This is a genomic window from Sphingomonas sp. CCH21-G11 (assembly GCF_001555965.1).
GTDB lineage: Bacteria > Pseudomonadota > Alphaproteobacteria > Sphingomonadales > Sphingomonadaceae > Sphingomonas.
In genome coordinates this window covers 1-57,671 of the sequence record NZ_LSHX01000031.1, presented here as the reverse complement: position 1 = coordinate 57,671, position 57,671 = coordinate 1, and the positions used below count along the sequence as shown (strand labels likewise).

At 67.1% G+C, this 57,671-nt stretch carries 45 protein-coding genes (1 of these 45 running past the window's edge); 30 read left to right on the top strand and 15 right to left on the bottom strand.

Annotated elements, in window-relative coordinates; translation table 11 throughout:
• The 5 genes from AX676_RS07925 to nagA all read left to right on the top strand — a co-directional run.
• A protein-coding gene (locus AX676_RS07925) for an N-acetylmuramic acid 6-phosphate etherase (protein WP_066482949.1) crosses the window boundary here: on the top strand, positions 1–818 show its 3' portion. The gene continues 82 nt to the left of window position 1, outside the view; 818 of the gene's 900 nt are visible here — the last part of the coding sequence; the start codon falls outside the window, past its left edge; its stop codon occupies positions 816–818.
• Positions 815–1,555, top strand: coding sequence for a GntR family transcriptional regulator (locus AX676_RS07920; protein ID WP_066482948.1), 741 nt, complete (start codon positions 815–817; stop codon positions 1,553–1,555). Before AX676_RS07925 ends, AX676_RS07920 begins: the two co-directional genes overlap by 4 nt.
• Positions 1,552–2,631 carry an acyltransferase family protein gene (locus tag AX676_RS07915; protein WP_066482947.1) on the top strand — a complete coding sequence of 360 codons (1,080 nt, stop codon included), beginning with the start codon at positions 1,552–1,554 and terminating at the stop codon, positions 2,629–2,631. The genes AX676_RS07920 and AX676_RS07915 overlap by 4 nt, the downstream gene beginning before the upstream one ends.
• Before the next feature lie 63 nt (positions 2,632–2,694).
• Entirely contained in the window at positions 2,695–3,717 is a 1,023-nt protein-coding gene (locus AX676_RS07910; protein ID WP_066482946.1) for an SIS domain-containing protein, read from the top strand.
• Entirely contained in the window at positions 3,714–4,856 is a 1,143-nt protein-coding gene (gene nagA, locus AX676_RS07905) for an N-acetylglucosamine-6-phosphate deacetylase (protein ID WP_066482944.1), read from the top strand. Before AX676_RS07910 ends, nagA begins: the two co-directional genes overlap by 4 nt.
• Positions 4,857–4,904: 48 nt before the next feature.
• On the opposite strand, the gene AX676_RS07900 is transcribed toward nagA, so the two are convergent.
• The 6 genes from AX676_RS07900 to AX676_RS07875 form a co-directional block, all read right to left on the bottom strand.
• Complete coding sequence (locus AX676_RS07900) at positions 4,905–5,780, bottom strand: BadF/BadG/BcrA/BcrD ATPase family protein (protein ID WP_066482941.1); 876 nt, start codon at positions 5,778–5,780, stop codon at positions 4,905–4,907.
• A gap of 114 nt (positions 5,781–5,894) precedes the next feature.
• Positions 5,895–6,614 carry a FadR/GntR family transcriptional regulator gene (locus AX676_RS07895; protein WP_066483068.1) on the bottom strand — a complete coding sequence of 240 codons (720 nt, stop codon included), beginning with the start codon at positions 6,612–6,614 and terminating at the stop codon, positions 5,895–5,897.
• 28 nt (positions 6,615–6,642) lie between these two features.
• Positions 6,643–7,287, bottom strand: a complete 645-nt coding sequence (locus tag AX676_RS07890; protein ID WP_066482940.1) for a 2-dehydro-3-deoxy-6-phosphogalactonate aldolase — start codon at positions 7,285–7,287, stop codon at positions 6,643–6,645.
• Positions 7,287–8,198: a 2-dehydro-3-deoxygalactonokinase gene (locus tag AX676_RS07885; RefSeq protein WP_066482934.1), complete on the bottom strand. Its 912-nt coding sequence runs from the start codon at positions 8,196–8,198 to the stop codon at positions 7,287–7,289. The genes AX676_RS07890 and AX676_RS07885 overlap by 1 nt, the downstream gene beginning before the upstream one ends.
• Positions 8,195–9,067 carry an SMP-30/gluconolactonase/LRE family protein gene (locus tag AX676_RS07880; protein ID WP_066482931.1) on the bottom strand — a complete coding sequence of 291 codons (873 nt, stop codon included), beginning with the start codon at positions 9,065–9,067 and terminating at the stop codon, positions 8,195–8,197. The genes AX676_RS07885 and AX676_RS07880 overlap by 4 nt, the downstream gene beginning before the upstream one ends.
• Entirely contained in the window at positions 9,064–9,984 is a 921-nt protein-coding gene (locus tag AX676_RS07875; protein WP_066482930.1) for a Gfo/Idh/MocA family protein, read from the bottom strand. Before AX676_RS07875 ends, AX676_RS07880 begins: the two co-directional genes overlap by 4 nt.
• Before the next feature lie 95 nt (positions 9,985–10,079).
• On the opposite strand from AX676_RS07875, the gene AX676_RS07870 reads away from it, so the two are divergent.
• On the top strand, positions 10,080–11,879 hold the full coding sequence (locus tag AX676_RS07870) for an IlvD/Edd family dehydratase (protein ID WP_066482927.1): 1,800 nt from the start codon (positions 10,080–10,082) through the stop codon (positions 11,877–11,879).
• A 36-nt stretch (positions 11,880–11,915) separates the two neighbouring features.
• On the opposite strand, the gene AX676_RS07865 is transcribed toward AX676_RS07870, so the two are convergent.
• Genes AX676_RS07865 through AX676_RS07855 form a run of 3 tightly spaced genes read right to left on the bottom strand, consistent with a single transcriptional unit; the run spans position 11,916 to position 16,718 of the window.
• Positions 11,916–13,376, bottom strand: coding sequence for a sodium:solute symporter family transporter (locus tag AX676_RS07865; protein WP_066482925.1), 1,461 nt, complete (start codon positions 13,374–13,376; stop codon positions 11,916–11,918).
• A 34-nt stretch (positions 13,377–13,410) separates the two neighbouring features.
• Positions 13,411–14,748 (bottom strand): alpha/beta hydrolase family protein, encoded by a 1,338-nt coding sequence (locus AX676_RS07860; protein WP_066482924.1) that lies wholly within the window; start codon positions 14,746–14,748, stop codon positions 13,411–13,413.
• The gene (locus tag AX676_RS07855) at positions 14,745–16,718 is read right to left on the bottom strand and encodes a beta-galactosidase (protein ID WP_066482922.1); all 1,974 of its coding nucleotides are present in this window, start codon (positions 16,716–16,718) and stop codon (positions 14,745–14,747) included. Before AX676_RS07855 ends, AX676_RS07860 begins: the two co-directional genes overlap by 4 nt.
• A 141-nt stretch (positions 16,719–16,859) precedes the next feature.
• On the opposite strand from AX676_RS07855, the gene AX676_RS07850 reads away from it, so the two are divergent.
• On the top strand, positions 16,860–18,986 hold the full coding sequence (locus AX676_RS07850; RefSeq protein WP_066482918.1) for an alpha-galactosidase: 2,127 nt from the start codon (positions 16,860–16,862) through the stop codon (positions 18,984–18,986).
• 92 nt (positions 18,987–19,078) lie between these two features.
• On the opposite strand, the gene AX676_RS07845 is transcribed toward AX676_RS07850, so the two are convergent.
• Complete coding sequence (locus AX676_RS07845) at positions 19,079–21,829, bottom strand: TonB-dependent receptor (RefSeq protein WP_066482915.1); 2,751 nt, start codon at positions 21,827–21,829, stop codon at positions 19,079–19,081.
• Positions 21,830–21,994: 165 nt separating this feature from the next.
• Between AX676_RS07845 and AX676_RS07840 the strand changes: the two genes are divergently transcribed.
• The 6 genes from AX676_RS07840 to AX676_RS07815 all read left to right on the top strand — a co-directional run bounded on the left by AX676_RS07840 (position 21,995) and on the right by AX676_RS07815 (position 29,618).
• Positions 21,995–24,151 carry an ABC transporter substrate-binding protein gene (locus tag AX676_RS07840; protein WP_156437847.1) on the top strand — a complete coding sequence of 719 codons (2,157 nt, stop codon included), beginning with the start codon at positions 21,995–21,997 and terminating at the stop codon, positions 24,149–24,151.
• A complete protein-coding gene (locus AX676_RS07835; protein WP_197417160.1) occupies positions 24,148–25,164 on the top strand; it encodes an ABC transporter permease in 1,017 nt (338 codons plus the stop codon). Before AX676_RS07840 ends, AX676_RS07835 begins: the two co-directional genes overlap by 4 nt.
• Positions 25,161–26,237 (top strand): ABC transporter permease, encoded by a 1,077-nt coding sequence (locus AX676_RS07830; RefSeq protein ID WP_197417161.1) that lies wholly within the window; start codon positions 25,161–25,163, stop codon positions 26,235–26,237. Before AX676_RS07835 ends, AX676_RS07830 begins: the two co-directional genes overlap by 4 nt.
• Positions 26,218–27,822, top strand: a complete 1,605-nt coding sequence (locus AX676_RS07825; protein WP_197417162.1) for an ABC transporter ATP-binding protein — start codon at positions 26,218–26,220, stop codon at positions 27,820–27,822. The genes AX676_RS07830 and AX676_RS07825 overlap by 20 nt, the downstream gene beginning before the upstream one ends.
• A gap of 94 nt (positions 27,823–27,916) precedes the next feature.
• Positions 27,917–28,771: a phytanoyl-CoA dioxygenase family protein gene (locus AX676_RS07820; RefSeq protein ID WP_066482901.1), complete on the top strand. Its 855-nt coding sequence runs from the start codon at positions 27,917–27,919 to the stop codon at positions 28,769–28,771.
• Positions 28,772–28,781: 10 nt separating this feature from the next.
• On the top strand, positions 28,782–29,618 hold the full coding sequence (locus tag AX676_RS07815; RefSeq protein ID WP_197417163.1) for a helix-turn-helix domain-containing protein: 837 nt from the start codon (positions 28,782–28,784) through the stop codon (positions 29,616–29,618).
• A gap of 250 nt (positions 29,619–29,868) precedes the next feature.
• Here the strand turns inward: AX676_RS07815 and AX676_RS07810 are convergent, their stop codons facing one another.
• Positions 29,869–30,798 carry a cyclase family protein gene (locus AX676_RS07810; protein WP_197417164.1) on the bottom strand — a complete coding sequence of 310 codons (930 nt, stop codon included), beginning with the start codon at positions 30,796–30,798 and terminating at the stop codon, positions 29,869–29,871.
• 182 nt (positions 30,799–30,980) lie between these two features.
• Between AX676_RS07810 and AX676_RS07805 the strand changes: the two genes are divergently transcribed.
• Positions 30,981–32,141 (top strand): thiolase domain-containing protein, encoded by a 1,161-nt coding sequence (locus AX676_RS07805; protein ID WP_066482893.1) that lies wholly within the window; start codon positions 30,981–30,983, stop codon positions 32,139–32,141.
• Between the two features lie 4 nt (positions 32,142–32,145).
• Positions 32,146–32,544 carry a Zn-ribbon domain-containing OB-fold protein gene (locus tag AX676_RS07800; RefSeq protein WP_066482891.1) on the top strand — a complete coding sequence of 133 codons (399 nt, stop codon included), beginning with the start codon at positions 32,146–32,148 and terminating at the stop codon, positions 32,542–32,544.
• A gap of 91 nt (positions 32,545–32,635) precedes the next feature.
• Here AX676_RS07800 and AX676_RS07795 read toward each other — a convergent pair whose 3' ends face one another.
• Both AX676_RS07795 and AX676_RS07790 read right to left on the bottom strand, forming a co-directional pair.
• The gene (locus tag AX676_RS07795) at positions 32,636–33,481 is read right to left on the bottom strand and encodes a MaoC/PaaZ C-terminal domain-containing protein (protein WP_066644573.1); all 846 of its coding nucleotides are present in this window, start codon (positions 33,479–33,481) and stop codon (positions 32,636–32,638) included.
• Positions 33,472–35,286, bottom strand: coding sequence for an acyl-CoA dehydrogenase (locus tag AX676_RS07790; protein ID WP_066482880.1), 1,815 nt, complete (start codon positions 35,284–35,286; stop codon positions 33,472–33,474). Before AX676_RS07790 ends, AX676_RS07795 begins: the two co-directional genes overlap by 10 nt.
• A gap of 96 nt (positions 35,287–35,382) precedes the next feature.
• Here AX676_RS07790 and AX676_RS07785 point away from each other — a divergent pair, with 96 nt between their 5' ends.
• The 3 genes from AX676_RS07785 (at position 35,383) to AX676_RS07775 (ending at position 40,320) form a co-directional block, all read left to right on the top strand.
• A complete protein-coding gene (locus AX676_RS07785; protein ID WP_066483063.1) occupies positions 35,383–36,291 on the top strand; it encodes an SDR family NAD(P)-dependent oxidoreductase in 909 nt (302 codons plus the stop codon).
• A gap of 82 nt (positions 36,292–36,373) precedes the next feature.
• Entirely contained in the window at positions 36,374–37,966 is a 1,593-nt protein-coding gene (locus tag AX676_RS07780) for a class I adenylate-forming enzyme family protein (protein ID WP_197417165.1), read from the top strand.
• 5 nt (positions 37,967–37,971) lie between these two features.
• Positions 37,972–40,320 carry a membrane-bound PQQ-dependent dehydrogenase, glucose/quinate/shikimate family gene (locus tag AX676_RS07775; protein ID WP_231734707.1) on the top strand — a complete coding sequence of 783 codons (2,349 nt, stop codon included), beginning with the start codon at positions 37,972–37,974 and terminating at the stop codon, positions 40,318–40,320.
• On the opposite strand, the gene AX676_RS07770 is transcribed toward AX676_RS07775, so the two are convergent.
• Positions 40,290–40,619: an NIPSNAP family protein gene (locus tag AX676_RS07770; protein WP_066482872.1), complete on the bottom strand. Its 330-nt coding sequence runs from the start codon at positions 40,617–40,619 to the stop codon at positions 40,290–40,292. The two genes, AX676_RS07775 and AX676_RS07770, sit on opposite strands and share 31 nt — an antisense overlap.
• A 69-nt stretch (positions 40,620–40,688) precedes the next feature.
• Here AX676_RS07770 and AX676_RS07765 point away from each other — a divergent pair, with 69 nt between their 5' ends.
• The 7 genes from AX676_RS07765 (at position 40,689) to AX676_RS07735 (ending at position 48,743) form a co-directional block, all read left to right on the top strand.
• Entirely contained in the window at positions 40,689–41,555 is an 867-nt protein-coding gene (locus tag AX676_RS07765) for a hypothetical protein (protein WP_066482870.1), read from the top strand.
• A gap of 15 nt (positions 41,556–41,570) precedes the next feature.
• Positions 41,571–41,969: a cupin domain-containing protein gene (locus AX676_RS07760; protein WP_066482868.1), complete on the top strand. Its 399-nt coding sequence runs from the start codon at positions 41,571–41,573 to the stop codon at positions 41,967–41,969.
• Positions 41,966–43,660 (top strand): FAD-dependent oxidoreductase, encoded by a 1,695-nt coding sequence (locus AX676_RS07755; RefSeq protein WP_066482866.1) that lies wholly within the window; start codon positions 41,966–41,968, stop codon positions 43,658–43,660. The genes AX676_RS07760 and AX676_RS07755 overlap by 4 nt, the downstream gene beginning before the upstream one ends.
• A 59-nt stretch (positions 43,661–43,719) precedes the next feature.
• On the top strand, positions 43,720–44,358 hold the full coding sequence (locus AX676_RS07750; RefSeq protein WP_066482865.1) for a TetR/AcrR family transcriptional regulator: 639 nt from the start codon (positions 43,720–43,722) through the stop codon (positions 44,356–44,358).
• Positions 44,359–44,512: 154 nt separating this feature from the next.
• Entirely contained in the window at positions 44,513–46,891 is a 2,379-nt protein-coding gene (locus tag AX676_RS07745; protein ID WP_066544212.1) for a TonB-dependent receptor, read from the top strand.
• A gap of 56 nt (positions 46,892–46,947) precedes the next feature.
• A complete protein-coding gene (locus AX676_RS07740) occupies positions 46,948–47,655 on the top strand; it encodes a fumarylacetoacetate hydrolase family protein (protein ID WP_066482857.1) in 708 nt (235 codons plus the stop codon).
• Positions 47,652–48,743, top strand: a complete 1,092-nt coding sequence (locus AX676_RS07735) for an NAD-dependent epimerase/dehydratase family protein (RefSeq protein WP_066482855.1) — start codon at positions 47,652–47,654, stop codon at positions 48,741–48,743. The genes AX676_RS07740 and AX676_RS07735 overlap by 4 nt, the downstream gene beginning before the upstream one ends.
• A 402-nt stretch (positions 48,744–49,145) precedes the next feature.
• Here AX676_RS07735 and AX676_RS17760 read toward each other — a convergent pair whose 3' ends face one another.
• Positions 49,146–51,911 carry a beta strand repeat-containing protein gene (locus AX676_RS17760; protein ID WP_066482853.1) on the bottom strand — a complete coding sequence of 922 codons (2,766 nt, stop codon included), beginning with the start codon at positions 51,909–51,911 and terminating at the stop codon, positions 49,146–49,148.
• A gap of 182 nt (positions 51,912–52,093) precedes the next feature.
• Here AX676_RS17760 and AX676_RS07725 point away from each other — a divergent pair, with 182 nt between their 5' ends.
• The 5 genes from AX676_RS07725 to AX676_RS07705 form a co-directional block, all read left to right on the top strand.
• Positions 52,094–53,317, top strand: a complete 1,224-nt coding sequence (locus AX676_RS07725; protein WP_156437846.1) for a helix-turn-helix domain-containing protein — start codon at positions 52,094–52,096, stop codon at positions 53,315–53,317.
• Between the two features lie 56 nt (positions 53,318–53,373).
• Positions 53,374–54,018 (top strand): hypothetical protein, encoded by a 645-nt coding sequence (locus tag AX676_RS07720; RefSeq protein WP_066482843.1) that lies wholly within the window; start codon positions 53,374–53,376, stop codon positions 54,016–54,018.
• Positions 54,019–54,240: 222 nt separating this feature from the next.
• The gene (locus AX676_RS07715; RefSeq protein WP_156437845.1) at positions 54,241–56,109 is read left to right on the top strand and encodes a hypothetical protein; all 1,869 of its coding nucleotides are present in this window, start codon (positions 54,241–54,243) and stop codon (positions 56,107–56,109) included.
• Position 56,110: 1 nt separating this feature from the next.
• The gene (locus tag AX676_RS07710; protein ID WP_066482840.1) at positions 56,111–56,641 is read left to right on the top strand and encodes a hypothetical protein; all 531 of its coding nucleotides are present in this window, start codon (positions 56,111–56,113) and stop codon (positions 56,639–56,641) included.
• A 130-nt stretch (positions 56,642–56,771) separates the two neighbouring features.
• Positions 56,772–57,671 (top strand): L-lactate dehydrogenase (locus tag AX676_RS07705; RefSeq protein ID WP_066483059.1); only part of this gene is annotated, 900 nt, incomplete at its 3' end.

Below are 57,671 nucleotides of genomic sequence, written 5' to 3'. Positions count from 1 at the left end.
AGGGCCAGCTGAGCGCGGCGGCGGCCGTGCAGGGGCAGGTCGGCGCGATCGCCGCCGCCGCGGACCGCGCCGCCGAACGGCTGGGCAGTGACGGCCGGCTGGTTTTCGCCGGCGCGGGGACCTCCGGCCGCATCGCGGTGCAGGACGGGGTGGAGCTCGGCCCGACCTTTGGCTGGCCGGCCGCGCGCACGGTCTTCCTGCTCGCCGGGGGGATGGATGCGCTGGCGCAAAGCGCGGAGGGCGCGGAGGACGATGGCCCCCGGGCGCGCGCCGATGTCGCCGCGCACCGCATCGGCGCGAACGACGTGATGGTCGGCGTCGCCGCGAGCGGGCGCACCCCCTTCACCATCGCCGCGATCGAGGCGGCGCGCACGGCCGGCGCGCTGACGATCGCGATCGCCAACAATCCGGCGACACCGCTACTGGCCGCTGCCGAGCTTGCCATCACGCTCGATACCGGCGCGGAGACGATCGCGGGGTCGACGCGGATGAAGGCCGGGACCGCGCAGAAGATCGCGCTCAACCTGCTATCGACCGCGATCATGCTCCGGCTCGGCCGGGTCTATCGCGGCCGGATGGTCGACATGGTGATCTCCAACGCCAAGCTGCGCGATCGTGCCGAGCGCATGGTCGGCGACCTGGCCGATGTACCTGTCGATCGCGCGGCGGCCGCGCTCGACAGGGCGGACAACGACATCAAGCTCGGCGTGCTCGTCGCGCGCGGGCTGGACACCGATGCCGCGCGCGCATTGCTCGCCCGCGCCGGCGGCCAGTTGCGCGACGCGATGGCGTTGCTCGACATGGAGCCGGGGCGGTGAGCGCGCGCGCCGATTTCTCCGCGCCGGCCAACACCCCCATCTATCTGCGGCTCGCCGCCGACCTGCGCGACCGCATCGTCACCGGCGAGATCGCGATCGGCGATGCGCTCCCGTCCGAACGCGACCTGTGCGACCTGATGGGCGCATCGCGCGTAACCGTGCGCCGGGCGATCGAGACGCTGATCGACGAGGGGCTGATCGTCCGCCGCCAGGGTTCGGGAACTTATGTCGCCCCGCGCATCCAGGCCCCCAATTCCTATCTCAGCAGCTTCAGCCAGGACGCCCGCGCGCGGGGCGAGAAGACGCAGACCATCTGGATGATGAAGACGCGCGCCAGCGCGTCGGCGGAGGAAGCCGCGATACTGGAGGTCGCGGCGGGCGCGGCGGTGATCCGGCTGGGGCGCGTCCGTCTGGCCGCTGGCGAGCCGCTGGCGATCGAGAATGCGATCGTCCCGGCGCTGTTCCTGCCCGACCTCGAGCAGCTGGGCGATTCGCTTTATGAAACGCTCGAACGCGGCGGTTTCCGCCCGGTCAGCGGGACCCAGCGCATCCGCGCATCGCTCGCCACCTCGACCGAAGCGGGGCTGCTGTCGATGCAGGAGGGCGCCGAGATCCTGAGGATCGAGCGGCTGACGCGGCTGGCCGATGGCCGCGCGGTCGAATTCACCCGCTCCGCCTATCGCGGCGACCGCTACGAATTCGTCAGCGAGCTGCGCGGACCCTACGCGCTGCTGTGACCGATGCGCAGCCCCGGCCGCGCGATCCGTCGATCGACGCGTTCCGCGGCCTGACCGTCCTGCTCATGATCCTCGTCAACCTGCAGGTGCCGGGGATGGGCGCCTGGCCGCTGCTCGTCCACGCGCCCTGGCATGGCCTGACCTTTGCCGACCTCGTCTTTCCCTGGTTCCTGCTGATCGTGGGGATGTCGCTGCCGCTCGCACTCGATGGTCGCGCAGTGGGGTTCGGCGCGATCGGGCGGCGTGCGCTGCTGTTGTTCGTGATCGGGCTGGCGCTCGCCTGGCTGATCCGGCCGACCCTCGATCCCGCGCAGTTTCGCTGGATGGGGGTGCTGCAGCGCATCGCGATCGTCTATCTCGCCTGCGCGCTGATCGTCCGCGGCACAGCCGGCCGGCGCGCGCCGGCGATCGTCGCGGCGCTGTGCCTGATCGGGCACGCGGTGCTGCTGGGCCTACCGCCGCCGGGCGGCGCGGCATCGCTCGCGCGCGGGATGGGAATGGCCGGGTGGCTCGATCGCGCCGTCCTTCCTGGTCGGCTCTATCCCCCCGGCTTCGATCCCGAAGGCGTGCTGTCGACGCTGGGCGCGATCGCGACCGGGCTGATCGGCGCGGCAGTGATGCGGGGGCCGGGGCTGGCGTCACGGACCGGCCGGGCAGCGACGATCGGCGTGCTGATGCTGCTTGCGGGCGGTGCAGTCGCATGGCTGAGCGGCCAGCCAGTCAACAAGCCGCTCTGGACCCCCGCCTTCGTCCTGGTGACGGCCGGACTGGGCCTGCTGGTCTGGCGCGCGTTGCGGGCCGGATGGCGCTGGATCGGTAACACGGGGGTTGGCCGCGTGCTGGCGCTCGCCGGCCGCGCTGCGCTGACCGTCTATGTCGTCCACACCCTGCTGATCGCGCTGTTCGTGCGCCGCCTGGCGGGGGAGGCGCGGCTGTGGGAGCTGGCCGGCGACGCGCTGGTCGGCACCGGCCTCGGCGCGGCCAACGCCTCGCTGGTCTTCGCGCTGGCGGGCACGATCCTGAGCCTCGCAATCACCGCGGCGCTGGCGCGGCGCGGCTGGACGCTGCGGGTGTGAATCGCGCTTGCCGAAACTGGTATTAAACAGGTATTGCCTCCGTACCCTCCCCGCGAGTTTCTCATGCCCCTGCCTGCCGAGACCCTGATGTTCGCCGAAGCCGCCGCCGCCGGTGCGGCCGTTGCGCGCCAGGGCGAGGCGGTTGAGCCGGCACTGGCCGCGCTGGTCGACCGGCTGCGCGCGCTCGATCCGCCGCTGGCCTTCACCTGCGCGCGCGGCAGTTCGGACCATGCCGCCACCTATGCCAAGTTCATGTTCGAAACCCGGCTGGGATTGCCGACGGTGTCGCAGCACCCCTCGCTGGCGTCGGTCTACGGCGATCCGGCGAAGGGCGCGCGTGGCTCCGCCTTTTTTGCGATCTCGCAATCGGGGCGCAGTCCCGACCTGATCGCGGCGACGCGCGCGGCGCACCGCGCGGGTGCGCTGGTGACCGCTTTGGTCAATGATCCCGCCGCGCCGCTCGCCGACGAGGCGGACAGCGTGATGCCGCTCACCGCCGGGCCGGAGCGCAGCGTCGCCGCGACCAAGAGCTATATCGCCACGCTGGCGCTCATCGCGCGACTGGTCGCGGCGTGGACGGCGGACCGCGAGCTGACGGATGCGCTCGCGGCGCTGCCCGACGCGCTGGCCGTCGCGTGGCAGGCCGACTGGAGCGAGGCGCTGGCCCCGCTCGCGGGCGCACGCAGCCTGTTCGTGCTCGGCCGCGGCTCGACGCTCGCCATCGCGCAGGAAGCCGCGCTCAAGCTCAAGGAGACCTGTGCCCTCCATGCCGAGGCGTTCAGCATCGCGGAGGTTGCGCACGGCCCGATGACGCTGGTCGAGCCGGGCTTTCCAGTGCTGGTCTTTCCCCCGCACGATGTCGACCGTGCGCTGATCCGCCCGGTGCTCGACACGCTCGAGGCGGCGGGGGCGCGGCTGCTGATCGCGGGCGAGGGCGCGCTGCCGATGACGGGCGATCCGCATCCCGCGCTTGCCCCGATCGTGATGATCCAGAGCTTTTACCGGCTGGCCAATGCCGTCGCACTGGCGCGCGGGCGCAACCCCGATCAGCCGCCGCTGCTCAACAAGGTGACGCTGACGCGATGAACGGGCGGACGCGACTGACCGGCGCGCGCATCCTGACGCCGCGCGGCTGGCTGGATGATCATGCGGTGGTGATCGATGGTGGCCGGATCACCGCGCTGCTGCCCGCGACGGTGGCGCGGGACGGGCGGGAGGTGCGGCTCGACGGTGGCCTGCTCGTGCCGGGCTTCATCGATGTCCAGGTCAATGGCGGCGGCGGGGTCCTGTTCAACGACCAGCCAACGGTCGAGGGTGTGGCGGCGATCGGCGCGGCGCATCGCGCCTTCGGCACGACCGGGTTCCTGCCGACGCTGATCAGCGATACGCTGGACACCGTCGCGCGCGCGATTGCCGCGGTCGATGCCGCGATGGCGCGGGGGGTGCCGGGCGTACTCGGCATCCATATCGAAGGCCCGTTCCTCAACCCCGAGCGGCACGGAATTCACGACCCCGCGCATTTCCGTACCCTCGATGCTGATGCGATCGCGTTGCTCGCCTCGCTCGAACGCGGGGTGACGATGGTCACAATCGCGCCCGAACGCGCCCCGCCGGGCGCGATCGCGGCACTTTGCGAACGCGCCGTGATCGTCATGGCGGGGCACAGCGCCGCCGACTATGCGACGATGCAGGCGGCGAAGCAGGCCGGGCTGCGCGGTGTCACGCATCTGTTCAACGCAATGAGCCAGCTTCAGTCGCGCGAGCCCGGGATCGTCGGCGCGACGCTCGACCTCGGGCTCCACGCCGGGGTGATCGCCGACGGCCACCATGTCCACCCCGCCGCGCTGCGCGTCGCGCATCGGGTGCTGGGCTGCGAACGGATGCTGCTCGTCACCGACGCGATGCCGACGGTCGGGTGGGACCGCGACCGCTTCCGGCTGGGCGAAACCGAGATCATCGCGCGCGACGGCGCGCTGCGCGACGCCGCGGGGACCTTGGCGGGATCGCATCTCGACATGGCGGGGGCGGTGCGCAATGCAGCCGCGATGCTCGGCGTGCCGCTGGCGGATGCGTGTGCGATGGCATCGGCGACGCCCGCCGAGCTGATCGGGCTGGGCCGCAGCCATGGCCGGATCGCGCCGGGAATGGTCGCCGACCTGGTGCATCTCGACGAGGAGCTGACCGTCCGCGCGACATGGATCGGCGGCGAGACCGGCATGGACTGAGGCGCGGGGCGGGAAAACGGTGTCGATGCTGCGTCGGCGCAGCGGGCTTCAGGCGTGCAGCGCGACGGGTCCGCCGGCAAAGATGATCGCGCCGTCCACCGCATCGCCCATCGGTTCGACCAGCCGGTCGACGACGCGCGCGCGCAGCCACGGCTTGATCCGCTGGGCAACGCCGCCCATCAGCGCGCAGCGGATCGCGCCTTCGGCGACGATCGTCTCGATGAACCGTTCGACATGCTGCGCAGCATCGCGAATGATCGACAGCGCGATCTCGTCGCCATTTTCGGCGAAGTCGAACACCATCGGTGCCAGCTGCGCGTAATCGCCCGGCGTCGCATCGTCCATCCAGGCGATCACGTTGGGAATGGCATTGCCGAACTGTTGGGTCACTGCCTGGCTGAGCGGGGTGGGGCGGGTGCGCCCGTCGAGCGCGCGCAGCGCGTGGCGGATCGCGCTCAGCCCCAGCGCGGCACCGCTGCCCTCGTCGGAGATCGGGAAGCCGTAGCCGCCGATCGAATACATGTCCTCGCCCCGACGGATCATCGCCACGCTGCCCGTGCCCAGGATCAGGATGGCCCCGTCGCCGCCGCGATGCGCGCCCAGATTGGCGATCACCGAATCGCTGGTCAGCGCGACGCTGGCGAACGGCCAGTCGAGCGCCTGGATGCGCGGCTTCATGCCCGCGCGCGTGATGCCGGCGATGCCCATGCCGGCGCGGATTGCGGCAACCGCGGCACCGTCCAGCCCCGCTTCGGCGATCGCCTGTCCGGTCGCGTCGCTGATCGCGGCGAACAGCCGGTCGATCCCGACATGCGTGTTGGCTGGTCCGCCCGTGCCATTGCCCAGCACCCGGCCATCGGCGTCGCACAGCCGGGCGCGACAGCGCGTGCCGCCCGCGTCGATGCCCAGATAGAATGGCTTCATGCAGGTCACTCCGCTGCCCGACCAACCGGCCAAATCGCCAAATTGGTATTAGGGTGGTATTATCGGAGTCGATCGCGTCGATCAATGCCGGATTGGTGCGGTCGGGGTGGCCCGTCAGGCTGGCGCGCCGTCGATCAGGTCGACGACGTCGGTGATGATCGTGCGCATCCGTTCCGCCGCCTCCCGCGGGTCGCGCGCGACGATGGCGTCGCGCACCGCGGCATGCGCGGGCACGCTGGCGGTGCGCCCCTTGATCCGGTTGGTGAAGCGGATCGAGGTGCGCAGCGCGGTCTCGACCAGCCGGCGGAACTGCGCGAAAAACGGATTGCCCGACGCGTTCAGCACCGCGATGTGAAAGGCGATGTCGGCATCGAGCGTATCGTCCTCGCCGCGTTCGGCGGCTTCCATCCGTGCGATTCCCCGGTTGATCCGCTCAAGCTCGGCCGCGCCCGCCGCCTGCGCCGCCAGCGCCGCCGCCGCCGGCTCGATCGCGACGCGCAGCTCGCTGAACTGGCGCAACAGCGTCAGCGACAATTTGCGATCGAGCAGCCAGTCGAGCACGTCGGGATCGAGCAGGTTCCACGCCGAGCTGGGCCGGATCACGGTGCCCTGGCGCGGGCGCGCGGACAAAAGCCCCTTCGCCGTCAGCATCTTGACCGCCTCGCGCGTGACCGAGCGGCTGACACCGTAGCGTTTCGCGAGGTCGGATTCGGTCGGAAAGGGTGCGTCGTCGAATGCGCCGGTCACGATTTCGCGCCCCAGCCGGTCGAGCATGCCATGCGTCAGGTTGCGGCCGAGCGACATCCGCCGGTCAAGTCCGTTGTCCCCGTCCATCATGAGTCGCGCCATTCGTTCCCCCGGGTCAACGTGATGGCGCGAAACCGGCCGAACGCCAAGCGTCGACGAGCGCGTCGGCATTGGCGCGGGTCGTTGCCGCCGGCTGCCCGGGCCGATAGAGCGCGCCGCCGACCCCGATCCCCGCGAACGGTCCGCTGAGCCATTGTGCCAGCGTGTCCGGCCCGGTGCCGCCGACCGCCCAGAGGCGCACGTCGCGCGGCAGCACCTCGACCAGCGCGCGCGCATAGCCCGGGGCCAGGGCACTCGCCGGAAACAGCTTCAGGTGACGCGCGCCCGCGGCGATGGCGGCAAAAGCCTCGGTGGGCGTGACGAACCCCGGCATCGGCTCCAATCCGAGGCCCATGCCACGCGCGATCAGCTGAGGATCGGTGTTGGGCGTGACCATCAGCCGCGCGCCCGTCGCGGCGAGCTGATCGACCAGGTCTGCCGTCACCACCGTGCCGCCGCCGATCAGCGCGCGGTCGCCGAACTCGGCCTGGATTGCGGCGATGCTGGCCGCGGGGTCGGGCGAGTTGAACGGCACCTCGATCAGGCGGATGCCCGCTTCGACCAGGGCGGCAGCGGTGGCGACCGCCTCAGCGGGCGTGATGCCGCGCAGGATCGCGACGATCGGCGGCGCGCCCGCCGCCAGGATGCTGTCGACGCTCATCATCGTGCCCGTTCCTCATCCAGCGCGCCCAGCCGCGCAAGTCCGGCAATCGCACAGGCATCGCCGTCCAGTACCGTCGTCGCGATCGCCATGCCGTCCAGGACGCTGCGATACCGCGCGACCAGCGCGGGCGCCCCGACCAGCACGACCGCACGCGCATCGCCGACGCCGCCCTGCACCTCCGTGCCGATCAGCAGCCCGGACAGGAATCCCGCGGCCCATCCGGCGCTGCGCCCATCGCGCAGCTGCGCGGCGCGCGCTTCGAACAATGACCCCGCCAAGTCGCCGCCGCCGATCCGCGCCAGGCCGGCGGCAAAGCCTTCCGCTTCGCCGGCAGGATCGTCGCCGATCCGCAACAGCGTCGACCGATCGCGCAGCAGCGCGAACAATTCGCCGGTCAGGTAGGTGCGAAACGACACGATGCGGCCGTCCGCCACCCGCGCCCATTTGCCATGCGTGCCGGGCAGCGCGATCAGATGGCGTCCATGCGACAGCGCCGGATCGAGCGCCATCGCGCCGAAGATCTGCGTCTCCTCGCCGCGCATCACGTCGGCGGCGCCATCGTCGCGGCGGCAGGCGACACCGGGCGCGATGGTGATGCGGAAACCGTCAAGCACGATCCGCTGCGCCGCCGCCGCCCAGTCCGCGGTGCCGGCGGGCGCGTCGGCATAGCCGGTTTCCACCAATCCGTTGCGCGACCCGACCATGCCGCACAGGGTCACATCCCTTACACGTTCCGCGCTGCTCCAGCGTGTCAGCACGGTGGCGAGCACGTCCGTCGGCGGGGCGTCCGCCACCCCGATGCCGGGCCCCTCGACCCGGTCGACGATCGCGTCGCCGCGCAGGTGGAACAGCCGCAGCCGGGTCGTCCCCCAGTCACCGACCAGCCGTTCGCGTGTTGCCACGGTCATCGCGCCAGCCGAACGGGAGGGACGGGATGTCCGGGTGCAGGCGCGGCAAAGGTGAACAGCGACCCGGCCAGCGGCTCGCGCGCGAGCGTCGCGGGGTCGAGCTCGATCCGGGCGGTGGTGACGAAGCCGGTGCGCAGGTCCGGCCCGCCGAACGCGACCTTGGTCACGTTGGTGCATGGCAGGGGCAGTTCCAGGAGCAGCACGCCGTCGGGCGAATAACGCTGGATGCAGCCGCCGCCCCAGACGGCCAGCCACACGCAACCCTCGGCATCGGTGCTGACGCCATCGGGCGTGCCCTTCGCGGGATCGATCGTCACGAAGGTCGTGCCCGCGTCGATGCCGTCGTCGTTCAGCCGGTGGCGGCGGATGATGCGCCCCAGCGTATCGACGGTGTAGAGCCATTGCCCGTCGGGGCTGACCGCCGGACCGTTGGTGATCGCGATAGCCTCGCCGAAATCGCGGATGGAGCCGCCGTCGAAGCAATGGAAATGTCCGGTCGGGCGATGGGTGTCGCGGTCCATCGTGCCGAACCACAGGCGGCCCCCGGCATCGACGGTCGCGTCGTTGGTGCGGTTGTTGGCCGCCATCTTCAGCGTTGCGATGGCCTCGCCAAAGGCGCTGTCGGCAAAGCGCATCAGGCGGTGACCGTCGCCGACCAGCAGGTCGCCGTCCGCCAGCGCGGCGACGAAGCTGGGCGAGCCGCCCGTCTCGATGATCCTTTTGTCCCCGGTCGCCGGGTCGTAGCGATGCAGCCGCCCCCGCACGATGTCGACGAACCACAGCGCGCGGTCCGCCTCGATCCAGACCGGACCTTCGCCCAGTTCGGCATCGAGCCGCCAGGCGAGCGCGGGTGCCGCGAGGTCGGTCATTCGATGAACGCCTCGACGCGCTCGGTGCGGGCGACCATGAACGCATCCGCCACCAGCCTTAACGGTGCGGGGTCGGCGTCGCTCACGCCGTTCGCGACCAGCTCGGCAAAGCGTGCGTAGAGCCCGGGATATTCGGCCTCCGCCCCGGAGCGTGGTGCCCCGCCATCGATGGCTAGTCGCGCGCCGCCCTGGTCGAGCACCATGCGGCCGCCATGGGCGGCGTGCGCCGTGATCGACCAGCATTCGTCGCCCTGTTCGCGAAAGTCGAAATCGGCCGAGATGCGCGTCGCGCCGCTACGCAGATCGAGCGCGGCCGCGATCGGCGTCTGGCAGTTTTCGGGTCGGCTCAGCACCGCGCCCTCGACCCACACCGGATCGGGCAGGATCGCGGTCAGGATCGACAGCGCGTTGATGCCGGGATCGAACACGCCCAGCCCGCCCGGTTGCCACAGCCATTGCTGGCCGGGATGCCATTTGCGCACGTCCTCGCGCCATCGCACCGTTACGTCGGCAACGGGGTTCGCCGCGATCCAGTCGCGCGCCGCCGAGACCATCGCCGCATGGCGGCTGTGCCAGGTGGCGAACAGGACGGTGCCGGCTTGCTCGGCGCGCCGGCGCAGGTCCTCGAACTCGGCCAGCGTCGCGGCTGGCGGCTTTTCGAGCATGACGGCCATCCCCGCGTCGATCGCCGCGCGCGCGATCGGTCCGCGCACCTGGGGCGGGGTGCAGATCGCGACCGCGTCCACATCCGCCCCCGCCGCGATCATCGCATCGATGGTGTCGAAGACCGGGACATTGGACATACTTGCGCTGCGGCTGACGATTGCGGCAAGCTCGAAGCCGGGATTGGCGGCAACCGCCGGCAAATGCTGGTCGCGGGCGATTTTGCCCAGACCGATGATCGCCAACCTTATCATCTCACGTCCAATGTTGTTTCCGCGAACTTATTAGTAATATATATCACACGCAAGATGGTGACCTGACCCGCCTGGTCGGGAGAACGGGATATCAAATGAGCGGAGCCGACGACACCGGCCGGAAATTTCGATCGCGCGCGTGGTTCGACAATCCCGAGAATGTCGACATGACCGCGCTCTATATCGAACGCTACCTGAATTTCGGGCTGAGCCAGTCTGAACTGCAGGGCAACCGGCCGATCATCGGCATCGCACAGACCGGCAGCGACCTCAGCCCCTGCAACCGCCATCATCTGGTCCTTGCCGAACGCGTGCGCGAGGGGATTCGCGATGCCGGTGGCGTTGCGATCGAATTTCCCGTCCATCCCATCCAGGAAACGGGCAAGCGCCCGACGCCGGGGCTGGACCGCAACCTCGCCTATCTGTCGCTGGTCGAGGTGCTGCACGGCTATCCGATCGATGCGGTGGTGCTGACCATCGGTTGCGACAAGACGACACCGGCGTGCCTGATGGCGGCGGCGACGGTCAACATCCCGGCGATCGCGCTGTCGGTCGGGCCGATGCTCAACGGCTGGCACGAGGGCAAGCGGACGGGATCGGGGACGATCGTGTGGAAGGCCCGCGAGCTGATGGCGGCAGGCGAGATCGACGCAGCGGGGTTCATCAAACTGGTCGCCAGCTCCGCGCCCTCGACGGGCTATTGCAACACGATGGGCACCGCCACGACAATGAACAGCCTGGCCGAGGCACTGGGCATGCAGCTGCCGGGTTCGGCGGCGATCCCGGCACCCTATCGCGACCGCCAGGAAATGGCGTATCGCACCGGCCTGCGCATCGTCGAACTCGCGCGCGAGGACGTGAAGCCGTCGGACATCATGACGCGTGACGCGTTCCTCAACGCGATCGTCGTCAATTCGGCGATCGGCGGGTCGACCAATGCACCGATCCACCTTGCCGCAATCGCCCGGCACATGGGGGTGGAGCTGTCGCTCGCCGACTGGGAGCAGGTCGGTCACGACGTGCCGTTGCTCGTCAACCTGCAGCCCGCTGGGGAATATCTGGGCGAGGACTATTATCGCGCCGGCGGCGTGCCGGCCGTGGTCGCCCAGCTGATGCGCCACGGGCTGATCCGCGAGGGCGCGCTGACCGTCAGTGGCCGCAGCATCGGCGACAATTGCCGCGACGCGGCAATCGCGGACGAAGCCGTCATCCGCCCGATCGACCGGCCGCTGATGGCGCAGGCGGGCTTTGCGGTGCTGACCGGCAACCTGTTCGACACCGCGATCATGAAGACGAGCGTGATCTCCGACGCGTTTCGCGCGCGCTATCTGTCCGATCCCGCCGATCCCGACGCGTTCGAGGGGCGGGCGATCGTGTTCGACGGGCCGGAGGATTATCACGCGCGGATCGACGATCCCGCACTGGCCATCGATGCCCGCTGCGTCCTCGTGATCCGCGGCGCGGGGCCGATCGGCTATCCCGGCGCCGCCGAGGTCGTGAACATGCGCCCGCCCGCCTACCTGATCCAGCAGGGCGTGACCGAACTGCCGTGCATCGGCGACGGCCGCCAGTCGGGCACCAGCGGCAGTCCGTCGATCCTCAATGCCTCGCCCGAAGCGGCGGCGGGCGGCAACCTTGCCATCCTGCGCACGGGCGATCGGCTGCGCGTCGACCTGCGCCGCCGACGCGTCGATATCATGGTCGACGATGCCGAACTGGACCGGCGGCGCGCCGCGCTGGAGGCGGACGGGGGCTATCGCTACCCCGCATCGCAGACACCGTGGCAGGCGATCCAGCGCGCCTGCGTCACCCAGCTGGGCGACGGTGCGATCCTGGGCGGCGCCGACGCGTTCCAGCGCGTCGCGCAACGGGGCTTGCCGCGCGACAGCCATTGATGCGGCCGGCGTGCAGCATTTCGATGCCGCGGCGTCTCAGCCCGCTTCCTGCGCCAGCCAGTCGCGCGTCCGGTCGCGTCGCCAGATCGGCGTGGCGGTCGCGCCCAGAACGAAGCGGTTGACCGCCAAGGCGACAAGGATCGAGCTGAACAGCGTGACCGGCATCAGGTGGATGTAATGGGTCGGGGTCCACGCGAAGGTGAAGATCGCGTAGAGCCCGATCCCGAACAGGAAGCCCGCGATCGCCGCGCGCCAGTCGACGCCGCGGAACAGCAGCCCGACGACGAACACCGACAGGACCGGCATGCTGGTCAGCCCGTTAAGCTGCTGGACCAGGTTGATGATGCTGTCCGCGCCGTCATAGACCGGCACCAGCGCGACCGCGAGGACGACGAAGGCGGCGCTGATCGCCGCGCCCAGCCGTACGACATTGGGATTGCGGTCGACATAGGGTTCATGCAGGTCGCAGACATAGAGCGCGGCGGACGAATTGATGATGCTGGCGAAATGCGCGAGCACCGCCGACGCGATTGCAGCGGCGAACACGCCGGTCAGCCAGTTCGGCAGGACGGCTGCGACCACCCGGCCATAGGCGGCATCGCCGATCGGCCCGAACAGCTTGTACGACACGATGCCCGGGATCACGACCATCGGCGGGATGATCAGCACCCGCACGAGCGTGGCCGCGAGCAGCCCCTTCTGCGCCTCGCGCAGCGACGGCGATCCCATCGCCTTCTGGGTGATGGTCTGGTTGGTTGACCAGTAGAACATCTGGATGAAGATCATGCCGGTGAACAGCGTCGGCCACGGGATCGGGCTGTCGGGCCCGCCGATCAGCGACAGCCGCTCGGGGGGGATGCCGCTGAAATCGAAGCCGATCGCGGCGAGCGAGAGATAGACGACCAGCGTGCCCATGCCGAGCAGCAGCACGCCGCTATAGGTGTCGGTGATCGCCACCGCGCGCAAGCCGCCCAGAATGGCATAGGCCGCCCCCGCCACGCCCAGCAGCGCGGCGATCAGCAGGATCGGCGCGTCCAGCCCGAACAGCGTCTTCATCAACAGCGCGCCGGTATAGAGCATGATTGGCTGGTAGATCAGGCAATTGCCGACCAGGAACAGACCGCCGATCGCGGCACGGACATGCACGTTGCGATAGCGCTTCTCCAGCAGCTCGGTGACGGTCGTGCAGTCATAGCGGTAATAGATGGGCAGGAAGACGAAGGCGAGCATCAGCAGCCCCGCCACCGCGGAGAGTTCCCACCAGGCGAGCAGTGCCATCTGGTTGCCGTTCATGCCGACCAGCTGTTCGGTCGACAGGTTGGTGATGGTGATCGACCCGGCGACGAAGAACCAGCTCAGCCCCTTGTCCGCCAGGAAATAGTCGCGACTGGTGTTCGCGCGGCGTCCGCCCTCGCGCCGGACCTGCCACACCGTCGCTGCCGCTACCCCCAGGGTCAGCAGCACCGCGATCCAGACCTGGCTGTTACCCAGCTCCATCAACGTCTCTCCCGATGGTCGTTGCGCGCGTCGATCAATCCTGCGGCGCGCGGCGATGCAGTTCCAGCCCGACCGCCCAGCGGCGCTGGAACCCGCGCCAATAGCTGGCCGACGCGCCCGTGCCGCTCGCGACGCGCCCGCCGGTCGCTTCGTTGGGCGCGAGCAGCCATTCGCCCGCGTCCGACACCGGGGTTGGCACGTTCAGATAGCCCGCGCGGTCCGCCTCGTCCTTCAGCTTCCAGTCGAGAAACGCAGTGACGAAATGGGCGTTGACCGCCAGGATTCGGTCCTTGCGCCATACTGGTTCGTCATAGCGGTCAAGAAAGCGGTGATCGCCACGCAGCGTCGCGGGGGCGGCGTTCATCGCGATATTGTGGCGCGCCTCGCGATAGACGAGCAGGTAGCGTTCGCTGTTGACCAGCGTGTCGAACATCCAGCGCACGCCGCCGGCGAAATCGGCGACATCGTCCTGATCGCCGTCGACGATCAGCGTGGGCGCCTGCACGCTGCCGAGCGATGCGGGCGTCCACATCCGCACGCCCGGCCCCCCGCCCCATGGCCCGAACAGGATCAGCGCCTTGATGCCGGGGATCGGCCGGGCATTGCCCTCGGTCAGCGGGGTCAGCAGTCCCCCCGGGATCCGGCTGGCCAGCGGCGATTTGGGGTCATAGCCCGCGCCCGCAGTCGACAGCGCACCGAACGCGCCCATCGAAAAGCCGCCGAGCGCCATTCGATCGGGATCGGCATGCGCCAATACCGGGTCGCGGCCGGCGGCGGCGCGTGCGATCAGCTCGGCGATCACGCCGCGCTGGTCGGCGCCACGCTGGACGATGGCCTCGAGCGCGGCGAGCTCGCGCGGGGTGCGGTCACCTTGCAGCGTCGCATCGCCATGCTCGATCGCGGCGACGATATACCCCTTGGACGCCAGATTTTCCGCAAGCTCGCTAAACATCACCGCGCGGTTGCCGAAGCCGTGCGACAGGACGACCAGTGGAAATCGGCCCGGCGCGGGCGCGGCGTCCCTGACCGCAGCACCTGCAAAGCTGACCGTCGCGGGCACGGCGGGTCCGTCGCCCCCGACGATCGGGGTCGGCATTTCATATTCGGTCGCGGCGGGCTTGGCCGTGGTCGGCGCAGGATACCACAGCACGACCGGCAGCTCGCGCGGCCCGCGCGCCATCGCCCCGGTGACGAAATTGCTCGCCCGCAGGTCGGGGCGGTCGGGCAGGGTGACGGTAATCTGGCGGGTGCCGGCCTGAAACGCGCCGCGCGGCGCCAGTTCCGGCGCGTCGGCCGCGATGGAAATCGGGGTGTCTGCGCGCGCCGCGACCGGGGCGGCAATCAACAGCGACAGGGCGAGCATGCGCATCATTCGGGAATCCTCCAAGCCGCCAGGTCGCGCGGACCGATCTGCGGCCCGCCGATCAGGAATTCGGCGTCCGCCGGTGCCGGGCAGGCGACCGGGTCCGCGCCATAGTTGAAGGCGAAAGTCACCGGTCCGCGCCGGCGCAGGCGCAGCGTCGTCGCCAATCGCATCGTCGCGATCCCGGCATCGGCGCAGAGCGATGCGAAGAAATCGGTGAGAAACGCCGCGTCGGTCAGCGTCGCGAGATAATGTGCGCTGCCGGCGCGGACGAGCGCGGGGGCGCCGTCCTCATAGGTCGCAACCACCTCGGCGCTGCCGGGATCGATCGTCTCGCGCCACCGGTCGCTCGCATAGCTGCGCCCGGCGAAATGCAGTTCGCCCGGACAATCCGGCCGGATCGTTTCGGTCGCGAGCATGCGGACCGGGACCAGTTCGCGCAATTCCCCGGGCGGCAGGCCGGTCACGATCGTGACGTCGCGCGTCTTGGCCCCGGATCGCGGGCCGAACACCAGCGTCGCGCCGCTCGCGCGCAGCCGGTCGACGACCTCCGCATCGGGCATCGCCAGGCAGGGTGCGGCGATCAGCCGGTAACCCGACAGGTCCGCATGGGGCGCGACGAAATCGACGTCGAGGCCCAATGTGCGCAGCGCCTGATACCATTCGAGCAGCACGCCGGTGTAATCATAGCTGTCGCCCTGGCGCTCGACCTCGGCCAGCCACTGCGCGTCGATATCGACCATCAGCGCGACGGGCGCGCGCGCGGCCGCGGCCTGCGCGATCCCGGTCCGCGCCAGTTCGGCGGCGACCCGCTCGACCTCCGGCCAGGCCTCGGCCTCGCTGCTGTCGGGGCGCAGCAGCCCGGCATGCATCTGTTCCTGCGCGAACGGCACCTGGCGCCAGCGGAAATAGCTGACGACATCGGCACCATGCGCGAACGCTTCCCAGCTCCACAGCCGGACCATGCCGGGGGCCGGGCGCGGGTTGTGGCCCGCCCAGTTCACCGGTCCGGGCTGCTGCTCCATCACCCAGAACGACGTGCCGGTCAGGCAGCGCGTCTGGTCGAAATAGAAGGCGCCGAAATCGGGGTGCCCGGTGCGCATGAATGGGCGGAATTCTTCCGCCGCCGCGCGGCGCATGGTCAGGTCGGTGCGCCCGAGCGGATAATTGTCATAGCTCGCGAAATCGAGCGGGCGGGCGAGCGCGTGATTGTCGACCCCGGTTTCGTCCATCGGGATGAAATTGTGGGTGATGAACCGCCCCGGCGAATGTTCGCGCAGGATCGCGACCATTTCGTCGTGAAAGGCGACGACCTGGTCGGAGGCGAAGCGTTTGAACGCCATGCGATGCGCCGGGCTGGTCTCCGTCACCGCGCCGAACGGGACCTCGATCTCGTCGAAGCTGCGATATTCCATCGACCAGAAGACATTGCCCCATGCCGTGTTGAGCGCGTCGATCGTGCCGTAGCGTTCCGCGCACCACTGACGAAAGGCATCGCGCGCGACCGGCGACGCGCTGAGCGTCGTGTCGTGACAGCTGATCTCGTTGTCGGTCTGCCACCCGGCGACCGCGTCGTTGCGGCCATAGCGCGCGGCGAGTGCGCGCGTGATCCGCATCGCTTCGCGGCGATAGGTCGCGCTCGAAAAGTCATAATGCCGCCGCGACCCGAAACCGCGGGTCCGGCCGGTGTCGGGGTCGACGGGCAGGATGTCGGGATGACGGTCGATCAACCATTTGGGCGGGGTCGCCGTCGGCGTGCACAGCACGACGCGCAGGCCGGCGGCCGCCAGCGTATCGATCGCGCGATCGAACCAGTCGAAGCTGTAACGGCCCGGATCGGGCTCGAACCGTGACCAGGCGAACTCGCCGATGCGGACATAGGTGAGGCCGAGCCCCTTCATGCGGCGGGCGTCGTCGGCCCACCACGATTCGGGCCAATGTTCGGGATAGTAGCAGACACCCAGCACGCTGTGCTTCATCCTCCCGAAAAACCAGCCGCCCCGTCGACGATCGGCGCGGGGAGGATTAGACTTGGATACTGAACATATTTATCAGACAAACAATGCCGGTCAATCCGCCAGCAGCATTACCGCCGCCAGATCACCAGCTTCGGGACCATCATGTCGCACCTTTACCCTGACCGCTACATCCGTCTCGACGGCGACGCCGTCACCCTGATCCTGGCGATCACCGATGGCGTGCCGCACGTCCTCTACTGGGGCGAGCGGCTGTCGGCCGAGACGGACGGCGCGATGCTCGCCCGACTCGCGCTGCGCGAGGAAGCACCGGCATCGCCCGCGCAGCAGATTCCGGTCGCGCTGACGCCGATGCCGGGCCACGGGCATGTCGGCCGTCCCGGCGTTGCCATCCATCGCGACGGCCGCGACTGGGCAGTGATGGCGCGGGTCGTCGCGGTCGAGGCCGATGCGCGGGCGATCCGGCTGACCAGCCGCGATCCGGCGTGCGGGATCGCGATCGAGCATGCGCTGGCGATCGACGGCGATGTCCTGATCGCGACGACGGCGCTGGTCAACGAAGGTGACGCAGCGATCGACCTCGCGCATCTGTCGGCACCGGTCCTGCCCATCCCCGCGCAGGCAACCCGGATCCTTGGCTTTGAGGGTCGCTGGTCCAACGAGTTCCAGCTTCATTCGCGCGAGCGCGGCGTCGGCAGCTGGCTGCGCGAGAACCGGCGCGGGCGGACCAGCCATGACGCGTTTCCCGCACTGATCCTGACCGATCCCGGCACTGGCGAGGCCGACGGGCTGGCCTATGGTTTGCATCTGGGCTGGAGCGGCAATCACCGCAGCGTCGTGGAGACGACCGCCGATGCGCGCGGTCAGGTGATGATGGAGGCGCTGCTGTTTCCCGGCGAAATCCGGCTGGCACCCGGCGACCGCTATGCAACCCCGCCCCTGTTCGCCAGCGTGACGCGCCAGGGCCTGTCGGCGTTGTCGCGCGCCTTTCACCGCTATCTCCGCGCGCGCCCCGAGCATCAGCGGCTGCGCGACCGGCCGCGGCCGGTGCACTATAATTGCTGGGAGGCGATCTATTTCGACCACCGGCTCGACACCCTGCTGGCGCTCGCGGATCGCGCGGCAGCGGTCGGGGCGGAACGTTTCGTGCTCGACGATGGCTGGTTCATGGGCCGGCGCAGCGACCGGGCGGGGCTGGGCGACTGGCGGGTCGATCCGGCGGTCTATCCCGACGGCCTTGCACCGCTGATCGACCGGGTCGCGGCGCGCGGCATGGAATTCGGCCTGTGGGTCGAGCCCGAAATGGTCAATCCCGACAGCGACCTCTATCGCGCGCATCCCGACTGGGTGCTCGCCACGCCGCCCGCGCCCGCCGTCACCTATCGCAACCAGCTCGTCCTCGATTTCGGGCGAGCGGAGGTACGCGACCATCTGTTTGGCTGCATCGACGCGCTGCTGCGCGAATATCGCATCGGCTACCTCAAATGGGACATGAACAGCGACCTGCCTCAGCCCGGCGGCGGCGATGGCAGGCCGGCCGCCGACGCGCATGTGCGCGGCGTGTATGACGTGCTCGACCGGCTGCGCGCGGCGTGGCCGCATGTGGAGATCGAGAGCTGCGCCTCGGGTGGCGGGCGCGCGGACTACGGCATCCTGGCGCGCACCGACCGGATCTGGACGTCGGACAGCAACGACGCGATCGACCGGCTGGCGATCCAGCGCGGCTTCTCGCACTTCTTTCCCGCCGAACTGATGGGGGCGCATGTCGGGCCCGATCCATGCCACATCACCGGCCGCACCCTGTCGCTCGCGCTGCGCATCCAGACCGCGATGTTCGGGCATATGGGGATGGAGCTCGACCTGCGGACGCTCGACGACGCGGCGTTCGCCGAGCTTCAGGCGGGGATCGCGCTGCACAAGCGGCACCGTGCGCTCATCCATCACGGCGACCTCGTCCGGCTGGATGCGGGCCGCGGGGTCAACGCGTTCGGCATCGTCGCCGCCGATCGCGCGGAGGCGCTGTTCAGCGTCACCCGGATCACCGAGGCGACCGGCTATTATCCCGATCCGCTCCGCCTCGCCGGGCTCGACCCCGCCCGGCGCTATCGCGTGCAGCTGGTCTGGCCGCAAGCGATCCCCGCGCGCTCGGCGCTGACAGCGGCGCTGATCGAGGGAATCGAGGTGACCGGCGAGGCGCTGATGCTGCACGGTCTCCAGCCGCCGCGCGCGTATCCCCAGACGGGTTTCGTCCTGCATCTCACGGCCGCCTGACAAAAAGGGCGCGGCGATAACGCCGCGCCCAGTTGACCTCCGGTCGGGGGAGGAAAAGCGCGGGCGGCGAGGGTGATCGCCCGCGCCGGAGGCTAGAAGTCGAGCCGGGCACCCAGCGCGTAGCGGGGACCGGTGTCGACCAGTGCGATGAATTCGCGTTCGAGCACGCCCTGGCGGCGGGTCTTGGCGCCGGTCAGGTTGACCCCTTCCGCGAACACGCGGACATTCTTCGTGACCTGATAGCTCGCCTGCGCGTCGAACTGTCCCAGCGGGCGGACGAACACCGGCCGGTTGCCCGGGGCGGCCGACAGCGCCTGAAGGAACTCGTCGCGCCGGTTGTACGCGATGCGCGCCTGAACCGGACCCTTTTCGTAGAAGACGGTCACGTTCTGACTGTCGCCGAGCCCGGTCAGCGCGACGTTCTGCGTCGGATCGCTGGCGTCGAATTCACCGCTGCTGCCGACAAAGGTCGCGTTGGCGGTGATGCCCAGCCCGTCGAGCGGCGACGGCAGATAGGTGAAGGTGTGCTGCAGGCCGATTTCGAGCCCGTAGACGTCGATCGCGTCGAGGTTGCGGGGACGCTGGACGTTGAAATTGGCCACCCCGCCGGCAAATTCGGGCGCGTTGCTGGCATTCGCGATCGGGAACGGCTCGATCGCGCCGTTGGTCGCGATGAAGTCGTCGACGCGCTTGTAGAAGGCGGCGACGGTGAAATAGCCGCCGCGTTCGTAATACCATTCGAACGACACGTCGAAATTGGTCGACTTGTACGGCCGCAGGTCCGGGTTGCCGCCCGACGCCTGAAGGTTGCCGGGACGGGCATTGGTCACCGTCACGCGCGGTGCCAGCAGCGGCAGGTCGGGCCGGGTCACCGTCCGCGACGCCGCGAACCGGCCGACGATGTCGTCGGTGAAGTCGACCTTGAGGTTCAGGCTGGGGAGGAAGTCGTCATAGGAGTTCTTCCGCGAGATCGCGGTCGATCCGGGCTCGAACACCGTGGTGTAGGAGGTCGGATCGCTCGGGATGGTCAACAGGTCGAGCAGCGCCTGCTGCGACCCGTCCGACGTGACGTCGGTGTGGACATAGCGGAAGCCCAGCGTGCCCGACCAGTTCAGCCCGGCCAGCGTGCCCTCGAAATCGGTCTGGACATAGCCGCCGATAATCCGTTCGCCGATGCGATAGCTGACCGGATAGCGGATCGGCGCATAACCGTTGTTGGCGGCCAGGAATGCGGCCAGCGAGCCGATCGGGCGCCCGACCGCTGCATCCTGTGCATTGGCGGCAGCGGTGGATTCGAGGAACGCGAAATATTCCTCCTGATCGAACGCGAGCCACTGGCGCGGGAAGTTGCCCGATGTGCCCGAAAAGAAATTGGGCGGGTTGTAGGGCGTGAGCAACCCGGCCGGCACGTCGATCGCATAGCCGCAATAGGCGCAGCCGACGTCGTTCTGGCTGCGCAGCAGCTCGTTCGACTTGGTGCGATCGAGGAAATAGCCGCCGACCTTGAACGCCTTGAGGATGCCGCTCTCCGTACGGAACGTGGCGTCGAGCCGCTGTTCGTACACATCCTCGGCGATGTTGAACCCCTCGCGCGTGGCGAAGTGCGCGCGACCGACGACATTTTCGGTGAAGCTGCGCTGGCCCGCGACGCTCGGCACGCTGCCGGTGCGGTTGTCGAAGGTGATGACGTTGTTGAAGCCGACCACCGCAAAGACTTCGTTGCCGCCATTGTTGGATTCGGCGCGCGAATAGCTGCTGTCCGAGGTGACCGTGATCAGGTCGGTCGGATTCCATTCGGCATTGAAGCCAAAGGCGAGCACTTCGGTCGGACGGTTGAAGGTGCGACCGATATAGTCGGTGTTGCCGCTCACGGTCATCGCCGTGATCTGGTTATCGCCGTTGACGGTCAGGTTGCGCGCCTGGCTCGGCGAAAAGAAGTGACCGATGCTGGCCGCTTCGCTGTCGACGGTGAATTTGTTGTACAGGCCGTCGAAGGACAGCGTCAGCTTGTCGGTCGCGCGGAACTGGACGGTGCCGGTCACGCCGATGCGCTCGCGGTCCTGCTGGTCGGAAATCTGGTCGTAATTCTGCGGGAACAACACGCCGCCCGGGGCGCTCGGCACGTCGCGGGTCAGGAAATAGCCGTTGGTCGCCAGCGTGTTCACCAGCGCCTTGCGCCGCTGATACGACACGGACACCAGCGCGCCGAGCCGGTCGTCGGCGGTGGTCGTGCTGAACAGGCCGAATGCCGAGCCGGCGAATTTGTCGGCGAGGTCTTCGTAATTCGCCTTGCCCGACACGACGATCTTCTGGCCGCCCAGATCGAACGGGCGCAGCGTCTTGACGTTGATCGTCGCGCCGATGCCGCCGTCCTGCAGCTTGGCGTTGCTGCTCTTGTAGACATCCGCGCCGGAGATCAGCTCGGCGGCGAGCAGGTCGAAGCTGAATGCGCGATTGTCGTTTTCGGTCGCGAGCGTCCGGCCGTTCAGCAGCACGGTGTTGAACGACGGGCCGAAGCCGCGCACGGTGACGAACTGGCCCTCGCCCGCGTTGCGGTCGATCGAGACGCCGGTGATGCGCTGGAGCGATTCCGCAACGTTTGAATCGGGGAACTTGCCGAGGTCTTCCGACGCGATCGAATCGACGATGACGTCGGCATTTCGCTTGATGTCGATCGCGCGCTCAAGGCTGGCGCGGATGCCGGTGACGACGATGTCGTCGTCCGCCGGGGCCGCGGCGGGCGTGGCGTCCTGGGCATAAGCTGAAAATGGCGTGGCTGCCGCGACCGCGGCGCACGCGCCGGCGAGCAGACGCGTGCGAAAACGTGATTCATGAGTGCGCATCGGCCTCATACCTCCCTAAAGGATCGCAATCGATCCGGCTCCCGGACATCTTCCCGGTTATTCTCTTAATTATCTTATCAATGCGATGGTGTCAAACCGGCGGAGGCGGGTAACGCACGCTCGCGTCATGAGCGATTAATATGATGATTGAACTCGCGCCCGGCGATGGTTAGCCTTCATGGCCGAGAGGACAGCGCCGTCGACAAGGCTGATACATGCTGGCGATCACGCGCATCGCGCCGTACCGCCCCGATGCTGGCGGTGGCGGCCGGCATGCTCGTGTCGGGCGGTTGCGGTCAGCCCGCCGCCCCGGTGTCGTCCCCCGCCATCGCCACGCCAGGCCCCGGCGAAGTCGGCGCCGGCGCTGGCGTCGGGCCTGCGGACCTTGTCAGCTATCGTCGACTGCCCGCCTATGCCGAGCCCGCCTGGGTCACGCGCGATTTCGTCCGCAAGGGCAAGCTGCCGCCGGTCGAGCGCCGCCTGCCGCGCGAGCCTTTGGTCTACGGTCCGGCCGCCATGCCCGACGGGCCGGGGACCTATGGCGATGCACTGCGTCAGGTGACCGGCGGCCGGCCCGAGGGCTGGAATTACAGCGCGGGGCAATCGCAGGGCTGGGGCGGGATCGACCTGGCGACGATGGAATGCCTCACCCGCACCGGCCCGCTGTTCCTGGTCGATCCGGCGCGGCTCGAGCCGCTGCCGAATCTGGCGAAAAGCTGGCGCTGGTCGGCGGACGGGCGGCAATTGACCATGCAGCTGATCGAGGGGGCGAAATGGTCGGACGGCCACCCGTTCAGCAGCGCGGACGTGATGTTCTACTGGAACGACAATGTCCTCGACCCCAATGTCAGCCCGCTCAACGGCGCCTCACCCGACAGCTTCGGGCCGGGAACGCGGCTGGAGGCGCTCGGCCCCTACACGATCCGCTGGACGTTCCGGCGGCCGTTCCCGCGCGATTATCTGTACCAGATGGCGTACGGCAAATTCTGCCCGGGGCCCGCACATGTGCTGCGTCCCCACCATCCGCGCTACAATCCGCGCAGCAGCTACCAGGCGTACAAGCTCGCCTTTCCCGCCAGCCGGGTGAACTTTCCGGTGATGGGGGCGTGGGTCGTCACCGAATATCGCCCCGACGATATCCTGATCCTGCGCCGCAACCCCTATTACTGGAAGGTCGATGCGCGCGGCCGCCAGCTGCCCTATCTGGACGAAGTGCAATATCGCCTGCTGTCCTGGGGCGACCGCGAGGTGCAGGCGATCGCCGGCGGCAGCGACATGGCGAATATCGAAGGCCCGGCAAGCTTCGTTGAGGTGCTGCGCAGTGCTGCCCGGCCGCAGGCGAGCTTTCGTGCGATCTTCGGCCCGCGCACCATCGCCTATTCCGTGCATTTCAACCTGTCCGGCAATGGCTGGGGCGAACCAGACGCGCGCGGCCGGGCGGTCCGGCGCCTCAACCGCACCACCCGTTTCCGCCAGGCGGTCAGCATGGCGATCGATCGCGTACGGCTGGGCGAGACTCAGACGCGCGGGCCGTTCATCCATCCCTATCCCGGAGGCCTGCTTGAAAGTGCGCCCCTTTACGATGCGCGCGACACGATCGAATATCCGCACGATCCCGCGACCGCGCGCGCGCTGCTCGCCTCGATCGGGCTGGTCGACCGCGACGGCGACGGGTTCGTCAATTATCCCCGCGACACGCAGGACGGTGCCAACGTCACGATCGTGCTGACCGCCAGCCCCGACAGCGTGATCGAACGCTCTTTTGCCGAGGGGATTCAGATGTTTGCCCGCGACGCCGGTCTGCGCGTGGTGCTGCGCTTTGCCAGCGGGCCGCAGCGCGACGCGCTGCGCGCGAGCGGCCAGTTCGACTGGGTGCTCCAGCGCAACGAGACGACCGAGCTCAACACCGTGGTCCAGGGCGCGGACGCGCTTGCGCCCACCGGGCCCTACACCCATGCCTTTCACCGCGCCGGCCCCGACGGCCGGCTCGACCTGCTGCCGCACGAACGGCAGCTCGTGGGCCTGGTCCGCGCGTTCATCGCGAGCCCGGACGCGGCCGAACGGCGGCGGCTGATGCGGCTGTATCAACGCGTGTCGACCGCCAACGTCAACGCGCTCGGGCTGATCCAATATTCGGGCGGGGTGCTGATCGACAAGCGGTTCGCCAACGTGCCCGCCGGCACCCCCGTCATCATGTTCAACTGGGCGGAGGATGCGATCATGCGCGAACGGCTGTGGGTGCCGCGCGCGCGCCGCAGCAGGTATGAATTGCGTCCCGGCACGCTGCCGGGCTGCTTCGATTGCGGCGGTGCGCGGCGGTGACGGTGATCTGGTTCCTGATCCGCCGGCTGGCGGCCGCGATCCCGACGGTGGTGCTGCTCAGCCTCGTCACCTTCCTGATCATTCAGGCACCGCCCGGTGACTACGCCGATTCGCTGCGCACTCAGCTGATCAATCAGGGTGGTGCATCGGCCGCGGAGGCCGAGGCCCAGGCCGCGCGGTTTCGTGCCGAGAACGGCCTCAACGATCCGCTGCTGGTCCAATATGCGCGCTGGGCGGGCGGGATCGTGACCCGCGGCGATTTCGGCTTTTCCTACGCGGCCAACCGGCCGGTTGCGGACATCGTCGGCGAGCGCTTGTGGCCGACGCTGCTGCTGGCGCTGACCAGTCACCTGCTGGCGACCGCGATCGGCATCGCGCTCGGCGTGCTGGCGGCGACGCGCGCGGGGCGCTGGACCGACGCCGCGCTCAACCTGTTCGCCTTTGTCGGCATGACGACGCCGCGCTTCCTGTTGGCGTTGATCGCGCTCTACGTCCTCGTATTCCAGTTCGACCTGGCTCAGGTCGGCAGTTTCCAGTCGGCGGCCTATGTCGGCGCGCCGTGGTCGTGGGGCAAATTCGCCGACCTGGTCGCGCACGTGTGGCCCGCGATCCTGATCGCGGCATGGGGCGGCATCGCCTATTCGATGCGGGTGATGCGCGGCAATTTGCTCGACGTGCTCAACGCGCAATATGTCGAGACCGCGCGTGCCAAGGGGCTGTCCCCCGCCCGGGTGATCTGGCGTCATGCCGTCCCCAATGCACTGCACCCGCTGGTTGCGCACCAGGGCGTGGCGCTGCCCTATATGGTGACGGGCGAGATCGAGGTGGCGATCGTGTTCGGGCTGGCGACCGTCGGACCCGCGATCGTCGGCGCGATGGCGGTCGGCGACGTGTTCGTCGCTGCGACCTTCATGCTGGTGCTGGCGGTGACGCTGATCATCGGCAATATCCTCGCCGATCTCGGGCTGGCGCTGCTTGATCCGCGCATCCGGCTGGAAGGGCGCAAATCGTGAGCGGCGCGCCCGCTGCCGGCGGTGACAGCTATGCCCGGCTGGTCTGGCGGCGCTTTCGCCGGTCGCGGCTGGGGATGGCGGGGCTGATCGCGCTCGCGCTGATCGGCGTGGTGCTGCTGATCGGGCCGTTCCTTGCGCCGCATGACCCGGACCAGCGTTTCGCCTCCTATCAACCGCCGAGCCGGATCGGAATCGATTCGTCGGGGCTCTACGCGGTCAATGCGCGGCCGACCGGTGCGATCGATCCGGTCACGTTCCAGCCGGTGCTGAGCCGCGACGGCGCGCCGCGCGAGCGCCTGGGCCTGTTCGTTCGGGTCCCGCGCTACCGGCTGATCGGGCCGGTCATGGCGAACCGGCGACTGGTCGCCCCGATCGCCCCGGGCGGGCGCCTTCACCTGATGGGGGCGGACCGCTTCGGGCGCGACATCTTTTCGCGCGGACTGGTCGCTGCGCGTGTCTCGATGCTCATCGCGCTGGCGGTCGGCGGGCTGACCACGCTCGCCGGGCTGATCGTCGGCGCGACCTCCGGCTATATCGGCGGCGCGGTCGATCGCTGGATCCAGCGCGGCGTCGACTTCCTGCTCGCCTTCCCCCAGCTGCCGCTCTACCTCACGCTCGGGGCACTCATCCCGGTGACCGTATCGTCCGGGCTGTTCGTCGCCATCCTCATCCTGACCTTGTCGGTGCTCGGCTGGGCGGGGTTGAGCCGCGAGATCCGCGGCAAGACGCTCACTCTGGCGCGGATGGACTATGTCCGCGCCGCGGTCGCGCTCGGGGCCGGCGACCGGCGGATCATCCTGCGCCACATCGCGCCCAATCTGATGTCGCATCTGCTGGTCAGCTTCACGCTCACCCTGCCTGCGGTCGTCCTGCTGGAGAGCTTCCTGGGCTTTCTGGGCCTGGCGGTGAAGCCGCCGATGATTTCCTGGGGACTGATGCTCCAGGATGTCAGCGGCTATGCCGCGATCGGCTCATACCCCTTCATCCTGTTTCCGGTGGTGTTCGTCTTCGTCGCCGTCTTTGCCTTCAATGCTGTCGGGGATGCGCTGCGCGATGCCGTCGATCCCTATTGATCCCCCGCCGCTGCTGAGCGCGCGCGACATCGGCGTGACCTTTCGCGTCGAAGGGGGCGAGGTGGCGGCGGTGCGCGGTGTCGACCTCGACATCCGCCGCGGCGAGATGCTGGCGCTGGTCGGCGAATCGGGGTCGGGCAAGTCGGTGACCGCCCGCGTGCTGATGGGCCTGCACGGCCGCAATGCGCGCATCTCGCCCGACACGCGCATCATGCTGGAGGGCCAGCCGCTCGACATCGCCGACGATCGCCGGATGCGCCGTGAGCGCGGGCGCTCGATCGCGATGGTGTTTCAGGAACCGATGAGTTCGCTCAACCCGGTCTATCGGGTCGGCGACCAGATCGTCGAAGCGATCCGTGCGCATCAGCCGCTGCGCAAAGCCGCCGCCCTGGCGCGCGCCGCCGAGCTGCTGGCGCAGGTGCAGCTGCCCGATCCGTCCGCGATGCTGCGCCGCTATCCCCACGAACTGTCGGGCGGCCAGCGCCAGCGCGTGATGATCGCGATGGCGCTGGCCAATCATCCGCGCCTGCTGATCGCCGATGAGCCGACCACTGCGCTGGACGTCCGCGTCCAGGCCGAGATTCTCGAGCTGATCCGCGCGCTTCAGGTCGAACACGACATTGCGGTACTCCTCATCACTCACGACCTGACCGTGGTGCGCAACTATGCCGACCGCGTGGCGGTGATGCAGCGCGGCGCGCTGGTCGAGCAGGGACACACCGCCACGCTGTTCGCCAACCCGCAGCACCCCTATACGCGCCAGCTGCTCGCAGCCGAGCCGACCGGCTTTGCCGACCCCGTCGCCCCCGGGGCGCCGTTGATCGAGGCGGCGGCGGTGCGCATCGCCTTTCCCGGCCGGGGCAAGTCCGCGCCAACGATCGCGGTCCATGGCGCCGACCTTCAGGTCGCGCGTGGCGAGGCGGTCGGCATCGTCGGGGAATCGGGGTCCGGCAAGACGACGCTGGCATTGGCGCTGACCCGCCTGATCGAGGCCAGCGGCGGCGAAATCCGTTTTGCGGGCGAAGCGATCCACCGGCACGACCGCCGGCGGATGCGGCCGCTGCGCACCCGGATGCAGATCGTGCTGCAGGACCCGTTCGCCTCGCTCAACCCGCGCATGTCGGTGCGCGCGCTGGTCGAGGAGGGGCTGATCGTCAACCGGATCGGCAACAGTGCCGCCGATCGGCTCGATCGGGTCAGGGCCGCGCTGGTCGCCGCCGGGTTGCCGACCGATATCCTCAACCGCTTCCCCCACGAATTTTCGGGTGGCCAGCGCCAGCGGCTGTCGATCGCGCGCGCGATCGCGGTCGAGCCCGAACTGCTCGTGCTCGACGAGCCGACAGCGGCGCTCGACCTGTCGGTCCAGGCCCAGATTCTGGACACGCTGCGGACGCTCCAGCGCGAGCGCGGGCTGAGCTACCTCTTCATCTCGCACGACCTTCGGGTGGTACGCGCGCTGTGCCAGCGGGTGATCGTGATGCGCGACGGCCGGATCGTCGAGGAGGGGACGACACGCGACGTGCTGGAGCGACCCTCGACCGATTATACCGCCCGGCTCGTACAGGCCGCATTCCACATCCGCTAAGTCATGCGACAATATCGAAGGTCTTTGCGTCAACGCTCGATTTTCGCCGGGACCACCCTGGTTTAGACTGGCGACAATCGACAAGGATGCTCCGATGATACCGACCGCGCACGATGCTCAGGATTTCGCGTTCGACCTGCAGGGCTATCTGGTGCTGCGCAACGCGATCGCGCCGGATCTGCTGGGCGAGTTGAACCGCGCGTTCGACGCGTTTCCGCAGCTGGCCAGCGGCGACTGGTGGGGCAATGTCCAGCGGCTCGACAATTCGGGCCATGCCGGGGTCGAGCTGCACAACATCGTCGAAGCCGGGTCGCCGTTCGAGGCGCTGATCGATCACCCCGCCTGGATCGACCGGGTCGCGCGCTATTGCGGGGAACAGGGCAGCTATGTCGAAGGGCTGTTCATCGACGAATGTTTCGCATCGGTCCGGCGGACCGGCGGCTTCTTTCCGCTGCATTCGGGCGGACAGGACGGCGTGGTGCGCAACCAGTTCCGCTTCGTGAACGGGCAGTTCCGTTGTGCACAGGTCAATATCCTGCTGGCATTGACCGACATCGGGCCGGGCGACGGCGCGACCCGCGTGCTGCCGGGCAGCCACAAGAGCAATATCGCCCACCCCGTCTTCGCCCGCACGTTCGATTCGCGTCGCGAGGACGAGGACGAGACGGTTGAGGGCGCGATCGAGGTCCATCTGAATGCTGGCGATGCGCTGCTGTTCGTCGATGCGATCGCGCATGGCGCGGCGCGGCGCATCAACGCTGGCGACCGCCGCGCGGTCATTTATCGCTACGGCCCGGCCTGGGGCGCGACGCGGCACGGCTTCCGATACAGCGACGACCTGCTCGAGCGATTGACGCCGGCGCGGCGCCGAATCCTTCAACCGATCCCGCCGCGCATTCCGGGCGTGACCCCTGGCTATGGCGAGGCGCGCGCGGTGGCCGCCGAATGAGTGCCTGCGTGTGACGGCAGAGCCGGCGAATCCGCCCGCCGCGCCGATCCTGGCGGGGGATCAGCGCCAGCGCCCCGGTGTCGTCTCGCGCGCGGTGCGGCCGACGGGCACCCGCGACTGGTTGCTCGTGGCGACGCTGGCGGGCGCTGGCTTCGTCCGCGCAGGCGGGGTGCGCCATGCCCTGGAACCGGGGGACCTTCTGCTGTTCCGTCCGGGGTCGCCGCAGGATTACGGCCATCGCGACGATTCCGGAACGTGGCGCAACGTGTGGGTTCATTTCCAGCCGCGCGAGGACTGGTTGCGCTGGCTGGCCTGGCCGGCGCTTGCCCCAGGAATCATGCGGCTGCGGCGGCCTGATCTGCTCGCGCGGCTGCGGCCGCAGCTGTCGGGGCTGGCGCGCGCGCTCGACGGCACGGCGCTTGGCCGGCTCGACGCGATGAACCGGCTCGAACGCGTCCTGATCGACGCCGCCGATCGCACGGCCGAGGCGACGGTCGATCCGCGGCTGCGCCGCGTCATCGACCATGTCCAGGCCAGCCCGGCCGCGCGGCTCGACGGCCCGGCACTGGCCGCGCTGGCGGGGCTGTCGCGGTCGCGGCTGAGCGCGATGTTCCAGGCGCAGCTTGGCACGACCCCGCAGGCCTTTGTCGAGCGCGCCCGCCTGATGCACGCGGCCGGACTGCTGCAATCCACCCGCGCGCCGCTTGCGGTCGTCGCGGCACGATCCGGTTTCGCCAGTTCCTTTTATTTCTCGACCCGCTTCCGGCGCGCGTTCGGGACGTCGCCTCGGCAATATCGTCACGCCGCACATCGGCTCGACCCCGCCGAGCCACCAGGCCGCACCTGACCACGACCCCGCCATGAATATGGCGGGCACGTGGGGGCAGGGGAATCGCGAAACGCGGATTTTTGAGGGATATCCGACCTTCGGCCCTACAGCGGGACAAGCATATCCCAGATGGAATTCGCAACGGGGCCTTCATCGGGCGAAGCCCGGGTCGGCTGGCGCTGCCCTGGTCTGGTGTCATCGCGTTGCCTGACCAGGCGCGGCAGCGACAATGACATGGCTCGACTGACTCGCTTGTCGATCATCGCCGTTACTTGATGACGATCGGGTTCACGGGCGCGCCCGTGCCTCCGACGACCTTCAGGGGCGCAGCCACATAGAGGAAGGTCCATTGGCCGTCCCCGGCACAGTCCTCGGCCAGCGGATCGAGTTGCGCGATCTCGGTAAAGGTGACGCCCAGATTGCGCATGAGCGAATGGTGCAAGGCGAACGATACGCCGGACTCGGGATGGATCGCCAGTTCGTTGGCGATGGTGTCTGTCACCAGATTGGGAATTTCCATGGCGTGGAACCACTCGACCAGTTCGCGGCTGAAACACAGGCCCGGCTCGGCATAGTCGGCGTAAAATTCCTGCTGGTCGCGGTGGTAGTAGGAGCCGATCCATCCCGTGCGCAGGATGAGGATGTCATGCTTCTCAATGGTCACGTCCTGGGCGGCGGCGGCGGCCAGCACATCTTCCAGACCAAAGCTCTCGCCGCGGTCCAGCCATGCCTTGCCGCGATGCCGCGCGATATCAATCAGCACCGCGCGGCCCGCGATGCCGCGTTCGGCGATCGGCAGCACGCTGGCCTTCGCCATCGCGCCGATGGTCGAACGCGCGTCATAGCCGTTGTACAGCTTGTCGTCGTGCCAGACATGGCCGAGCGCGTCATATTGGGTCGATCCTTGTAGATACAGGATCATCATATCGTCCGAATATTCGGTGCCGCCGGGAATCTCGTCCATTTTGCCGGACAGGAAATCGCCCTTGTCCAGCACGTTCACCCGGTGCGCCTGCTTCCGGCCCGGCCAGACGGGATCGCCCCGTTCGTGACCCATCGGAATCTGGAGCGTGAATGTCTTTCCCGATCGCACGGCGGCAATTCCGCGCAGCACCTGAGCGGCGTCGAGGAAATTCAACGCGCCGACTTCATCCGCGCTGCCCCAACGGCCCCAGTTGGTGGGCAGGCCGGCCAGCAATGCCTTGGCACTTGGCTTGGCGGGGGCGTGAGTGTCGCACATGCTTACGGTTCCTCTCCCTGTCGGTCTGTCTGGCGGGATCATGCGGCGTTTCGCCGTTGCGATCCAGCATTGACCAATTCGGTCTCCCCATCCTATACGAACAAACGTTCGTATCAATAATTGTTTTGGGGAGAGGGGATTTGAGCGCCCGACCAAAGGCCTATATCGCCGGCATATCGGAACACCCCGTCCGCAAGGCGACCGATCTGTCCACGGCTCAGATCGTCGCGGACGTGGTCCGCTGGGCCCTGGCCGATGCGGGGCTGGATCATCACGCGGTCGATGGTTTCCTGTGCGATGCGGAGATGCCGGGCCTCGGCGTCCTGTCGATCGCGGAATATCTCGGTCTGCGCCTGACCTATATGGACAATACCGACCCCGGCGGTTCGGCCTACCAGATGCATGTCGCGCATGCGGCGGAGGCGATTGCGGCGGGCAAGTGCAACGTCGCCATCGTCGTACTGGCCGGCCGTCCGCGCGCGGCGGGCGCGGGTGCGGATCCCAAGCCCGATTTCAACGTGCCGGAACTGGCGTTCGAACATCCCTATGGCTCGATGGTGCTCAATCAATATGCGATGGTCGCGCAGCGGCACATGCACGAATACGGCTTGACCAGCGAACAGCTCGCCTGGGTCAAGGTCGCCGCGTCGCACCACGCCCAGCACAATCCCCACGCCATGCTGAAGAATGTCGTGACGGTGGAGGAAGTCGTCGAATCGCCGATGATCGCCGATCCGCTCCATCGGCTGGATTGCTGTGTGGTCAGCGATGGCGGCGGTGCAATCGTCGTCGTTTCGCCGGAAATCGCCAGATCGCTGAACCGGCCGCTGATCGCCATTCGCGGTGCCGGTGAGGCAGTGAAACATCTGAACGGTGGTCGCATCGACCTGACCTATAGTTCGGCGCGGGAGGCCGGGCGCATCGCGTTCGAACAAGCCGGCGTGACCCCGGCCGATATCAAATACGCCTCCATCTATGACAGCTTCACGATCACCGTCGTGCAGCAGCTGGAGGATCTAGGCTTCTGTCCGCCGGGCGGGGGCGGGCGCTTCGTCGCCGACGGCAACCTGATCTCCGGCGTCGGCAAGCTGCCGTTCAACACCGATGGCGGGGGCCTGTGCAGCAATCACCCCAATAACCGCGGCGGGATGACCAAGATCCTGGAGGCGGTTCGCCAGCTGCGGGGGGAGGCGCATCCGGCGGTGCAGGTGCCGAACTGCGATCTGGCGCTGGCCCAGGGCATGGGCGGCTGGCTGGGTAGCCGCAATGCCAGCGGCACGCTGATCCTCGAAAGGGAATGAACCGATGATTGAAGCTCTGCCGACCCTGCCCGCCCCCGCGATCAGCGCCGAGGTCGCCCATTACTGGGCGGCGGCGGGCGCGGGGAAGCTCGCCATCCGCACCTGCAATAGCTGCGGGGAACTGCACCATTATCCACGTGCCATCTGTCCCTTTTGCCATTCCGACCAGCTCGACTGGCGCGAGGCGGCGGGGACGGGAACCATCTATTCCTTCAGCGTGATGCGTCGCGCCGCGACACCCTATGCCATCGCCTATGTGAAGCTGGACGAGGGCGTGACGATGCTGACGCACATCGTCGGCGCGGATTTCGACGCTATCCGCATCGGCCAGCGCGTGACCGTGGATTTCGCCCCGACGGAAGGGGATGGGCCGAAGGTGCCGGTGTTCAGGTTAGTGGCGTAAGGGAAGCCCTTAGCGTCGAGCGAAGGCGAGACACTTGATGCCAGGTGTCTCGACCTCGCTTGACGCGGATGGAATGGGATTCTGGGTGGGCCTAACGCAGCAGCACTAAGCCCTGGTCGATCGCCACCACGTCTCGCTCTACCACGATGAGCTGGAACGACAGCGTGTCGCCTTCCACCCAGATGCGCGCCTCAAGCGTCTCATTCATGAAAATGGGGGAGGTGAATCGGCCCGCGACATGGGCGACGCGCTCCGGCTGATCGCCCACCGCTTCTCCGATCACGGCACGCAGCACCATGCCATAGCTGCACAGGCCGTGCAGGATCGGTGCGGGAAATCCGGCAGCACGGGCAAAATCGGGATCGACGTGCAGCGGGTTATGGTCGCCGGACAGACGATAGAGATGCGCCTGGTTGGGCGCGACCCGCCAGCGGCGCTGGTGGTCCCATGGTCGATCGGGAATCGCATGCGGCGTGGGTCCGCCCTTTGCTGGCCCGCCAAAGCCGCCATCGCCGCGGGCGAAGACCGTGGACAGGAGGGTGGCCAGCGGCTCCGGCCGACCTTCCTCTTGCAGCCTGGTCTCCACGTAAAGCAGCGCGCCCTTGCCGGGCCCCTTGTCCACCGCCTCGACGATCCGGACGCTGGAGCGCAGGGTCGCCGTCGCGGGCAGGGGACGGTGCAGCGTGATCCGCTGTTCGCCATGGACGATGCGCGTGGCGTCGAGGCTGAGCCGGCCGATCCAGCTATCGTCCCAGGCCACAACGGTCGCCATGGAAGGCACGACCCGCGGCGCCGGACCGATCAGATAGGGAAGATCGGCAGCGGCGCCGTCCTGCCCCAAGCCGATGCCGAGCGCGTAGAGCCGTGTCCGCTCAGCGTCGTATTGGAATGTCCGTTCAGGGAACGGCGCGGCCAGCGCCTCGAGCGTCAAAGGCATGCGGGATCGACATCCAGCAAGGTGCGATCCAGCCGCTCGACAATATCGAGCCACGGGCCGACCCGGCCCAGCTCATAGGCGAAGAAGAAACGCGTCGCGGCCAGCTTGCCCTCGTAAAAGCGTTTCGCTTCCGCACCCGGCGTCTCGTCGAGCGCATTCAGCGCCACGATCGATTGACGCAGCCACATCCAGCCGATGCAGATATGGCCCAGTGCATCCTGAAAGGCAGTGGCGTTGGCGATGCGCAGGCTGGGCTGATCGGCGGTCGCGGCGAGCACGGCGGCGACAGTTCGTTCGGCATGGGACAGCTTGGCGTCCAGCGCATCTGCATGGTCGGCTAGCGCGGGATGGCCACGCGCCTCGGCCAATGTCGTCCGGATCGCGCCAGTCAGTTCCGACCAATAGGCACCGTCCTCCGCCGACAGTTTCCTGCCGATCAGATCGATGGCCTGGATTCCGTTCGTCCCTTCGTGGATCAGGTTCAGCCGGTTGTCGCGATAATATTGCTCGACCGGATAATCGAGCGTGTAGCCGTAGCCGCCGAGCACCTGCATCGCCTGCTTGTTCGCTTCGAGGCAGAATTCCGATGGCCAACTTTTGACTACCGGCGTCAGGATCGCGAGCAGGCGGCGGGCCGTCTCGCGCGCCTCTTCCTCAGGTGCGGTGTGTTCCTCGTCCACTAGATAGGCGGCATAGAGGCAGAGCGCGAGCGCGCCCTCGACGAACGTCTTCTGCATCAGCAGCATGCGGCGGACATCGGCATGGTCGGTCAGCGGCACGGGCGGCGCAGCCGGATCCTTGTTCTCCGGCGGCCGCCCCTGCAGCCGCTCGCGTGCATAGTCCAAGCTATAGCGATAGCCGGCATAACCGAGCATGGTCGCCCCGGCGCCGACCGAAATTCGCGCCTCGTTCATCATCAGGAACATGGGCGCCAGGCCGCGATGCGGCTCGCCGACCAGATAGCCGACACAGTCCCCATTGTCGCCGAAGTTCAACACGGTGTTGGTCGCGGCGCGATAACCCATCTTGTGATTGAGGCCGGCGAGGCTGATGTCGTTGTGCTCGCCCACCGAACCGTCGCTGTTCAGCCGCCGCTTGGGCACGACGAACAGCGAAATGCCCCGCGTGCCGGCCGGTGCACCGTCGATCCGCGCCAGGACGAGATGGACGATGTTCTCGCCCAGCTCATGCTCCCCGCCGGAAATCCACATCTTGGTGCCCTGGATGCGATAGGTGCCATCGCCATTGGGAATGGCGCGGGTGCGCAGGTCCGCCAGGCTCGATCCGGCGTGCGGTTCGGACAGGCACATGGTGCCGTGGAAGCGCCCCTCCAGCATCGGGCGCATGTACAGTTCCTTCTGCTCCTGCGACCCGTGCGCGCGCAGCACATTGGCCGCGGAAACGGTCAGGAAATAATAGATGGTCGCGCCGATGTTGCAGCCCTGGAACATGGCGTAGCAGCTTTGCAGCACCGTCCAAGGCAATTGCTGCCCACCCTCCTCATACGGCAGGTGGGCCGACATGAACCCCGCTTCCGTAAAGGCGCGGATCGCCTCGCCGATTTCAGGCACCAGCACGACTTTGCCGTCCTCGACATAGGGTTCGTTAGCGTCGCTCTTGCGATATCCCGGCAGGAAGTGATCCACGGCCACCCGCTCGGCCAGATCCAGCGTCGCATCCAGGGTCGCGCGATCGTGATCAGCAAACAGCGGACGATCCGAAAGCCCCAGCGTCGGTAGCACCTCGAAAATCTGGAAATTGAAATCGTCGCGGCTGATCGGTGAAGTGGGCGTCTGCGCCGCCATGACCTGCTCCCTTTGAAATGCTTCGACGGCTCTTGACGGGCCTCGTGCATCCGACTTAAACAAACGAACGTTAGTTTGCAAGGGAGGAGAGTGCGCGTGGCGATCCGTTTTGACGACCGGACGGCGATCGTGACCGGAGCCGGCAGCGGGCTTGGCCGCGCGCATGCGCTGATGCTGGCCAGCCGTGGCGCACGGGTGGTCGTGAACGATCCGGGCAAGTCGGCGGGCGGCGAATGGCTTGCGGATGCGGTCGTGGCAGAAATTGTCGCGGCCGGGGGACAGGCGGCGGCGAACCACGAATCGGTCGCTTCAGTCGAGGGCGCGCAGCGGCTGGTCGAACAGGCGGTTGATGCCTTTGGCGGGCTGGACATCCTCATCAACAACGCCGGCATTCTGCGCGATCGCAGCTTCGTGAAAAGCGATATGGCGGATTTCGATCTGGTGGTGGCGGTGCATCTTCTGGGCTCCGCTTACTGCACGCGCGCCGCCTGGCCGATCATGCAGCAGGCCGGATATGGCAGGATCGTGATGACGCTTTCCAACACCGGGCTGTACGGCAATTTCGGGCAGGCCAATTACGGCGCCGCAAAGGCCGGCCTGATCGGCCTGATGAACGTGCTGAAGATCGAGGGACGAAAATACGGCATCCTCGTCAACGCGCTCGCCCCGATGGCAGCGACGGCGATGACCGAAGCCACGATGTCCCCGGAAATGCTTGCCCGCTTCGATCCCGCCTTTGCCTCTGCCGGCATGGCGGTGCTGGCCAGCGAGGGCTTTGCCGAAAGCGGGACCATTCTGTCCGCGGCGGCAGGTCACTATGCCAAGGTCCGCATCGTCAGCGCCCGCGGGGCCCAGTTTACGGCAGACGCGGTCAGCCCGGAACAGGTGCTGGACGCGTGGGACCGGATTGGCGACCTGTCCGATCCCGTCCTGTTCGAAAGTGCAGGCGACGAGGTCAACTATGTCGCCGAACGCACGATGAAGGCTGCAGCAGCTACGGATTGAACGACAGGCGCAATACACCGAAGATCGCGTCGGACCACGAATGACAGAGCCTCCAAAGAGCAAAGCGAAGAGGGGACGGACAATGGAGAGGGCCAAGCCCGCTTTGCGCCACGAACTGCTTTTCGGCGATCGCATGGTGCGCTGTTTCGCCGATCGCCCGGCCGACATCTGGTCGATGGTGACGGAGAGTGCGGCCGGCTCAGAAGCCGCACCGGCGCTGCTGTGGGGCGATGAAGGTTGCCTCGCCTATGCCGACCTGCTCGGTCGGGCGGAGGCGCTGGCGCAGCGGTTGGTCGCCGAGGGCGTTCGACGCGGCGACCGGCTGGCGACCTGGCTGTCCAACCGCGCGGAATATCCGATCTGGTTCCTTGCCTGCTGGCGGCTGGGTGCGGTGCTGGTGCCGATGGACACGCGACTGAGCATGAAGGAGGCGGCGTACCTGCTTCGTCATTCGGGCGCTGCGATGCTGTTGAGCGAAGCGGCGATGGTGGACAAGCTGCCCGCATCGGACGACTTGCCCGACCTGCGCCATGTTGTGCTGGCGGAGGAGATGACGGACTGGATCGATGGCGGCCCGCGCCCCGTCCTTCCCCCGCATGAGGCGGACGAGGAGGCTCTGGCCGCGATCCTCTACACCAGCGGTACGACCGGCGCGCCAAAGGGCGTGATGCTGGCCCATGTCAACATCGTCCATTCGGTGCTGCACTTCGAGGGGAGCTGGGGCTTGCCGCGCGGCAGCCGCACCCTGCTGGCGATCCCCGGCTGCAACGTCACCGGACTGATCACCGAGTTTCTGACCTTTTTCAGGCTGGGCGGCGCGGTCGTGCTCATGCCGCCGTTCCGCGCGGCAACATTCATCGAAGAAGCGGCGCGGCACCGGATCGACCATGCCTTCATGGTGCCTGCGCAATACAAGCTGTGCCTGATGAACGATGCGCTGGCCGCGCATGACCTGTCGTCATGGAAGCTGGGATCTTTCGGCGGTGCGCCGATGCCCGCGGCCTTCATCGCCGAACTGCGCGAGCGGTTGCCGGCCCTCAGCCTTTCCAACGGCTATGGCGCGACGGAGACGGCATCGCCCGTCGCGTTGCTGCCTGCCGCACTGACGCCGGATCATCCCGATGCGGTCGGCGCGCCGGTGCCTTGTGCCGATGTGATCGTGGTCGATGAGGATGGTCGGGAGGTTCCGCCGGGCACGCCGGGCGAGCTGTGGGTGGCCGGGCCGATGGTCGCGCGCGGCTACTGGAACAATGCCGACGCGACGCGCGCGGCATTCGTCGGCGGATACTGGCGTTCCGGTGATGTCGTCACGATGGGCGCGGACGGGCTGGTCCGGCTGCACGACCGGAAGAAGGACGTCGTCAATCGTGGCGGGTACAAGATCTACAGCGCCGAGGTGGAGGCCGCCCTCGCCGAGCATCCCGCCGTGGCGGAGGTGGCGGTGGTCGGCCGCCCAGACCCGGTGCTGGGCGAGCGCGCGCATGCCTTTGTCTGTCTGAAGGCGGACATGTCGGCGGATGCGGACGCAATCGCCGCCTTCGCCCGCGAGCGCCTGTCCGACTATAAATGCCCGGAAGGCTGGACCATCGGCATCGATCCGTTGCCCCGCAATTCCAACGGCAAGCTCTTGAAGCGGGAATTGCGCGACACCCTGGTCGAACGGGCGGAGGCCTGAGTCCCGTGTCAAAATTGCGGTGGGTTCCGTCCGGGCTGTTTGGGCTGGTGCTTTTGGTGGTGGGCGCGCTGCTGATATGGGGCGGCACGCTGCTGATCGCGGCGGGCGGCTCGCCCTATTACCTGCTGGCAGGAGCTGGATTGCTGGTCGCAGGCATCCTGTTCGGCCTGCGCCGCTGTGCCGGCTTGCAGCTACTGGCGGCAGTAGTGGCGCTGACGCTGCCCTGGGCAATCTGGGAAGGGGGGTGGGATTTCTGGCCGCTGTTTGCCCGGATGTTCGCCCCGCTGGTGCTGTTGACGCTGGGCGGACTGGCCGCGCTCGCGCTGCCTAGCCGCAGCCGGACAGGCGCCGTCGCGTCCGCCCTGATTGGCGGAGCAGGCGCGGCCGCACTGTTCGGGGGGATGTTCTGGGAACATGGCGGCATCCGGCCAGCCAGCCGCGCGCCCTTCGTCGCATCGACCGAGGCGCCGGGCGACTGGCGCTTCTATGGGCGATCCGGCGATGGCAGCCGCTATGCTCCGGCAGGACAGATCACGCCGGAAAACGTCGCGGGGCTGAAGGTGGCATGGACGTTCCGCACGGGCGACAGCGGGGCGGGCGAACTTTTGTCCGAGGACCAGAATACCCCGCTGCAGATTGGCGACACGCTTTATGCGTGCACGCGCAACAACCGTGTCTATGCGCTGGATGCCGATAGCGGCGCGGTGCGGTGGTCGTTCGATCCCAAGCCGGTGCCGCCGCCGCTGTGGCGTCGCTGCCGCAGTCTGGGCTATCACGAGACCGCAACACCGGGGCCGGCTGGCGATCCGGCTGGCGAGTGCCAGCGCCGTATCCTGCTGACCACCATCGACAACCGGCTGATCGCGCTCGATGCCGCCAATGGCCGCCCGTGTGCGGGGTTCGGCAAGGACGGCACCGTCGATCTCGCCGATCAGATGGGGCCGCTCAAGCCCGGCTATCTGATCCCGTCGTCAGGCCCCACCATCGTCGGCGACATCGCCATCGTCGGTGCCTGGGTGTTCGACAATCAGGAGGTGAACGAGCCCTCGGGCGTGGTGCGCGCCTATGATGTCCGCACCGGCGCGCTCGCCTGGGCGTGGGACATGGGTGCACCCGACCGCATCGGCGCACCGCCGGAAGGGCAGACCTACACCCCCGGCACGCCGAACATGTGGTCGGTGCCCAGCTTCGATGCGGCACTCGGCCTGGTCTATTTGCCGATGGGCAACCAGACCCCCGATTTCTGGGGTGCGGACCGGACGGAAGCTGCGGAGAAATACGCGGCTGCCGTCGTCGCGCTGAACATCGCTGACGGCCGCCCGCGCTGGGTCTATCGCACCGTGATCCACGACGTGTGGGACTATGACGTGCCCGCCCAGCCGGTGCTGCACGACCTGCCCGACGGCAAGGGCGGGACGATCCCCGTGCTGGTCCAGGTGACGAAGCAGGGCGACATCTTCATGCTCGACCGGAGAACGGGCCGGCCCGTCGCGCCGGTGACGATGCAGCCCGTGCCGCAGGGCGCGCAGGCGGGCGAGACGCTGTCGCCGGTACAGCCGCGATCGCTCGCGATGCCACGCATCGGCAATGCGACGTTGACCGAGCGCGACATGTGGGGCGCGACCCCGCTGGATCAGCTGGCCTGCCGCCTCGCGTTTCGCCGGGCGCGCTATCAGGGGCTGTTCACGCCGATCACGACCCGCGAATGGACGCTGCAATTCCCCGGTTATTATGGCGGCATGAACTGGGGCAGTGCTGCGATCAACAAGGCGAACGACACGCTGATCGTCAATGACATCCGGATGGGCATCTTGCTGAAGCTGGTGCCGCAAAAGGACGTCGACCGCGTGACCCCGCGCCAGGGCGACCATGACGGGATCGGGCCACAGACCGGCGCGCCCTATGCCATCAACCGCGAGAGCTTTGTCTCGCCATTGGCCGTGCCGTGCCAGGAGCCGCCCTTCGGCACGATGACCGCCATCGACCTCAAGACGCGCCAGATCGTCTGGCAGAAGCCGCTGGGCACGCTGCGCGACACCGGGCCGCTGGGGATCGCCACGGGGCTGGACGTGCCGGTGGGAATGCCGTCGATCGGCGGATCCGTGACGACCGGGTCGGGGCTGGTCTTCTTTGCCGGAACCCAGGATTTCTACCTGCGCGCGCTGTCCGTGGCGGACGGGCGGGAATTGTGGCGCGGTCGCCTGCCGGTGGGGTCGCAAGCGACGCCGATGACCTATGTGTCTCCCAAATCCCGTCGCCAATATGTGGTCGTGTCGGCAGGCGGGGCGCGGCGTTCGCCGGTGAAGGGCGATTATCTGATCGCCTATGCGCTGCCGGGGGGCAGCGGCGAATAGCCGGTCGGCACCAGCAGACGACTGTCCATGCTAGCGATCATCGGGCGGATGATCGCCAGGCATTCCTGCCACCGACTGTCTGCCGCCAAGCGCGCGCGCCGCGCCAGCCGCTCCTCGAACGAGGGATAGGCCCATAGGTGCACCAGGCTGTGCAGCCCGCCCACCTCCACCGTGTAAGCGCCGACAAGGCCGCCAAGGATCGAGCGCTGCACCGGCAGCCCGATCCGCTCATAGGGTTCGAGATACGCCGCCAGCGAATGAACCGGCGACAGGCGATAGGTACGTTCCTCGACGATCATGCGTCCGCTCCGCAATTGACAGTTCGTGGATCTTTATACAAACATACGTTCGTATAAAAGGAGGATGCGATGTCAGCAATCACGGTCAGCGACAGCGACCTTCATCCCTATATCCTGGAAAGCCAGGAGGCCCGCGGGCGCATCGTCGTCGGCAATTCCCTGACGTCGTTTGACGAGGGCGATTGGCAGGGCGACGTGCTGTTGGGCGCGTCCTTTGCCGGCGCACCGACCGGCGCTATTCCGCTGCGGCGGGGTGCGCGGGGCTGGATCGCGCACGAAGGCGGGCCGGGCAAGGACGAGGCGGGGGTCGCCGGCCTTCCGCTGTCGGACCGGTTTGGTGTTCCGGCCGCCGCCATCGCCACCATGGAGGCGCGGCTGTCCGACGGCGACTCGCTGCTGACCGGGCGGGTTTCACGCGCCAACGCCGCCGCCAACGCGATCGGTGTGGTGCCCGGCATGACCGGGCTGGAGGCCGCGCGCGTCATGCTCGCAAATGGGCCAGAGGGCGCACCGGCGGATGTCGATGCGCTCGTGGACGAGGAAACCCGGATCGTCCACCGCGCACCCAATGGCGGGCGCATTTTTTCCTGCTGGTCCTTTTCGCGCGTCGGCGAATCGACGCCCGATGACGTGTTCTGCGTCGCCTCACACGGCGCGCGATTGATGGCACTCTACGCCCTGCGCATTCGGCCGAAGGGGCTGATCTGCAATGATGCCGGGCGTGGCCTGGACGATCTGGGGATCGAGGGGCTGGCGATGCTTGACCCCGAAGGCATCGCGGCCGCCTCGGTCGATACCGACAGCGCTCGGATCGGCGACCCGCTCAGCACCTACGAGCATGGCGTGATCTCCGCCGCGAATGCCACTGCCGCCGCGATGGGCATCGCACCGGGCATGAGTGCGCGCGATGCCGCGCACCGAATGCTGGAAGGCTGAACAGGGGAAACCGTGATGACTGCCACCGGAATCGAACAGGCCGCCGACGGCCTTGGCCCGCTCGCCTCGCGCTACATAGATGTCGCGTCGCTGCCCTGGAAACCGACGCCGACGCCGGGCATCGACATGAAGGTGCTGATGTCCTTTCCCGAAACCGGGCTATTGACGGCCCTGTTCCGCTGGCAGCCGGGCACCGCACTGCCGCTGCACGAGCATGTCGAGGTCGAGCAGACCTATGTGCTTGAAGGCAGCATCGTCGATGACGAGGGCGAGGTGCGCGCGGGCGATTTTGTCTGGCGGCCCCGCGGCAACAGGCATTTGGCGAGGTCGCCGGACGGCGCACTGGTCCTCAGCTTCTTCCTCAAGCCCAATCGCTTCATCGGCGGGGAATTTGACGGCCTGGAGCTGAAGTGAGCGACGCCGAAGCCGACGTCATCGTCGTCGGATCGGGGGCAGGCGGCCTGTCGGCAGCGGTCACGGCCGCACGCCTCGGCCTGTCCGTCCTCGTCATCGAAAAATCGGGACTTGTCGGCGGGACGACCGCGCGGTCGGGCGGCGTCCTGTGGCTGCCGGGCAATCCGGTTGCCGCACGGGCGGGGGTGACGGACGATGTGCCGGCGGCGCGCAGCTATATGCACGCGATGGCCGGCAACTGCTTCGACGCCGAACGGGTGGATTCATTTCTGTCCAATGGTCCGGAAATGGTCGACTTCTTCGAACGGGAAACGCGCGTCGCGTTCGTCGCCCAGCCAGGTTTCCCCGATTATAATGCCGACAGGCCCGGCGCATCGGCGGGCGGGCGCTCCATCGTCGCCGCGCCAATGGACGGTCGCGAACTTGGGCGCGAAATCCGCCGCCTGCGCCCGCCGCTTCGCGAAATCACCTTTGTCGGCATGATGTTCAACGCCAGTCAGGAAGTGCAGCATTTCTTTCGCGCGACGCGGTCTCTGACCAGCGCCCTTTACGTCGCCCGGCGGCTGGCCGTCCATGGCTGGGAAATGTTGCGCCATGGCCGGGCGATGCGGCTGACCAACGGCAATGCCCTGGCCGCACGCCTTTTCGCCAGCGCGCTGGATCTCGGGGTTCAGATACGCACGGGCACCGGGCTGGTTGAACTGATCGAACGGGGCGGGCGCGCTGTCGGCGTCCTGACCGATGGTGGCGAACGCCTTTTCGCCCGCCATGCCGTCGTCCTGGCAGCGGGCGGCTTTCCGCGCGGCATCGCGCGGCAACAGCGCCTGTTTCCGCATGTGGCGGCGGGCGGGCAGCATTTGTCGCCCGCGCCGGACAGCAACCAGGGCGATACGTTGACGGCCGGCGAGTCGATCGGCGCGCGGGTTCGCGATGACCTGCCCAACGCGGCCGCCTGGATCCCGGTCTCTGCCGTGCCCCGCGGCAAGGGGCCGCACGGCGTCTTTCCGCACCTGATCGACCGGTACAAGCCCGGCATCATCGCGGTCGATCCGTGGGGCCGCCGTTTCGTGAACGAGGCGAACAGCTATCACGATTTCGGACAGGCAATGCTGGAGCGTTGCCGCCGGGACGGGCGCGTCTATGCCTGGCTGATCGCCGATCACCGTGCGTTGCGCCGCTATGGTCTGGGCATCGTCAAGCCTTTCCCGGTGCCCTATGGCGGCTGGATCCGTTCCGGTTATCTGAGGCGGGGCCGCACGGTTGCTGAGCTCGCGCGGGCGATCGCGTGCGAGCCCGAATCGCTGGACGCCACGCTGGCCCGCTTCAACCTCGACGCGGCGAAGGGCGAGGACACTCAATACGGCAAGGGATCGACGCCCTATAACCGCTATCTGGGCGATCCTGGGCATCTGCCCAATGCCTGTATTGCGCCGCTCGATCAGGCGCCCTTCTTCGCGGTGAAGCTCGAGATGGGCGATCTCGGCACCTTTGCCGGCCTTGCCACCGATGCGCGGGCGCGGGTGCTGAATGCGGCCGGCGCCCCGATCCCCGGCCTCTATGCGGTCGGCAATGACGCGGCCAGCGTGATGGGCGGCGCCTATCCCGGCGGCGGCATCACCCTGGGCCCGGCCATGACCTTTGGCTACATCGCCGCCCGCACGATCGCCAGCGACGCGGGGCTGGAAAACTAGACCGGGTTGGGGCAATCCGGTCACCCCGGCTTTTACAACTACAAGGTAGCGCAAGGTCCATGCCCGCCACGAAAAGCGACATCATCTTCAAATCGACGGACCGACCTTCGCGCGAAAAGGGTCGTGAAACCCGCGAAATGCTGCGGCACGCTGCAATTACGCTGTTTGCCAAACATGGCTATCAAAATGTCAGCCTGAGGATGCTGGCCCAGCATATCGGGATCCAGGCCGGCTCGATTTACAATCACATCACCAACAAGCAGGAATTCCTGTTCCTTCTGCTGCGTTCCATCATGGAAGATCTGCAAGCGGAGGTGCAGTCGGCTGTCGATCGGGCACAGACCGCCCCGGAGCGGCTGGATGCGTTCATCCGCACCCATGTCCATTTTCATGCGATCAACAAGGAAGCCGTTTTCATCGGCAATATGGAGCTGCGGAACCTGGAGCCGGAACATCTCGACCAGATCCTCGACATGCGCCGCGCCTATGAAGCGCGGTTCAGCGACGCCTTGCTCGATGCCGCCCGCCATCACGGCGTCGGCATCGATGACGTCCGGTTCATGACCCGCGCGGCTTTTTCAATGATGAACGGAGTCGCCAGCTGGTACAGCCGCAAGGGACCGATGAAGAGCGATGCCGTTGCGCAGGGTTTTGTCGACCTGATCCATCGAATGGCCGGCATCCCCCAGGAATCCTGAGGCTTTTCAACTTCCTACTCCGGGAGACCAAAAACTATACGAACGTTTGTAAGCCTATTGCGGCCGCATTGCGCTTGCTTTATAAACTAACGAACGTTCATATTATGCGACGGATCGGCAGGATAGCCGACCGTGCACGAGAGAGGGGAAGTCCATGAACAAGAGCGTGATCCGTTCGCTGCATCAATGCGCCGCGATACCTGCGTTGATGGTCGCCGGGATCGGCACCGCACAGGCACAGGATGCGACGGCAGACGCCGAGCAGACGACGGAAGCGAGTGCGCAGGATGGCCTCGGTGACATCATCGTCACTGCCCAGCGCCGGTCCGAAAGCCTTCAGGACGTTCCCATCTCGATCACCGCGTTCGGCACCGAGACTCTGCAAACGCGTGGCATCACCAGCGTCAGCGATCTGGCCCGCGTCGTCCCGGGGTTCCAGGCAGCGGAATCAGGCCTCAATACGCCGATCTACACGCTGCGCGGCATCGGCTTCAACGAATCCAGCCTGTCGGCGACAAGCACGGTAAGCATCTATGTCGACGAAGTTGCCATCCCCTTTCCCGCGATGACGCTGGGCGCGACGCTCGACCTCGAGCGGGTCGAGGTGGTGAAGGGGCCGCAGGGCACGCTCTATGGGCAGAATACGACTGGCGGTGCGATCAACTATATCGCCGCCAAGCCGACCGACATGGTCGAGGGCGGCGTCACCTTCGGCTTCGGGCGCTTCAACGCCGTGGAAACGGCGGGCTACCTCAGTGGGCCGATCACCGACACCCTCAAGGCGCGGCTGGCCGTGCGCACCGACAATGCCGATGACTGGCAGCGCAGCCAGCTGCGCCCCGGCGACGGCGCGGGCCAGGTCAATCGCCAGAGTGGTCGCCTGACCCTCGAATGGGAACCTGCGCCGACGCTGCGCACCACCCTCGTGATGAGCGGCTGGCGCGACCGCAGCGACACTCAGGTGCCGCAGATCCGTCAGGTCGACCCCGTGTTTCCCGAGGCGGTCAATCCCGATCTTGCCGCATATCCGATCGCGCCGGAGGGCGATGTGCGCGCCGCCGACTGGGATGAGGGATCTGACTTCGCGCGCGACAACTGGTTCTGGCAGGCCTCTGGCCGCGTTGACTGGGATCTCAGCCCGGACATCACCCTGTCGTCCATAACCGCCTATGCGCGGTTCAAGGATGAGAGCTTCAACGAATATGACGGCACGCCCGTCACCGTGTTCGATTTCACCACATTCGGCCGGATCAATTCCTTTCAGCAAGAGCTCCGCCTGACTGGCTCGTTCGAAGGGCTGGCCGACTGGGTGGTCGGTGGCAATTACGCCCGCTCGACCGTCTATGCCGAACAGACCTATCGCACCGGCCAGACCAGCGCCAACCGCATCTCCGGCGTGCAGTCGGCGGAAAATTTCACCGACCAGACACTCAAGTCCTTTGCCGCTTTCGCCTCGATCGACTGGCAGCTGACCGACAAGCTGACCCTGACCACGGCGGCGCGCTACACCGATTTCAAGGTCGATTTCCGCGGCTGCAGCGGCGACACGGGCGACAATACGCTGAGCCCGATCATCCAATTCGTCAGCGGTCTGATCCGCACCGGCGCGGGCCTGGCCCCGCTGCCCGCCAGCCAGTTCCAGCCGGGCCTGCTCAGCAACGGCAACTGCACAACCTTTGTCGATCCGCGCGGCGACGTCAGCCTGACCGCCACGCCGGGCCTCAGCGTCAACACGCTGGCGGAGGACAATGTGTCCTGGCGCGTCGCGCTCAACTACAAGCCGGTCGACGATCTTCTCTTCTACGTGTCCGCAAGCCAGGGCTATAAATCGGGCAGCTTCCCCAATGTCGCCGCCACCGGTTTCCGCCAATATGAACCGGCGACCCAGGAAAAGCTGATCGCCTATGAAGCGGGCGTAAAGGCGAGTTTCGGCCGCACGGCGCAGGCGAATGCCGCGGTGTTCTACTATGACTATACCGACAAGCAGCTGCGCGGGACGTTCCTGGACGAGGTGTTCGGCCCGCTGAGCCTTCTGATCAACATCCCCAAATCGCATATCGTCGGGTTCGAGGTGGATACGACCGTGATCCCCACGCCGGGTCTGAAGCTGACCGGCGCTGCCGCATATCTCGACACGCGCATCGACGAATATGTCGGCCTGGACGTCAACGGCGTGCTGACGGATTACGAGGGCGGCGTGCTCAGCTTCGCGCCAAAATGGTCGCTCGATTTCGACGGCCAATATGACTGGGATGTCGGTAATCTGGGCTTCTTTGTCGGGGGCAGCTGGTCCTATCGCGCGACCGCGTCGGCGGTGTTCGGAGAGGACCCGCGGCTTGACCTGCCCTCCTACGACCTGCTCGGATTGCGCGCCGGCTTTGGCAACGAAGCGGCGGGATGGCGGCTCACCTTCTGGGGCGAGAATGTCACCAACAGCTATTACTTCAACAATGTCCTGCCGCAGTTCGACACGATCAAGGCCTATGTCGGCCGTCCGGCCACCTATGGCGTGCGGCTGAACTACGATTTCTGATATCCTCCCTGGCGTCCGGGCCCTGTGCCGGACGTGCCTTGTCGGTGAGCTGCCCCATGTCGCTGCTGTTCGATCTTCCTGTCGCTTCGGTCGCGGTGGCGGGCGATGTCCGGCGCTTTCCGGTTCGCCGCATCTTTTGCGTCGGGCGCAACTATGCCGCGCATGCACGGGAAATGGGCATGGACCCGGTCAAGGATCCTCCATTCTTCTTCACCAAGCCGGCGGATGCCGTGGTCGATGACGGCGCGTCCATTTCCTATCCGCCGCTGACCAGCAACCTGCACTACGAAGCCGAGCTGGTCGTCGCCATCGGCGCAGCCGCCCGGGACATCGCGGCCGATTCGGTGGAGGATGTGATCTTCGGCTATGCCGCCGGGATCGATCTCACCCGCCGCGACCTCCAGCTCCAGGCGCGCGACATGGGCCGCCCCTGGGACTGGGGCAAGGCGTTTGATCACTCCGCCCCCTGTGGCCCGATCCTTCAGGCCAGCCGCGTGGGCGGGGTGCCGGATGCGGGCCACATTCACCTGTCGGTCAATGGAGAGACGCGGCAGTCTGCCGATCTTGCCGACATGATCTGGGGCGTGCGAGACATTGTGTCGCTGATCTCGCACGGGATGGCGCTGAGCGCTGGCGACCTGATCTTCACCGGCACGCCGGAGGGAGTCGGGCCGCTGGTGCCCGGCGATCACGTCGTTTGCACCGTCGACGGCATCGGCACGGTCGCGATCGATATCGGCCCGGCCGCGGGAGGAAGATCATGAAGCGCAAGGTCGCCGTCATCGGCGCGTCCGGCCTGATCGGCCAATCCTGCATCGCCCATTTCGCGGCCCAGCCGGATACAGAAGTGATCGGCGTGTCGCGTCGCGCGCCGTTCCACCTGCACGGCGCCCAGTTTGTCGCCACCGACCTGCGCGATCCCAAATCGGTCGCGGCGGCGGCGGATGCGCTGAAGGGCGTGACCCACCTTGTCTATGCGGCGCTCTATGAGGCGCCCAGCCTCGTCGCGGGCTGGTCGGATCAGGAGCAGATCCGCGTCAATGCGGAGATGCTTCGCAACCTGATGGAGATCGGCATCACCGATCATGCGGCCCTCGCCCATGTCACCCTGCTCCAGGGGACAAAGGCGTATGGCGTCCATATCCGGCCGATGGTGCTGCCCGCGCGCGAGAATCGCTCGGAAATGCGCGAGCACCCCAATTTCTATTGGGAGCAGCAGGATTATCTGACCGAGCTCGCCGGGATGCACGGCTGGCACTTCACCGTGCTGCGGCCGCAATTCGTGTTCGGCCATTCGCTGGGCGCGCCGATGAACCTGATCCCGGCGCTCGGCGTCTATGCGGCGATCCTCAAGGCGCGGGGCGAGCCGCTTCATTATCCCGGCGGTCCCATGGGCATATTGGAGGCGGTGGACGCCGACCTGATCGCCGAGGCGATCGACTGGTCGCATGGCGCGGAAACGGCCCGGAACGCGGTCTTCAACATCACCAATGGCGACATCTTCCTGTGGAAGAACATCTGGCCCGCGCTGGCTCGCTCGCTCGGCATGAAACCGGGCGAGGACCGGGCGATGGAGCTGGCAACCGCCATGCCTGCTGCTGCGTCCGAATGGGATGCGATCCGCGAGCGCCACGGCCTGGCCGCGCCGGATATCGGCAAGTTCGTCGGCTCCTCCTTCCAATATGCCGATTTCGCGCTCGGCTATGGACGCACGGTCGCATGGGAGGACTCGATTGTCTCGACGGTGAAACTGCGCCGCGCCGGATTCAGCGGCGCGATTGATACCGAGGAGATGTTCGACAAATGGTTCTCGCGCCTGCGTGCCGATCGGCTGTTGCCGCCAATCGACTGACTCCGGAAAGCATGACGACGAAGTCGCGGATAATGTCCCGCGCGCGCTTGAGGATAATGTCTAGCCGCGGGTGGGGTCGGACGGGCCGGGGATAACCCGTTCGGCCAGCGTGCGGCCGAGGAAGCAAGCGTGGCGAGCGATACGGGCAGCGTCTTTCGAGCTGCACGGCGCACTCAACAGAAAAGTGGAGCAGGTTCTGGACGACAATGGTCGAAAGCGGACGTTTGCTTAGCTGACTGAAACCGCCCGGCCGGGCCATGCCAGCCATGAAATGACGGCCCATGGTTTGCGCGCGATGATATCAAGGCTGGTGAAGGAAAGCGGAAAGTGGCCCCCGGACGCGACCGAGCGCGCGAAGGAACGGGTGCAGCGCGACTCACACGCGCCTTGCCACCACCGACCTCACGGTGTCGGAACGGTGCTTCCCGGCGTGATGACGATGTCGTTGTTGGTGAGCGCGGTGCCAGGGATCAGCGTGGCGATGATCTGTGCCGCTCCCGAACTGGTGCCGTCCGCGTCGTAGAACAGGCGACCGGTCGCCTGATCGTACAGGAGCTGCGGACCCGCAGCGGTGGCGGCGACGCCTAGCACGAACTGCGCCGCGGTGATGGTCGCGCCGGTAAAGCCGGTGAAGGTACCCTCGCTCAGCGAGATCCGGTCGCCTTGCGCCGCGCTGAAGTCGGCGATCACGTCGGCATTGCCTATACCCACGTCGGCAAAGTGAAAGGTGTCCGCGCCGCCCAGCCCGGTCAGCGTATCGACCCCCGCGCCACCCGCCAGCACGTTGCGCCCGAAATTGCCGCTGATGCTGTTGTTCCCGGCATTGCCCTGCAGCACCAGATTGTCGAGCGCGCGCGCGTCGGCGGCAATGAGATTTTCGATGTTTGCGCCGAACAGACCCAGATTGAAATTGCTGCTGGTGAACACCGTGTCCGTGCCGGCATTCGGGAACTCCTCGGCGCGGTCGTCGGCAGAATAGACCCGATAAATGTCGTCACCAACGCCGCCGCGCAACGTGTCGCCTAGGCCGGCCGGGGCACCGCCGCCGTCGAGAATATTGTTGCCGTTGTTCCCGATGATGAGTTGCGCGCCCGAATTGCCGATCAGATAGACGTCGCCGGTCGCCGCATCCGCCCGCAGATCATCGATCGCGACGTCTTCGGCCAACGCGTAGCCGCCGATCGTGCCTTCGAAGACGACAAGGTCGAAGGTCTGCGTGAAGCCGTTGGGTGCCAATCCGGTTTCGATGATGACATCGTCCGCGCTGTCGACGCGATAGACGTCGCTGCCGGCACCGCCCACCAGCGTGTCGGCCCCACCCCCGCCGATCAACGTCTCTGAAAGCGGCCGATCCGTGCCGTAAATCGTTTGGCCAAACTCATTGCCGGTGATCAATGCTGGCCCGCCACCAAGCCGCAGGACTTCCACCTCGCTGCCTGCGCCAAGGACGAACGGTTCGCCGGCCGCACCGGCGAAGGTGATCGTGTCAAACCCGCCACCGACCGCTTCCAGTACGATATCGGCCTGGCCGAGGAGGTCGTCGATGCTTTCCAGAATGTAAAAATCATCCCCACCGAGGCCGATCAACGTGTCCGCGCCGCCGCCGCCCACGAGCGTGTTCGCCGCCATATTGCCGATGATCTGGTTGTCGGCGACATTGCCGGTCAGCACGATGCCGGTGGTCGTGCTGCTGTGGTCGGCGACCGACAGGGTTTCGACCACGCCGAATGCCGTCGCCAGCGAATAGCTGGAGCTGGTGAATATCGTATCGACCCCGCCCGCGTCGGTTCCGGCGATCCCTGATCTGGTAGCGAAGTCGTAAATCTCCTCGCTCACCACATCGGCGGCGCTGTAGGCGCGATAGATGTCGCCGCCGCCGCCGCCATAGAGCGTGTCGCCCGCACCGCTCGCGCCGGCCGCGCCGTTCAGGATGTTCTTGCCGTTGTTGCCGACGATCTGCTGACTTAAGCTGTTGCCGACCAGGAAGACGTTGCCGGCGGCACCGGCGAGCAGCCGGTCGACATTGACTCCGTCGGCCAGGGCATAGCCGCCGGTCGTGCCGTTGAACTGCACCACGTCGACGGTCGGGGTCACGCCATTAGCCGCAAAGCCGCTTTCGATGATCACGTCGTCGGCGGAATCGACGAAATAGTCATCTTCGCCGCCACCGCCGGCCAGCGTGTCGGCGCCGCCGCCGCCGTCCAGCGTTTCGTCGAAATCACCGGCGGCACCATTGATCCGCTGGGCGAATTCGTTGCCGAAGACCTGGTTGACGTTGGCGCTCAGGTTGATGACGTCGATCGACGCCCCCGCGTTCAGGATGAAGGTCGGGGCGACCCCCAGCGCGAAATTGATCGTGTCGGTGCCGGCCGAATCGATGATGGTGATGTTGCCCAGGCCGCCGATGACATAGGTGTCGTCGCCGTCCAGGCCGATCAGCGTGTCGTCGCCGTCGCCGCCGCCGTTCAATGTGTTGTTGCCGAAATTGCCGATGATCGTCTGGGTGCTGCCGTTACCGGTCGGCACCAGCGCTTCGGTGCCGCTGTGCGTCGCCGCCGACAGCGTTTCAATGATGACCCCGGCGGCGAGGGTGAAGGTGGCGACGGCCTGGCCCGCCGCCTGCAGCGACGCTGCGTCGATAAAGGCGATGTCGGCACCGCCATCGGAGTCGACCAGCACATCATTGGGGTTGCGCACGACGAAAATGTCGTTGCCGCCGTTGCCGATCAGCGTATCGCCCCGACCCGGCTCCGACGTGTTGCGACCGCCGTCGAGCAGGCCATCGAACAGGCTGCCTTCGATTTGCTGGGCAAAGTCGTTGCCGACGAACGACACACCGGCATTGAATATCGAGATGATCTCGATCCGGGCGCCCGGGCTCAACGCATGGGAAGCAAGGGCGTTGAGCCGATCGACTTCGCCGGGTCGATCCTCAACGATCAACAGGCCCGAGACTGGAAAGTTCACGAAGTATCGGTCTTCGCCGTCTCCGCCGACCAGGGTGGCGCCGTTATGGGCGAATAAAAGGTCATCGCCGGCGCCGCCGACCACGCTGTCGGCACCCTCGGCAACCAGACGATCGTCGCCACCATTGCCGAAGATGGTCTCCGCCAGACTACTTGTGCCCCTGATCGTGTCCGGGCCATCGGTGCCGATGAAGATCGCCATGTGCTGCGCTTCCCCTGGGTCGCATATCCGCGCGCGTCCGTGATAACGCCCGCTCCGCATCGACCCGGCATTGCCAAGGTGGCGCGATTCCCGTCAATCAGCGCGCACGTCTCCACGTCTCATGTCCGTTGTTAGCGCGTCGCACGTGGCGTTCGTTGACGAGGGCTCAACCAAAGCGGTTTTTGACCCTCGATCTGTTAACCGGCTTGCCCTGTGCCGGCTCTGTGGCGACCGGATACAGCGTTAATTGCCGCGCTGAAAAACGTGCCCGCACTTCAACCAGAGGCTTCGGGATGCTATTTCAACTTGCGATGGACCAGCCCGCTTCCCGGTCGAAGTCACGAACGGCGTCGACCGCCGCAGATTGGGCACCCGGCGAAGCGCGCTGGACCCCGGCGATCGTCCATCCCGAGACACCCATATTGGTCAATGTCTCGACCGATGCAGTGCCACCAGCCGATCGCTTCGCATACTGGTGCAACATCGCGTACTATCACTTCGAAGCTATGCCGCGACCGGTCGACGCGCCGCTATTCTCGGCGGAGGTGCATGGTGCGTTGATGCGAACCGTCGAAATTTATCGCTACCGGTCGGATGCGGTGCGCGGGGTGCGCACCACCCGCCAGATCGAGCGCGATGGCGGCGATATGATCAGCATCGGGTTCGTAATCGAAGGCGAGCGCCAGGCCACCCAGCAAGGCGATCGCATCACGCGCGCGGGGCCCGGAAATCTCTTCGTCTACGATGCGGCGCGCCCATGCGAATTGGGCTGGACGGCGCACCGGGGCATGCACGTCGGATTGCCACGCCGCACCGTGGTTCGGGCGCTGGGCCATGATGTGCCGCGCCCCAGCGTGCTGATCGATCAACTTAACCGGACGTCGTCGATCACGCTGCTTCGCCGCCAGTTCGAAATGGTCTTGGACCTGCTGCCGATGGTTGAGCCGCACGCCGCTGCGTTGATGCTCGACCAACTTGTGCAGACGATCAGCTTCGCCCTCATGCGGATCGAAGCTGGGCCGATTGAGGGTGATGCGACGCGAAGGCGGGCGCTTTATTCGGTCGCCATGATGGTGATCGACCGGCATCTTTCATCACCGGGCCTGAGCCCCGATTTGCTGGCCAATCGCCTCAACTGTTCGCGTGCGACACTCTATCGCGCCTTTGCCGATCAAGGCACATCGATTGCCGCCGTCATCCATCAGCGTCGGTTCGAGCGCGCCAGGCGGTTGTTGCGTACCCTCCCTGCCAGCGTAGCCGTGAGCGAGATCGCAACCCGCTGCGGCATCTATGACACGATCAATTTCAGCCGGCGCTATCGGTCGCGTTTCGGCTGTACGCCGAGCGACGAACGCGCCGACCCGCCCTGCGACAACGCGACGTCTCGATTGCGACACCAGGATTAGCGCTGGCGCCGCCTGATGTGGATTATCCTCCGAACGCGAAGCGCGGGGGCGGAAAAATGCAGGTACGGACGTTCATCGACAGGCCATTGTATCTGAACACGCTGGGCGTGAATGCGACCACCATGCTTTCCAACTTCGTCCGCCCGCAAATGCTGGGCGACGAGACCGTCGACGGGACGCGCTCAGTCTATCTGTTCGGCGGCCGTAGCTCGATCCGCCGATATTGCGATGCCGTCCGCTTTACGGTCAGCGCGCGGGGCGCGCTGTACATGCAGGTTGCGCGCGGCAGCTATGGCCTTTTCAAGCCGCGAGCTGATTACAAGGACAAGAACCTCGAGATGCAGTTCGCGAACGAGATCGGTGCCTACAAGCTCAAGACGGTCACGCTTGTCGCCATCTGCGCGACCGCGCCTGACGTCGACACCACTTACATGTTTGACGAATCCGGCGTGATGCACACCAAGGTCTCGAGCACGCGAATTGGCATGGCGTTGGCCGAATGGGATGAAATGGATCTGCGGATGCGGAAGTCGACTGCGGGCCCGTCCATGACCAAGACCGACTACAATCATGCCAAGTCTTACCTGGCAGGCCAGAAGGATGCACTGAGCAACTATGGCGACACCATGGACGCGCTGTTCCCAGGCCGAGTCAAAAACACCGGTCGATGGTTGAAGGGCACGCCGCCGCTCAACGAGTAAGGAGCGCGTCGCTTCCGGGGGGCGAACACTTGACCAGGTGTCGTCTAAAATGTGCGTGCGGCGAGGCTCCCGTTCGCACCAAGTCGTTCCGGAGCTAAGGCGTCGGAACGGTCGTTCCGGGCGTGATGACGAAGTCCGGTTCTCTCAGGGCTATCGTTCCAGCGTCTCACCGTGCTTGGGACGCCGCGCTGGCGACCCGCTCCGCGGCAAAATCATCGCGATGTGCACGGCCTGAAGTTAGGGTCTCGGGGATGGGACGATTATCCGGGCCATCCGCGCAAGTGGGCCAATGGCGTGACGTTTCCGGGGCGCAACGCTGGCCAGGTCGCGGCCTGGCGGTGCTCGCCGCTCACGCCACTTGCCACCGCGACCAGATTCCGGCATTGCCCTGATATACTATATATTATATTGTCGTGCCGGGCTTACGGAGGATGGATTATGAACGGCACGATTAGATCGTTTCGACTGGCTCCACGGAGGCATGGCGTCGACCTGCAAAGGTTTGAACGAAACGCTGTCCAGAAATTCGTATTGCGAGCAGCCACATCGTTCAGTGCGCTCATCGTCACCTGCGCTCTAGGGCCGGTGACCTTCGCACAAACCCCCGCGCCGGTGAATGTGACGTTGAGCCAGAGCCAGCCGGGTCCCTTCACCGACGCCGTGCGGCCGAACGTCTCGATCAACTCCTACTGGTTGAACGATCAGAACGCCGCGATCTTCTTCAATTCGACCACGGTGGCGCAGCTCTTCAATACCCTCGGCGGGTCAGACGCCGTGCGGCGCCTGCGCATCGGTGGATCGGGCGGCGACACCACGTTCTGGACGAGCACGAACGAGCCGACCCCGGCATGGGCAACCTATGTCCCTGGATCGACGACGCAAGATGGTCGCGGCCGGATCACGCCCGCGAGCCTTACGGCGCTCCGGAACTTCGTCAATCGTACCGGTTGGGGCATCGTCCTCACGGTCAACCTGCGTCAACGGGTCGCGTCGCCAGCGTCCGACGCGGCCCGAGCGGCGAATTTCGTCGCTGCGGCTCGCGCGCAGCTCGGATCCGGCCTCGCGGCCGTCCAGGTCGGCAACGAACCCGACCTCTATGGCGTCTATGGGGGCGGAAGCGGTCCGGGGACGTATTTTTCGCACTGGCGTCAGTATCGTACGGCGATCGAGCAGGCTGCGCCGAACACGCGCTATTACATGGCCGCGACGGCAAGTATTGGCGGGTTTCTCGACGCATTCGTCCAGAACGAGCTGGCCCTGCCGTCGCCGGACATCAACGCGCTGACCGCCCATCACTATAATGGATGTGCCACCAACTTCGGCTCGATCAGCAACCTGACGAGCAGAGGGGTGTATGACGGGCAGATCAATGCCGCGCAATTTATCGTCAGCCGTGCCGCAAATCCCGACCTGAACGTCCCGGCGGTTCTGGACGAGCGCAATTCCTATTCTTGTGCCGGTCGGCCGGCGGTCAGCAACAGCTTCGCCGCGGCGCTCTGGACGCTGGACAGCAGCCTGTTGTTCGCGCGCGAAGGAATCCAGCGCCATTACCTGCATTCGATGTTCGGCCGCTGCGGCGACATCGCGCCGGAATATGGCTGGTACTCGCTGTTCTGCTCGCCCGATGACGCCGCGCGCAACGCCGGCGCCGTCCAGGCGGCCGTGCCCTTTTACGGCGCGCTCGCGGCACGGCTGGTCGGCTCGGGTCATTTCCTGCCGGTCACCTTTGCCAACAGCGACGATCTCAACCAGACGCGCGTCTATGCGCTCCGTGCCGCAAGTGGCAACGGGCTGACCGTCGTCGTCGTCAACTATAGCGATCCGGACTCGTCGTCGAGCCGTGTGGTAAATGTCGATCTCGGGCGCCTTTACGCCAGCGCCAGCAGCATCGTGCTGCAGACATCATCCGCCAGCGATCTGTCGGCGACAACGACCGCCGGGATCACCCTGGGCGGTGGCAGCGTATCGACGACCGGGGTGTTCAGCGGCGCGACCTGGACCAACGTCCCCGTCACGCCGGTGGGTGGCTCGAACTCCAGCATCGCGATCACATCGCAGCCGGCGACAGCCACGATCATTCGACTGAACTAGCGTGGCCGATCGACTGAATGGATCGGCACCAGGACAACGGGACACCCAGGCAGGCGGAAAGCTCGGCCTGGGCGCCCTGTGTCTCATCATCATCGGCGTCGCGGCGGTCGTGACGGCGGCGACGTGGCTGCTCCTGTTCGGCGCCGCGCGGGACAACGGACCGTCGGGCGCGGCGGGCGAGATCAAGGTCGAACGCGCGCCTGCAGCCGGCGGGTCGGCGGCACCTGCGGTTGAATTGCGCAACGTCATTCGGCCCATCGGCGAGGGATATGTGCTCAAACATGTCGACATGAGCTCGAGTGATCCCTCAGCGTCGCTCCAGGCGCCGGACGGCACGGTGGCGACATGGCGGGCGGGGGTGCAACTGCCTGACGGCACGCGCCTCGAGCGGATCGGGCCATCCTATGTGATCCTGGGCCGGGGTGGCGAAACGCGCCGCATTGGCGTGGAAGTCACCGAGGTACCAGCTATGGCCTTGCGCAAGGATGGCCGGGCGCTCGGCACGCCGACGCCTGGCGCGCCTTCGGAGTGAATAGAGACGTGGCGCGGCGGCTCCGCTCAGAACTGGCGACGAGCCGCTCAGTGCGCCCTGATCCCGTGCGCCATTCACTGCAGGTGCCTCCACCTGGCGGCGCGCCGGGCCTGACCTCGCGACCTGCCGGATGATCATTTCGTCCACTGCTGATTTCCGTGAGGCGGCCCGCCGCCGTGTGCCCCGTTTCCTGTTCGATTATGCGGATGGCGGTGCCTATGCCGAGGACACGATGCGCCGCAACGTCAGCGACCTGTCGGCGATCGCGCTGCGCCAGCGGGTGCTGAAGGACGTCGCGACGATCGACCTGACGACACAGATCCTGGGCATGCAGCAGGACCTGCCCGTCATGCTCGGCCCCGTCGGCATCAGCGGCATGTATGCCCGGCGGGGCGAGGTGCAGGCCGCGCGCGCCGCCACGCGTGCGGGCATCCCGACGTGCCTGTCGACCGTGTCGATCTGCGGGATCGAGGACGTCGCCGCCGCCGCGCCCGACCGCTTCTGGTTCCAGCTCTACGTGATCCGCGACCGTGGCTTCATGCGCGACCTGATCGCGCGCGCCAAGGCGGCGGGCGCGAAGGCGCTGGTGTTCACCGTCGACATGCCGGTGCCCGGCGCGCGCTATCGCGACGCGCATTCGGGCATGTCGGGCCCGAACGCAGCGGTTCGGCGCGTCGCGCAGGCGATGGGCAAGCCCGGCTGGGCCTGGGACGTGGGCGTCATGGGGCGGCCGCATACGCTGGGCAACCTGGCGGCGGTGCTTGGCCGCAACAGCGGGCTCAACGACTATATCGGCTGGCTGGGGGCCAATTTCGATCCGTCGATCCAGTGGCGCGATCTCGGCTGGATCCGCGAGCTGTGGGACGGCCCGCTGGTCATCAAGGGCATATTGGACCCCGACGATGCACGCGAAGCCGCGGCGCTGGGTGCCGACGCGATCGTCGTGTCGAACCATGGCGGACGCCAGCTCGACGGGGTGATGTCGTCGGCACGCGCGCTGCCGACGATCGCGGATGCGGTCGGCGACCGG

Coding starts and splice junctions, on each gene's coding strand:
- AX676_RS07910 (WP_066482946.1), top strand. CDS start 2,695: ATGCCCCTGCCTGCCGAGACCCTGATGTTCGCCGAAGCCGCCGCCGCC.
- nagA (WP_066482944.1), top strand. CDS start 3,714: ATGAACGGGCGGACGCGACTGACCGGCGCGCGCATCCTGACGCCGCGC.
- AX676_RS07900 (WP_066482941.1), bottom strand. CDS start 5,780: ATGAAGCCATTCTATCTGGGCATCGACGCGGGCGGCACGCGCTGTCGC.
- AX676_RS07895 (WP_066483068.1), bottom strand. CDS start 6,614: ATGGACGGGGACAACGGACTTGACCGGCGGATGTCGCTCGGCCGCAAC.
- AX676_RS07890 (WP_066482940.1), bottom strand. CDS start 7,287: ATGAGCGTCGACAGCATCCTGGCGGCGGGCGCGCCGCCGATCGTCGCG.
- AX676_RS07885 (WP_066482934.1), bottom strand. CDS start 8,198: ATGACCGTGGCAACACGCGAACGGCTGGTCGGTGACTGGGGGACGACC.
- AX676_RS07880 (WP_066482931.1), bottom strand. CDS start 9,067: ATGACCGACCTCGCGGCACCCGCGCTCGCCTGGCGGCTCGATGCCGAA.
- AX676_RS07875 (WP_066482930.1), bottom strand. CDS start 9,984: ATGATAAGGTTGGCGATCATCGGTCTGGGCAAAATCGCCCGCGACCAG.
- AX676_RS07870 (WP_066482927.1), top strand. CDS start 10,080: ATGAGCGGAGCCGACGACACCGGCCGGAAATTTCGATCGCGCGCGTGG.
- AX676_RS07865 (WP_066482925.1), bottom strand. CDS start 13,376: ATGGAGCTGGGTAACAGCCAGGTCTGGATCGCGGTGCTGCTGACCCTG.
- AX676_RS07860 (WP_066482924.1), bottom strand. CDS start 14,748: ATGATGCGCATGCTCGCCCTGTCGCTGTTGATTGCCGCCCCGGTCGCG.
- AX676_RS07855 (WP_066482922.1), bottom strand. CDS start 16,718: ATGAAGCACAGCGTGCTGGGTGTCTGCTACTATCCCGAACATTGGCCC.
- AX676_RS07850 (WP_066482918.1), top strand. CDS start 16,860: ATGTCGCACCTTTACCCTGACCGCTACATCCGTCTCGACGGCGACGCC.
- AX676_RS07845 (WP_066482915.1), bottom strand. CDS start 21,829: ATGCGCACTCATGAATCACGTTTTCGCACGCGTCTGCTCGCCGGCGCG.
- AX676_RS07840 (WP_156437847.1), top strand. CDS start 21,995: ATGGTTAGCCTTCATGGCCGAGAGGACAGCGCCGTCGACAAGGCTGAT.
- AX676_RS07825 (WP_197417162.1), top strand. CDS start 26,218: ATGCCGTCGATCCCTATTGATCCCCCGCCGCTGCTGAGCGCGCGCGAC.
- AX676_RS07820 (WP_066482901.1), top strand. CDS start 27,917: ATGATACCGACCGCGCACGATGCTCAGGATTTCGCGTTCGACCTGCAG.
- AX676_RS07800 (WP_066482891.1), top strand. CDS start 32,146: ATGATTGAAGCTCTGCCGACCCTGCCCGCCCCCGCGATCAGCGCCGAG.
- AX676_RS07795 (WP_066644573.1), bottom strand. CDS start 33,481: ATGCCTTTGACGCTCGAGGCGCTGGCCGCGCCGTTCCCTGAACGGACA.
- AX676_RS07790 (WP_066482880.1), bottom strand. CDS start 35,286: ATGGCGGCGCAGACGCCCACTTCACCGATCAGCCGCGACGATTTCAAT.
- AX676_RS07780 (WP_197417165.1), top strand. CDS start 36,374: ATGGAGAGGGCCAAGCCCGCTTTGCGCCACGAACTGCTTTTCGGCGAT.
- AX676_RS07770 (WP_066482872.1), bottom strand. CDS start 40,619: ATGATCGTCGAGGAACGTACCTATCGCCTGTCGCCGGTTCATTCGCTG.
- AX676_RS07765 (WP_066482870.1), top strand. CDS start 40,689: ATGTCAGCAATCACGGTCAGCGACAGCGACCTTCATCCCTATATCCTG.
- AX676_RS07760 (WP_066482868.1), top strand. CDS start 41,571: ATGACTGCCACCGGAATCGAACAGGCCGCCGACGGCCTTGGCCCGCTC.
- AX676_RS07750 (WP_066482865.1), top strand. CDS start 43,720: ATGCCCGCCACGAAAAGCGACATCATCTTCAAATCGACGGACCGACCT.
- AX676_RS07745 (WP_066544212.1), top strand. CDS start 44,513: ATGAACAAGAGCGTGATCCGTTCGCTGCATCAATGCGCCGCGATACCT.
- AX676_RS07740 (WP_066482857.1), top strand. CDS start 46,948: ATGTCGCTGCTGTTCGATCTTCCTGTCGCTTCGGTCGCGGTGGCGGGC.
- AX676_RS07735 (WP_066482855.1), top strand. CDS start 47,652: ATGAAGCGCAAGGTCGCCGTCATCGGCGCGTCCGGCCTGATCGGCCAA.
- AX676_RS17760 (WP_066482853.1), bottom strand. CDS start 51,911: ATGGCGATCTTCATCGGCACCGATGGCCCGGACACGATCAGGGGCACA.
- AX676_RS07720 (WP_066482843.1), top strand. CDS start 53,374: ATGCAGGTACGGACGTTCATCGACAGGCCATTGTATCTGAACACGCTG.